Source organism: Bacteroides sp. HMSC067B03, assembly GCF_001811315.1.
GTDB classification, from domain to species: domain Bacteria; phylum Bacteroidota; class Bacteroidia; order Bacteroidales; family Bacteroidaceae; genus Bacteroides; species Bacteroides faecis.
This window is the reverse complement of record NZ_KV804364.1, coordinates 1-47,391: the sequence shown is the minus strand read 5'-3', so window position 1 is coordinate 47,391 and position 47,391 is coordinate 1. Positions and strand designations below refer to the sequence as shown.

The window sequence follows — 47,391 nt, the reverse complement described above, 5'->3', positions numbered from 1 at the left end:
ATTATATGAAGCTGGGCTATATCCCCTTGGACAAGAGCGGTACGGCGGCTTCTTCCACGCTGGAATATGCCTATGACGACTGGACTATTTATCAGACGGCATTGAATGCGGGTAATAAAGAACTGGCCGAAACGTATCGGAAGCGTGCTCTGAACTACCGTAATATCTATGATACAAGTATCGGCTTTGCCCGTCCCCGCTATAGTGATGGTACATTCAAAAAAGAGTTCGATGTGTTGCAAACTTATGGTGAAGGCTTTATCGAAGGTAATTCATGGAACTTCTCCTTCCACGTACCGCATGATGTGTTTGGTATGATAGATCTGATGGGAGGAGAAAAGACATTCGTGCAGAAGCTGGACGAACTCTTCTCCATGCATCTGCCGGAGAAGTATTATGAACATAATGAGGATATTACGGAAGAATGCCTGGTGGGCGGATATGTGCATGGCAATGAGCCGAGCCATCATGTTCCTTATTTGTACGCATGGACTTCGCAACCGTGGAAGACGCAGTATTGGCTGCGTGAGATTCTGAACAAGATGTACAAGAATGACATCAATGGACTGGGAGGAAATGATGATTGCGGACAGATGTCGGCATGGTATCTATTCTCTGTCATGGGTTTTTATCCGGTTTGTCCGGGCACAGATCAGTACGTGCTGGGTGCACCTTATCTGCCCTATGTCAAATTGAAGCTTCCCAATGGGAAAACATTAGAGATCAAGGCACCCGGTGTCAGCGACAAGAAACGTTATGTGCAGTCGCTGAAACTGAATGGAGTATCTTATGATAAAATGTACATCACACACGCGGATATCCTGAAAGGAGGCGTACTGGAATTTAAAATGGCGTCATCGCCGAATAAACGTCGGGGATTATCAGCTGAGGACAAACCTTACTCATTAACGAACGGAATCAATTAACAGCATCAATAAATAATCAAGAAAAGAATATGAAAAAGAGACATTTGGTATATGCAATTGGCCTGATAGTGGGCATGGGAGCTTGTGCGGCAAGTGCGAAGAAGCAGGCAGAATCCAAACCGGACGTATGGAAAAGCTACAATGTAGGAACGATCTTGTTTGAAGATAAAGCTCCGGAAACGAAAGGTTCGGACATTTATCACCGGATTATTCCGGATGCGGAGTCTTATATCAAGGAGCAGGCCCGTACTGTATTGGCCACTCTTTACAATTCGCCGGAAGACAGCATCACTCCGGTGAGCAAGATACATTATACACTCGAAGACATCGAAGGTATTTCTGCCAAAGGTGGTGGTAATGGAGATGTTACGATCTTCTACAGTACTCGTCACATTGAAAAGTCATTTGCTGAAAACGATACAGCCAAGTTGTTCTTTGAAACACGTGGTGTACTGCTGCATGAACTGACTCACGCGTACCAGCTGGAACCACAGGGAATCGGCTCTTACGGAACCAACCGCGTATTCTGGGCATTTATTGAAGGAATGGCAGATGCCGTACGTGTGGCTAACGGTGGATTCGACGGACCGAATGCACGTCCGAAAGGAGGAAACTATATGGATGGCTATCGCACGGCAGGCTATTTCTTTGTTTGGCTGCGCGACAACAAAGACCCCGAATTTTTACGTAAATTCAACCGGAGTACACTGGAAGTGATTCCCTGGTCGTTTGACGGAGCCATCAAGCATATCTTAGGAAAAGAATATAGTATAGACGAATTATGGCATGAATATCAGGTTGCCGTAGGTGATATACAGGTATAATGTGAATAGATATGGTTAATAAAGTAGGAAGAAAAAGATTGTTTTTGGTTTGGTCGTGTCTGGTGAGTATCTTGCCGGGCATGGCTCAAACTGAAAAGCTGACGGACTATGTGAATCCGTTTGTCGGTACGGATGGTTACGGAAATGTCTATCCCGGTGCACAGATTCCTTTCGGAGGAATCCAGATGAGTCCCGATACGGACAGCCGTTTCTACGATGCAGCTTCCGGATACAAATACAACCATCTGACGCTGATGGGATTTAGTCTGACGCATTTGAGCGGAACGGGGATTCCGGACTTAGGCGATTTTCTGTTTATACCGGGAACGGGGGAAATGAAACTGGAACCTGGTACGCACGAAGACCCCGATAAAGGCTACCGTTCGCGTTACTCGCATGATAAAGAGTGGGCTTCCCCCAATTATTATGCTGTGGAACTGGCAGACTATGGAGTGAAGGCCGAAATGACTTCCGGTGTGCGCAGCGGTATGTTTCGCTTTACTTATCCTGAGTCGGACAGTGCATTCATCATGATTGACATGAATCATACGTTGTGGCAATCCTGCGAATGGTCCAATCTGCGTATGATAAACGATTCGACTATCACCGGCTACAAACTGGTGAAAGGGTGGGGACCGGAACGCCATGTATACCTGACAGCTACTTTCTCAAAGAAACTGACCGGACTGCGCTTTATGCAGGACAAGAAGCCGGTGATTTATAATACTTCCCGGTTCCGCAGCTCTTACGAAGCCTGGGGAAAGAATCTGATGGCTTGTCTCTCTTTTGATACGAAGGCAGGGGAAGAGGTGATTGTGAAAACTGCTGTTTCGGCAGTCAGCACAGATGGCGCCCGGAATAATATGAAGGAACTCGACGGATTGACTTTCAACGAGTTGAAGGCGAAAGGGGAAGCACTCTGGGAAAAGGAACTCGGAAAATATACGTTGACTGCTGACCGAAAGACAAAGGAAACGTTTTATACTTCCGCCTATCATGCAGCCCTGCATCCTTTTATCTTTCAGGATTCGGACGGACAATTCCGTGGCTTGGACAAGAACATAGAAAAGGCGGAAGGCTTCACGAACTATACGGTGTTTTCCCTTTGGGATACGTATAGGGCTCTGCACCCTTGGTTTAACCTGGTTCAGCAAGAGGTGAATGCGGACATTGCGAATTCTATGTTGGCTCATTATGACAAGAGTGTGGAGAAGATGCTTCCTGTCTGGTCTTTCTACGGCAATGAAACTTGGTGTATGATTGGCTATCATGCCGTTTCGGTGTTGGCAGACATGATTGTGAAAGAGGTGAAAGGCTTCGATTATGAGCGTGCCTACGAAGCGATGAAGACCACAGCGATGAATCCGAACTACGACTGTCTGCCGGAGTATCGTGCTATGGGATATGTACCTTTCGACAAGGAGGCCGAGTCCGTTTCTAAAACGCTGGAGTATGCTTATGATGATTATTGCATCGCACAGGCAGCCAGGAAATTAGGCAAAGAAGACGATTACCATTATTTCCTCAACCGTGCCTTGTCTTATCAGACATTGATTGATCCCGAAACGAAATATATGCGCGGACGCGACAGTAAAGGAGACTGGCGCACCCCGTTTACTCCGGTTGCCTATCAGGGTCCGGGATCGGTACATGGCTGGGGAGACATTACAGAAGGGTTCACCATGCAATATACCTGGTATGTGCCGCAAGACGTGCAAGGATATATCAATGAAGCCAGTAAGGAACTGTTCCGCAAGCGGCTGGATGAGCTTTTCACGGTAGAACTGCCGGATGATATTCCCGGTGCGCATGATATTCAGGGACGTATCGGTGCCTATTGGCATGGAAATGAGCCTTGCCATCATGTCGCTTACCTTTACAATTACCTGAAAGAACCTTGGAAATGCCAGAAATGGATACGCACCATCGTGGACCGTTTCTATGGAAACACACCGGATGCTTTGAGTGGCAATGACGATTGCGGACAAATGTCGGCATGGTATATGTTCAACTGTATCGGTTTCTATCCGATTGCTCCGTCCAGTAATATTTATAATATCGGTTCGCCTTGTGCAGAGGCTATCACCGTCCGGATGAGCAATGGAAAAAACATTGAGATGACAGCGGATCATTGGTCGCCGGAGAACCTGTATGTGAAAGAACTGTATGTCAATGGCAAGAAGTACGATAAGTCTTATCTGACGTATGATGATATTCGTGATGGAGTAAAACTCCGTTTTGTCATGAGCAGCAAGCCTAATTACAAACGGGCGGTGTCGGATGAGGCGGTAGCTCCTTCTATTTCTTCACCGGGAAAGACTGTGAAATATTCTCATGTAATTGGTCAATAAATGACTGGTGTGTGTAAAAGGGTTGATAGAATAATAACAAATCTTTTGCACACACCGTTATTTATCAAGAATTGCCAAAGAACGGGAGTTACTGCTTATTGCACTTCTTCCTCGCGAACCATTCTTTAAACTCTGTCACCCGTGCCTTGCTCACCAATATCTTTTCAGAAATACTGGGATAGCGTAAATTGATGGACAACCGGCTGTTGAACCATAAATCAATATCTTTGATAGCTTCCCTTGAAATCAGATATTGGCGGTTGGCACGAAAGAAAAGAGCCGGGTTGAGGCATTCAGCCAGTTCGTCTAAAGTTTGTGGAAAGTAGTGTTCCGTCCCATCGGTCAGGACAGCCTTTACCTGGCAATCTTTGATGTAGAATAATTGAATCATATCTACTGAGACCGGTAACAGTTTATCCCCTTTGAGCGGAATAAGAAAATGGGTTTTGTAGTTTTCTTGTTTTTTCAGTGAATGGATCAGTTGCAGCCATTCCATGTCTTGTGAAGACTGCTTTCCGACAGAAGAACTACCGGAGGCGTTCAGGCTATTCAGCTTTTCGAAGGAGTGCTCAATATCTTCCTTTCCGATAGGTTTTAAAAGATAATCGATGCTGTTCACCTTAAAGGCACGTAAAGCATATTCGTCATAAGCAGTAGTGAAAATGATAGGGCATGTGATACTTATATGCTCAAAGATTTCGAAGGCAGACCCGTCTGCCAGATGAATGTCCATAAACACCAGATCGGGCATCGGATGGGAACCGAACCACTCGATTGTGGAACCGATGCTGTCGAGCACAGCATCAATCTCTGCCTCCGGTTTGACTTCGTAAAGTAACGAAGTCAGGTTGCGTACAGCAGCCTTTTCATCTTCTATAATGACTGTTTTCATTGCTTTTCATCAATAAGGGGGATACATACGGTAAATTCCTCATCCTCCGTGATTTGTATATCTTGTTTAAATAGAAGCCGATAGCGTTTAGCAAGATTGACCAGGCCGATGCCTGTGCCCGGAGTCGCAGTCCATTTCGGTTGGATGGCATTGCTGACGGAAAGCTTTTCTTCTTTCTTGTTTGTCGTAATATGGATTGTAAGCGGTTTGCGATTACTGATTTCGTTATGTTTGACAGCATTCTCTATCAGCATTTGTATCGACATTGGCGGCACCCGGTATTCTTCGAGAGCCTTGTCTGTCTGTATGTCGAATTGTAGATTGTTTTCATAACGCATTTTCAATAAGAATATGTAAGCGGATGCAAACTCCAGTTCTTCCCGGAGGGTGACACTCTGCGATTCGTTATCCTGCAGGGTATAGCGTAGTACGCGGGAAAGTTCCTGAATATAATCCTGTGCTTTATCTTGATTCTCTCGTACCAGCGAACGCAATGTATTCAGAGAATTGAATAACATATGTGGGTTGAGCTGGTTTTTCAGCACCTCGTATTGATTGCGGATATTCTCGGCTTGCAGTTGCTCATTTTCGACAAGCACGGATTGCTGGCGGCGGACGAGATAGATGATATAGCAGCTACTGGTGACGAGGCAAGCTATGATGAAGTCGCGCAAAGGATGCAGGTAGTGATGTACCATTGCATCGATAGCCGGTATGTCGAAAGACTTGTGAAGGAATACGAAAACTTGTCCCAGCAGGTTGCTGAGAATCCAGGTCAGGACAAAGGAAAGGACTATTTTAGTTCCCGTAATTTTGATGGTAGCCTGGTTGAAGTGGAACAGACGTGTGTTGACGGCGAAAAGAATCAGCAGCGAAAGGAAGGTGAAAAAGATTTCATTGGCTACGTCCATAAACTGCATTCCGGGAAAAAGCGTATGGCTCTCAAAACGGTCGAAGAGCGATACTGACTCCGGGAAATGGATGAGCACAGCCACCATTAAAGAAATGATGACTGTGAAAAGGAAGTACTTATCTTTTTTTATTGCTTTCAGTATCATGCTGCAAAGATAATTAATTTAATGCTTCTGGATGTGTGCGGTGACATACATTCCCGGTCGGAATTGCGGATTCGTCTCTTTGATGGAAGCATAGACTTCGAGTGAACGATTGGTTTCGTCCACTTTTTGTCCGATGGAGACTACTGTGCCATGGAATGTCTGTTTGCCCATTCCGTTGACTCGGAACTGTACCGGACTGCCTGTCTGCATATCTGCAAGATCTTTTTCATACGTAGTCAGGCAGAGTATCGGGGTACTTTTATCGATGATTTCGCAGAGCGCTTCTCCGGGATTGATATATTTCCCGACATTCATGGCCACGTTGGCAGCATAGCCGCTGATAGGAGTCCTTACTTCCAGCAGAGGCTGTATTCCGTCTTTAAGCAATGTCTCCGGGCTGATGCCTAAGAGTGAAAGCTGGGCGGCAGCAGCGTCCTGACGGCTTTTCATGGAGAGATAATCCGCTTTGCTTTGCTGGTATTTCTTTTGTGAGGCTGCTTGTTCGGCAGAAAGGTTCTTCTGACGTTCGAATTCGGCCTGAAGGTATTCGGTTTGTGCGTGGCTGTCCAGATACGTTTGCTGCAAGGTGATAAATTCCGGATTCTCTAATGTGGCGATAACTGCGTTTTTGGATACATATTGTCCCGGAAGTAGTGAGGTATTCTTCACTACTCCTCCCATAGTCAGAGCGATGGTTGCCTGACGTTGAGGCGGGAGGACAATCCGCCCGTTGAATGAAACTTGGTTGGGCTTTGAAGTTGCGGAAGTAATGGCGTCTACTTCCGGTTGTGCGGTCGTGTCGGCTGCAACTTCGGAGACAGGGACTGTGACGCTTTCAGTATCCGTCGTTTGCTGATTTCCTTTGCATGCTGTCAGAGCGAGCAGAAGGACAGGATAAAATATCTTTTTCATATGCTGTTTTTTTATAATTGGGATATACATTCGTTTATTTGAAGAGTTCATATTCCAGTGCGGCAATGTTGTATTGATAGACTGTTTCGATGTAACCGCGGCGGATATCCCTTGCGGTTGCAATCGACTGAATATATTCGGCAATACCCGTCTCGCTTTGCTGCAACTGCAAGTTGGCAGCTTTGGTCAGTTCGTCCGCTTCTTTCAGTGCAGAAGAGGTGTAATAGCGTAAACTCTCATTATATCTGCGGAGAGAAGCTTCCAGTTCGAGCACCTTGTTTCGTAGTTCCCGAATGTTGGAGTCGGCTTGGATCTGTGCTGAAGTAGCGGCCAGGCGCGCTTGCTTCACTTTGCTCCTTTGCGGCAAGAAGTAGATCGGGAAGGATACTCCTACCATCCAGGCATTCAGGTTCTTTAACGGGAGAATGTCTTGGCGGGCATATCCTATACTGAGTTCCGGAAAGAAGTGACTTTGTTCTACATGGAGCGTTGCTTTGGCTTCATCTGCCTGACTCTGAAAATAGCGGGTATGTGCTTCGGACAAGCTTCCGTCTGTCGTTCCGGTGTAGAAGAGAGACAAAGTCGAATCCTCGGGCATGACTGGGAGGTCCGAATAGCAACTCCACTGAAAGCGTGCCAAGGCCATTTTTTCTTCTTCCTGTGCCTGAAACCAGCGATTGTGAAGGTCGGCGGCCATGGTTGTCATCATATTTTTTTCGAGTAGGGTGATCTCTCCCTGCTGGTAACGCAATTCCCCGATGCGCTGTAATTCTTTAGCCATTTTGTCTTGGTCGCGATACATGGAGCAGAGGTTGGCGGCGTATTGATAGTAGGCCCATGCCCGTTTTACTTCTGCCGTCACTTCTTTTTCTACCATTTGGCGGTAGTAGGTATTTGTTTTTATCTGCCGGTTGACTAACGCATTTTTGTAGAAAGGTGTAAGGAGTGAACCCAGGCTCTGCTCGAAAGAGAGTTCTTTGTCTTTTTTGTTTTCTCCGTTGAGTTGTCCCCACGAATAGTTGAAAGAGGTGGGAGCAGCTTCTACAATCTCTCCGCGTGTCGCTTTGGCCTGTCGGATGGCGTTAGCGGCTATTTGCAGGCGGGGATGGTTTTGCTTGGCTATTCCGATAGCCTGTTCCAGACTGATGGCTTTTGCCGGTTGTGAGGAGGCATCAAAGGGAATCAGCAGGCACATAGGCAGCAGGATGAAAAACGGCAGATGAAACTTGCTTCCCGGACGTCTCAGTGTAGCAAATGAATGGACAATCCTGTAGAATACCGGAATGATGAGCAAAGTCAGTATGGTAGAAATGATTAGTCCGCCGATGACGACTGTTGCTAACGGTCGTTGTACTTCGGCACCGGCTGATGTTGCGATAGCCATTGGGACAAAGCCCAACGATGCCACTAGTCCGGTGAGGAATACCGGACGAAGCAGATGCGGGGTTCCCCGGGTTATGATTCGGTTCGTAGTCATAGAATAGGTGTTTTGCTTACGAAGTTCATTAAAATGATTTACCATGAGAATACCATTCAGCACTGCGACGCCAAACAAGGCAATGAAGCCTACGCCTGCCGATATGCTGAAGGGGAGTCCTCGTAGCCATAGTGCGATGATGCCACCGATAAGTGATAGCGGAACAGTGGAGAACACCATCAGCGTATAGGTGATGTTCTTGAAGGCGAAGAACAATATCAGCAGAATGAGCATCAATGCTACCGGAATGACAATCATCAAGGTATTGATTGCATTCTGCAGGTTTTCGAACTGACCGCCATATTCGAAGTAGTATCCCGGTTTTAGCTTGATGTTCTTATCCAGTGTCTTTTGAATATTGGCAACGACTTGCTGAATATCCGCATCACGTACATTGACACCGATGACAATGCGTCGTTTGGTCGCATCCCTGTTGATTTGGAGCGGGCCGCTGACGAGATCGATGCTGGCTACTTCGCCAACGGGGATTTGGATTCCTTCCGAAGTGCGTACAAACAGTTTGTCGAGATTCAAATCTGCCACTTTCTCTTGGTCGAGGCGGACTACCAAGTCAAATCTCCGTTCGTTTTCAAAGACAACACCGCTCGACTCTCCGGCATACGCTGTCCGGATGATCGTGTTGAGTTCTTCGATATTGATTCCGTAACGTGCTATCTTGCTGCGATTGTATTTGACAACCAGTTGCGGAAGTCCCATCGTTTGTTCTACAATTACGTCTGCTGCTCCCGGAACTTTTTCTACATAGGCGGCAGCTTCTTTTGCCCTTTCATAGAGTTCGTGGGTGTCTTCACCGTACAGCTTGACGGCAATATCTGCTTTCGCTCCTGTCATCAGCTCGTTGAAGCGGAGTTGTATAGGTTGTGAGAAGTTAAATTCGGCGCGTTCGGCAAGCGGTTCCAGTGCTTCCTTCATCTTTTCTACCATTTCTGCACGGCTTTCTGCGCTCGTCCATTCCTTAAAAGGCTTCATGATAATCATCACATCGGCATCTTCTACCGCCATCGGGTCGGTAGGAACTTCGGCTGTCCCGATTTTGGCAACGACGTGTTTTATTTCGGGAAACTTGTCCATGAGTGTCTTTTCTGCCAACCGGGAAACTTCTATGCTTTCAGTCAGCGAACTGCCGGCAGGCAATGTCATCTGCATGGCAAAATCTCCTTCATCCAATGTCGGGATGAACTCCGCACCCAGCCGGGTGAAAAGAAACAGGGAACCTATCAGTGCGGTAAAGGCTACGATGACGGTACGCCATTTGTAATGCAGGCAGAAGCGCAGGCCGTGCTGGTATACTTTGTTCAGCTTTTCGAAGAAGCGGTCGGCCAGTGTCGGTTTCACTACAATATGGTGTTTCAGGAAGAGCGATGCCATCATAGGCACATAGGTCAGCGACAGGATTAATGCTCCGATGATACAAAAGACCAGAGTTTTGGCCATCGGAGTGAAGTATTTTCCTTCGATTCCGTTCAACGTGAGAATAGGGAAGAAGACGATCAGGATAATCAGTACGGCAAAAGTAGCTGAGCGGACTACTCCGGAAGCTCCTTTTTCCACTTCCCGGTCCATTTCCTCGCGGCTCAGCGTCCGTCCACGGAATTGTTTTCCGTAAATGTGGGCGAGGATGCCTTCCAGTATGACAATAGAGCCGTCTACCACAATACCGAAGTCGATGGCGCCGAGGCTCATCAGATTGGCAGTGACATTGAAGATGCGCATCATGATAAAGGCGAACAGCATGGCGAGTGGGATGACGGATGCGACGATCAGTCCGGCACGTATATTTCCGAGGAAGAGGATAAGAACCAGAAAGACGATGATTGCTCCTTCAATCAGATTGTTGACAACGGTTGAAATATTCCGGTTCACCAGTTCCGAACGGTTCAGATAGGGCTCGATGCTGACTCCTTCGGGCAACAGATGCTGTATTTTCTCTACCCGCTTTTCAAGCTCTTGTGTCACTACATTGGCGTTAGCGCCTTTCAGCATCATGGCGATTCCTCCTACACATTCGCCTTCACCGTCCATTGTCATAGCTCCGAAGCGCTTGGGAGCGCCAAACCGGACGACTCCTACGTCACTGATATGTACAGGAATCCCGTTTCTGTTGGCTACCACAATTTGTTCGATGTCTTTGATATCGGTAATCATACCTTCCGAACGGATATAATAGGCGTTCTTCATTTTTTCAATGTAACTTCCGCCTGTATTCTGGTTGTTGCTGCTGAGGGCTTCGAATACTTCACCAATGGTGATATTCAATGAAAAAAGAGCATCCGGATCGACAGCTACTTCATATTGTTTCAGATAGCCGCCGAAACTGTTGATTTCTACAATGCCCGGAATGCCGGACAGCTGGCGCTTTACCATCCAGTCTTGAATGGTGCGGAGCTCCATTGCGTCATACTTCTTTTCGTAACCGGGAGCTACCTTCAATATATACTGGTAAATCTCTCCCAGTCCGGTGGTGATGGGCATCATTTCCGGTGTTCCCAGTTCGGGCGGGATTTCTCCGGATACGGTTTGTATCTGTTCGTTGATGAGTTGCCGGGCATCGAGCGTAGGAACACTCTCTTTGAAAACAACCGTTACTACGGATAAACCGAAGCGGCTGACAGAACGGATATTCTCAACATTCATTATATTGCTCATCGCTATCTCGATAGGCATGGTGATGAGCTGCTCTATCTCTTGTGGCGCAAGGGTGGGAGATACGGTTACAATCTGCACCTGATTGTTGGTTATATCGGGCACGGCGTCGATGGGCAATGTCAGCATTGCGTAGATACCTCCGATAAACAAGAAGAGGGTAGTGAGTCCTACAAACAGTTTCTTCTTGATTGAAAAACGTACAATAGCTGTAAACATGATTATCTGGGTGTTATTATTTCATGCTACAAAACTAAGGACTATCTTCATTCGTGGTTATCGGGAATGAATGAAGCGGAAAGATTGCGAGGTGAAGTGACTAAATTGCGGTTTGAATGGTTTGGGATTCTTGATTCATTTTAAAATCTGTATCCGAGACTCACAAAGAACGAATGCATAAAGCGGAACGCAGGCATGGTCAGTTTCTTCCCTTCCACTACCATGTTGCGTCCACCGCTATACATGTCGAAGTCGGAAAAAGTGTATCCTGCCGAAAGCGTGTATTGTTCGCCCAAGTCGAGGGTAAACATGCCTTTGATGTGATAGAATATCGCTCTTCCTCCCCGGTTCTTGACCTGGTCGAATCTTTGCGAACTCCATATGCCGGAGACGTTGGGATAGTAGCTGATGTTCAACCGCTGGTTGACGGATAGCGGGATAGTCAGCCCCGGAGAGAGGATGAAGGAAAGTCCCATATCCTTATCTTTTCCCAGTTTGAGGGCGGGGGTAGCCAACTGGATGGCGGGACGCAATGCAAAGTGATGGCAGAGCGGGCTGTCGTCATCTGAACTCCATCTCCATCTCTGGTCTTTGGATACGCCCGAATAGCTTTCGTCTTCTATGGTGTTGCAGAAAAGGAACCCCATAGTGATGCCTGCATAGGGGATAGGCAGGTAAGTGATGGTCGGCTCCACTTCCCACGCCGAGTAATTGTTCAGTGCACCGGCAAGTTCCACTTTCCATACAGGTCTTTTTTCCGCTTCCTGTGCTTGTCCGCCGACTGTAAGCAACAAGCAAATAAATAAGAGTGTTGTTGTTTTCATCGTTTATAAAATATGAGTTGCTTATTCGCAGATAAAGACACGGGACATTTAGAATCTCCCTACTGATAAAATGTTAATAAGATGAAAAGGGAGAGGAAGTACATCCGGTATCAGGAAGAAGTAGTTCCGCCATCAGTTTCAACCGTTGAAACAGAGTGTTTCATGCCTTGAAACAAAGTGTTCCAAGTAATGAAACAAAGTGTTTCTCGGCGTGAAACAAAGTGTTTCAAGCATTTGAAACTGTTTGAAACAATATATGTCAATAAATAATAAAAGAGGATGCCATGGGGTAATATGGCATCCTCTTGGGAGACAGACCGGAAGAACTACTTTCACAAGCGGTTCTTCAGTCTGCTACCTCCATATTTAATCTGGTTAGGATTACTCTTTGAAATAATGAAATACGTAAACTATATTCGCAGAATGACAAACGTTGCTATTTCCGATGTTAATTCAATGCTCTTGTCTTCGTGCAGAATGATAAAGTTGGCATTGTGCAGAGAGTTGATATACTCCAAAGTTATTCAGCTTCGGAGAGGTGATTCAACAATGCCGCGCTTTGCCGATAGTTGTTTGATCGTTAGCCAATTAGTCATAGTGATGGTGTGATTTTAAGATAAGTAGTAATAGTATGATTGTATGACAACGCGAAGTTAATCAGTGAAATCTTCGCTTTGTTGTTTGCCTGTTCTCTTTATGCGGAGAAGGTTCCACCATGAGTAGCAGGTCCAGTAGAAAAGTTCCGGCAAGTTCAGTTGCTCTTCGATGGGAATCAGTATATGTCCACGTTCGTGAATCCCCAGTATATGTAGATTTCCGCTATAACATAATATGTAAAGATATTCTTCTTCCCGGATGACGCAGTGAATGCACTTTATAGAAAGGGGAAAAGAGTGGTAAGGATCGTCAGAAGAAAATTCTACGGAGTGGGGATTGAGCTTTCCTCGCATACCTGTAAATACGGATGCTAATTCGGTAAACTTTTCGCAATCATTCTGCTTGTGCATTTTGTGGATGACGCGGCGCAATGTTTCTTTGTCTGGTCTGTTCATGTCTCTTTAAATATTTATGATCGCTCGCATCTTGATGTATACTATGCCACGTATATAAAAGAAGTCGGGCGCTGAGTTCATATTTATCCGCTAAGAGGTAGTACCAGTACCCACAGTGTTTAATAAATACGTTCACACGCCCGACCCTACGTCGTACGCATTGAACACATTTATTGAAACACTGTTTATTTGCATTAATTAAACTTGGTACTTTTCTTAGCGCAAAAACGTTTCAATATGCCGCATTTCTCTTCGGCTTTCAAAGAACAAAGGTAAGTGAATTGTTGAGGATTGCAAAGAAAAAGGAATGAATTTTCTTGCTAAGTGTAATAAGTCTGGTAGGATATCTTTGTATGGGAGTTAGGTCTGAATAAAATACAGGGAGATTTTCAACTTCTTGGACAATGCTATCTGACCTCTTGAATGATACCATCTGATCTGCTGAACGGTACTGTCTGACAAATAGGCAAAAGAGTGCATCTGTTTTTAGTAAAAAAGGTATGTATCAAAAGTAAATAGATACTTTTAGGTCATCAGATATAAACTTGCTGGTTTGTGCGGGAAGTGTTGATATCCAGTTTGTTATCGTGATTTGTATAAGAAAATGCGGTGATGGTAAAAACTCAAATTCATTTGTCATCACTTTATCGTCACTGCTTGTCGTCACCTAGTTAATGTAATGAATAGCAATAATTTAAATGCTGAAAAACAGCCAAAGTGACGGGTGACGGCAAAAAAAACGTTTTTATCTTCTAAGAATGTATCTTTTCGAACCATTCGGCTTGGATACGAAAAGAATTGGAATTGTTATGATACGGCAAAACATTTTTTTGTTTGGGCTCGTTTATTATATAGCAAACTAAATATATATTCAGTATGAAGTCATTTATTTTAATGGTAATAACTATGGTATGTGCAATCTCACTGGAAGCGCAGAATAAATCTTTCTACGATTTCAATGTGACGACAATTGATGGTAAGGAATTTCCGCTTTCATCTTTGAAAGGGAAAAAGGTGTTGGTAGTAAATGTAGCTTCTAAGTGTGGATTGACGCCACAGTATGCCAAACTGCAAGAGCTGTATGATAAATATAAGGATAAGAATTTTGTAATCATCGGCTTTCCGGCCAACAACTTCATGGGGCAGGAACCGGGCAGCAACGAAGAGATTGCGCAGTTCTGTTCATTGAATTATGATGTTACTTTCCCGATGATGTCTAAGATTTCCGTCAAAGGCAAAGACATGGCGCCACTCTACCAATGGCTGACGGAAAAGAAGCAGAACGGAAAAGAGGATGCACCTGTCCAGTGGAATTTCCAGAAGTTTATGATAGACGAGAACGGAAACTGGGTTGGCTTTGTTGCACCCAAAGAGAGTCCGTTCTCTGAGAAAATTGTTACTTGGATAGAGGAGGAGTAGGAACGGAAGAAGGATAAAGGGACGGAAGAAGGGATACTTTCTTCAATTCTCCCTCAAAGTTGGGAGTGAAGATGCCTTTACCGAGATTTTCCTTTATTTCTTCGACGGTCCAGAAACGACCGCCGTCCAACTCGTCACTGGGATGTAGCTCACCGTCGTAAACCGTTTTGTGAACGAAGACGAGTTCCTTCTCACGATCCGATTCGAATACATAGCTGGTTAGCAGTTCGGGAGTAAAGTCCGTGATACCTAGTTCTTCGCGGACCTCCCGTTTGAGTGCGATCTCTACGCTCTCTCCCAAATCGACATGTCCGCCAACGGCTGTATCCCACTTCCCCGGCTGGATATCTTTCCATTCCGGACGCTTTTGCAGGTACAAATCTCCTTCCGAATTGAAAACGTGAAGATGAATAACCGGATGCAGAAGCTTGCTTCCGCTATGACATTCTCCGCGTGTAGCGGCTCCGGTGATATTTCCCTGTTCGTCTACGATAGGAAACATTTCTTGATTGTTATCGCCTGGCATTGTAGTCTTTACTTTTTTTGTTTATGGTATCAGCAAAGAAGAGTCTCCATAGCTCAGGAAACGGAAATCGTGACTCAGTGCATAATCATAAATCGTGCGCCAGTTTCCTTTCACGAAGGCGGAAACCAAAAGTAACAGTGTACTTTGCGGCTGGTGGAAATTAGTAACCATCGCTTTCACTATTTTATACTGATATCCCGGAGCTATAATAATCTGAGTGCTGCTGTGAAGTGCTTCCAACCCGTTTCTGTCCAGATAACCTAATATTTTCTGTAATGCGACAACGGGAGGAATCTGATCATACTTCTCGTAAGGCTGCCATTGTCTGACGTGTAGTTCCTCTTCCGTAGCGTCCGGATTTTCGGCCAATGTCACTCCGATATGATACAGGCTTTCGAGAGTACGTACCGAAGTTGTTCCTACAGCAACAGCGCATCCGTCATGGTCGATCAGTTTTTTGATGGTTGCCCGATTGACGGAAATGTACTCTGTGTGCATCTCATGTCCTTCTATCTCTTCGCTTTTTACCGGTTTGAATGTTCCGGCACCTACGTGTAGTGTCAGTTCTTCGAGATCGATTCCTTTCTCCTGCAATGCTTCCAGTACACGGGGCGTAAAGTGCAGTCCGGCTGTTGGCGCGGCAACCGAGCCTTTTATTTTGGAATAAACAGTCTGATAGGTTTCTTTGTCGCTCTCTTCCGTGTCCCGATTCAGGTATGGAGGAATCGGCAGTTCTCCGAAGACTTCGAGGATATCGGCGAAAGTTACTTCCGGATTGTTCCAGGAGAAATCGATCCAGTGGCTGGTGCCTCTGCATTCTCCCCGTGTAGCAGTCAGGGTGATTGTGAATCCTTTCACTGTCATCTCCCGCTTCAAGGCTCCGTCTTTCCATTTCTTCAGATTGCCGATCATGCAAAGCCATGCAGCGTGTTCCGTCTGCTGGAAATTTAATACATAATCATTGGGTTGGATCGGTTCCAGGCAAAAGACCTCGATCAATGCTCCCGTTTCCTTTCGGAAGTGCAGGCGTGCCTGAATGACTTTGGTATTGTTGAATACCATCAGACTTCCTTTCGGAAGATAATCAGGCAAAGATGTGAAAACATCTTCGGTAACTTCACCATGGCGATATACCAACAATTTTGATTGGTCGCGGACTGTTAAAGGAAATTTGGCGATTCGTTCATCCGGTAGCGGATAGTTGTATTCGCTGATGTGAATATGTCTCGGGTCTTCTTTCATTCTCGTTTCAATAAAAAAAGCATCAATAACCCATCGATTATTAATGCTTTGTCGGTAGTCGGGATGACAAGATTCGAACTTGCGACCACACGCCCCCCAGACGCGTACTCTACCGGGCTGAGCTACATCCCGAATTGCGGATGCAAAAGTACTGCTTTATTTTTAAAAAGCAAATAAAATAGCCCGTTTTTTTCCATTAGCTGATTTTAGGATATCTTTTTGTTTTCGGGATATAAAGGTCCTGCAGTCTATAATAAATCTAAATAATATAGGTGTTCATAAACTAACATAACAGGGCTTTGTTTATAAAATTAAGTGAATAAATGGTTCGTAATTTCTTTAAAATGAAACCATATTGGCATAGGACAAGTGAGAGTAGTTTTGGATAGTATATTTTTGTATTTAGTTTTATTTAATGAGGGGGTAAATGTGTATAATAAAAATAGAGAAACGTTAGAGGCTTATGTCTTAGGTGATGATTTTAAGTATTTTCAGAATTTGAAGTATCTTCCCCTAAGCACTTATCCTTCTAATATTCAGTCAGCTTTGGTCATATATTGCTTCAGTGGAAAGGCCAGGCTTAATGTATATGATGATTCGCATTGGATACAGCCACAAGAATTAATTATTCTGTTGCCGGGACAGTTCGTTTCATTCACCGAGGCTAGTGATGACTTTCTGACTACCACGCTGGTAGTATCGCCTACAATGTTTAGCGATACATTGAGTGGTGTGCCGCGATTTTCGCCTCATTTCTTTTTCTACATGAGGAGCCATTACTGGTATCCTCAGACGGAAAATGATACCCGGCGATTGATTAACTATTTGGGAATGGTTAAGGATAAAGTGACGTCTGATGATATATACAGGCGTGAACTGATTATCCATTTATTGAGATATCTGTATCTGGAATTGTTTAATGCTTATGAAAAGGAGGCAGCTTTGGTGAACACTCGGAAAGATACTCGCAAAGAGGAATTAGCCAATAAATTCTTTGGACTGATAATGAAGCATTTCAAAGAAAATAAAGACGTAGCTTTCTACGCTGATAAACTGTGTATCACTTCCAAATACCTGACAATGGTGATCAAAGAAGTGAGCGGCAAGTCAGCCAAAGACTGGATTGTTGAATACATCGTGCTGGAAATAAAGGCTTTGCTGAAGAATACGAACATGAATATTCAGGAAATTGCCGTTAAAACAAACTTTGCCAATCAATCGTCATTGGGGCGTTTCTTCAGGAAACATACCGGAATGTCGTTGTCCCAATACCGGATGAGTAACTTAGGATAATATTGAAGATGCCTGTGGGGAATAAAGGCATATGTGGGGAGAGGAGAATGGGAAAGGGAAAAAAGAAATGGGAAACCTTTTAGGGAATCCCATTCTCCTTTATAATTATAAGGTGTCTCAGATCAGACGCCCATACATTCGCGATAGAAGTCGAGCATTTCAAAAATGGTATCTTTATCAGCGGTCTGGTTGATACAAATATCTCCGATCTCTTTCAGTAAAGTGAAATTGACCGTTCCTGAAGTGTTTTTCTTATCATGTTGCATAAATGCGTAAAGTTGTTCGTACTGTTTGCAATCGAACGCGAATGAGCCATAATTCTCTTTAATGAATTGAATGGTCTGCCGCATTTTGTCTTTCGGGAAGCCTGCTTTAAGGTGCGACAGATAAAGTTCGCAAACGATTCCCCAAGCTACGGCATATCCGTGCAGTACGGGACGATTCTCAGCCAGTGCCAGACTTTCGAAGGCATGTCCTGCCGTATGTCCCAGATTCAGTGCCTTACGGATACCATGTTCAAAGGGGTCTTGCTCCACTATATCTTCTTTTACCTGTACCGAACGTCCTACCATATCTTTGAGGGCTGCATAATCGATGTTATCTGTATCAAAATCCAGCAATTCTACCCAGTGGGCGGTATTGCTGATTAATCCATGCTTTAACATTTCGGCGTAGCCGGAGAAGAAGTTGTGTGCATCGAGACTGCGTAGAAACTCGGTTTCAATCAATACACTGTCTGCGGGGGCAAATGCACCGATTTCGTTTTTCAGTCCGTTGAAGTTGATTCCTGTTTTACCGCCGACGGATGCGTCGACCATGGCCAACAGCGTAGTGGGAATATTAATATAAGCGATTCCACGTTTGAAGGTAGCAGCGGCAAAACCTCCTAAATCGGTTACCATCCCGCCACCAAGATTGATGAGCAATGAATGTCGTGTAGCCCCTTGCTGACTCAGTGCCATCCAGACGGATGCCAGAGTTTCCAGCGTCTTATGCACATCTTCGGCTCCGATATTGATTTCGACAGCATCTTTCAGAAATGATACTTCTTTCAATGAGGGCAGACAAAGACGCTGGGTATGTTCGTCTGTGAGGATGAATAACTTGTCATGCGGACATCTTTCAATGGCACGACCGAGGCTTGTTTCCAAGCTTTCGCAGAGAATGACTTCTTGTTTACTCATGATTCTTTTGCTTTTTCTTGGTGCAAATGTATATAAAATATCTTTTTTTCCTTACTTTTGTCTCATTAAAACGTTTAATTATGAAAGCATTGTTTCCTGTATTTTGTCGTCCTTTGGGATATGTGGTGTTGTTATTGGCTTTGTTTCTTCCTTTTATTTTGGTGATGCAAGGGTTGGTTACCGACCGTAACCTGCTGCTCTACAAGGAATGTACGAAGCTGTTGATGATGGCAGGATGCTTGTTGATAATCTTTGCTTTGAGCAAGAACGAAAGCCGCGAGACGGAGCAGATTCGTAATACGGCTGTTCGTAATGCTGTCTTTCTGACCTTCCTGTTTGTTTTTGGAGGTATGTTGTGGCGTGTCCTGCAAGGAGATGTGATTAATGTAGACACTTCCTCTTTTCTGACCTTTTTAATATTTAATGTGCTTTGTTTGGAGTTTGGTCTTAAAAAAGCGCTTGTTGATCGATTCTTCAAAAGATAATTTTCTATTAAATTAAACCTTTTACGATTCTATTTGTCAAAAAGACATTGTTATTACTCTACTAATCGTAATTAAGGTAAATGAAAAGATTATCAGCTTGGTGGGTGCTTACATTATTATGCACCTTCTCTATTTTTGCACAGAATAAGGTGATTACTGTTTCGGGTCGTGTTATCGAGTCTGACTCTCAAGAGCCGGCAGCACAGGCTACTGTTCAATTGCTATCATTACCGGATAGCGCTTATGCAGCCGGTATAGCAAGTAGTAATAAAGGGTGGTTTACACTCCCTAAAGTGAAGGCGGGAAAGTATATATTGAAGGTCTCTTACATCGGTTTCCGCACGAAATTTGTTCCTGTACAATTATCCAATAACGTGACTGAAAAGAAAATGGGGAATATCTCCCTGGACCCCGATGCGGTAATGCTGGGTGAGGCTGTGATTACGGCGGAGGCTCCTCCTGTTACAGTAAAAGCCGATACAACGGAATATTCTGCAGCTGCTTACCCTGTACCGGAAGGATCGATGTTAGAAGATTTAGTAAAAAAAATACCGGGTGCTGAAGTTAGTGATGAGGGGAAGATTACTATAAATGGGAAAGAAATTAAAAAGATTATGGTTGATGGTAAAGAGTTTTTCTCGGATGACCCCAAAGTTTCCATGAAGAATTTGCCGGCTAACATGATTGAGAAGGTTAAAGCTTACGATAAGAAAAGTGATATGGCACGTATCACAGGAATTGATGACGGAGATGAAGAGCCCGTTTTAGACTTAACAGTCAAGAAAGGGATGAAGAAAGGATGGATTGGTAATTTGATTGCTGGTTATGGTAGTCAGGATCGATATGAAGGCGGAGTGATGATTAGCCGTTTTAAGGATGATGCCAGTCTTTCAATAATAGGTTCTGCTAATAATACTAATAATAAAGGTTTTTCTGAATTTGGTGATGCCGGACAAGGATTAGGTGGTGGCAATGCCGGTTCTGGTATTACAACAGCACAATCATTAGGTATTAACTTTGCTAAAGATACGAAGAAGCTGCAAGTCGGTGGAAATGTTCAATACGGGCATTCCAATAATGATGCCCGTCGCAAATCTTCTTCAGAAACATTCTTAGGTGAAACTTCGTCTTTTGCTCAAAGTGAGAACTTATCAAATCGTAATCGTCATGATTTCAGGGTTGATTTTCGCTTGGAATGGCGTCCTGATACATTAACTACAATAATTTTTCGTCCTAATGGTAGCTATTCACAAACAGAATCAAGTAATAGCTCTTGGTCAAAAACTGAAAATAACTCTCACAGCCCTGTTAATGAAAGGGAGGCTGCCTCTTCTTCTAAAAGTCATAATGCATCTTTTAATGGTAGTTTAATGGCTTTTCGGAGATTGAATAGTAAAGGACGAAATTTATCTTTAGGAGCACGTTTTGGTTATAGTGATAGCGAATCAGATTCTTATTCCGATTCAAGAACCGAGTTTTTCGAGAAGGACAGTATTTCTGATATTTCACGATATACGGACCGCAATAGCGACAGCCGCAACTGGAGTGTATCTGCTTCTTATACTGAACCTGTTTTTAAGAATCACTTTTTGCAGTTGCGTTATGAGTTTGCCCATCGGAAACAGTTGTCGCAATCATTGGTCTATGATAGTATAAATTATTATCCATATCCGGAGTATATAGAACGTGGATATGATAATGATTTGAGTACGCGTGTGGAAAATTTTTATGATACTCATACAGCAGATGTTTCTGTGCGTGGTATTCATCCTAAAATGATGTATAGTGTTGGAGTTGGATTGACACCTCAAACATCATTAAGTGAAACGACTATTGGGCCTAATTATAAAAAGAATTATCCGGAACAAAATGTATTGAATTGGGCTCCTTCGGTAATGTTTCGCTATATGTTTGATAAGCAGCATGTGTTAATGTTCCGTTACCGTGGGCGGAGTAGTACTCCTAATATCGAGGATTTACAGGAAGTAATTGATATTACTGATCCAATGAATCTGAGATATGGTAATCCAAATTTAAAACCATCATTTAACAACAATTTTACACTTGATTATAGAAAATTTGTACCAGAATCTATGCGTAGCTATACAGCCAATTTATTCTATACGAATACATTAAATTCTGTAGCTAATAGAATGTCATACGACCCTGAAACCGGTGCCCGGGTCTATAAGAAAGAGAATGTAAATGGTAATTGGCAGGCGAGAGGGTATTTTTCTTTCAATACTCCTTTGAAAAATAAGAAGTTTACAATTTCATCTAATACGAATGCAAGATATAGTGATGCAGTAAGTTATACGAGTGTTGGAAATAGTAAGAATGCAGATCAAGAGTTGAGTACAACACATAACTTAGGTTTAGGAGAACGATTTACTGGTAGTTATCGTAGTGAAGTATTTGATTTGTCTCTGAGTGGTTCTGTTAATTATAATTTGGTTCGAAATAGTAAGCAGGAAAATAGTAATCGTGAGACTTTTGATTATTATATTGGAGGTAATACTAATGTAAATCTTCCATGGCAAATCTCAATTTCTACAGATATAAACTGTCGATTTAAAGATGGATACACTGGTGGCTTGAATAATAATGAGGTGTTGTGGAATGCGCAGATCTCAAAGAATTTCTTAAAGAATAATTCAGGAACTATTCGTTTTAAAATTTATGATATCTTGAAACAGCAGAGTAGTTTGTCCCGTTCTATAAGTGAAACAATGATGAGTGATACGGAATATAACACTTTGGGAAGCTATTTCATGGTACATTTTGTATACCGCTTTAATACATTGGGTGGAAAAGCACCGGGTAGACGTGGTCCTGGCGGTGGTCCTAGAGGTGGACATGGCTACGGCGGAGGTGGTGTTCGGCCTATGCGTTTCTAAGTTATGAATAACTTTAAATAAAAAAAACGGGAAAGTCCTGATAGCAATGGATACAACTTGCTATCAGGACTTTTTTGTTTATCCGATAATTTGCTTTATATTTGTTGTTCAGTATCCATATAAAAAGGAGATTCCTATGATTGATTGGAACATAATAGTTAGCCAGATAGCTACGGTTGCTTTCGACATTGTTTATTTTGGAGCCATTATCAGTACGATTGTCGTTATCATTCTTGATAACCGGAATCCGGTGAAGACTATGGCATGGATACTCATATTACTGTTCCTTCCTATCGTAGGCCTTGTCTTCTATTTCTTTTTCGGACGGAGCCAACGTCGGGAACGTATTATCGGTCAAAAAAGTTATGACCGTCTGTTGAAGAAACCTATGGCGGAATATCTGGCTCAGGACTGTTCGGCTGTACCCGAAGAATATGCTCGTCTTATCCAACTTTTCCAGCATACCAATCAAGCTTTCCCATTCGAAGGAAACCGTATTGCCGTGTATACGGAAGGGTATACCAAACTACAGTCATTGTTGCGTGAACTCCAAAAGGCAAAGCAGCATATTCACATGGAGTACTACATCTTTGAAGATGATGCCATAGGGCGTCTGGTAAGGGATGTGTTAATTGAAAAGGCATCTCAGGGCGTTGAAGTAAGAGTGATTTATGATGATGTGGGATGCTGGCATGTACCTAACCGTTTTTTCGAAGAAATGCGTAATGCCGGTATTGAAGTCAGGAGTTTCTTGAAAGTACGTTTCCCTTTGTTTACAAGCAGGGTCAACTATCGTAACCACAGAAAAATAGTCGTAGTAGACGGGCGTATCGGTTTTGTCGGAGGAATGAACCTGGCAGAGCGTTATATGCGCGGCTTCTCATGGGGAATCTGGCGTGATACGCATATCCTGATAGAAGGAAAAGCTGTACATGGTCTGCAGACTGCTTTTCTGCTCGACTGGTATTTCGTTGACCGTACATTGATTACCGCTTCACGTTATTTCCCAAAGATAGAGTCTTGTGGAAACTCATTAGTACAAGTAGTCACCAGCGAACCTATCGGTCCCTGGAAAGAAATAATGCAGGGATTGACGATGGCGATCAATGGAGCCAAGAAATATTTCTATATGCAAACTCCTTACTTCCTGCCGACAGAGCAAGTGCTGGCTGCTATGCAAACAGCTGCATTGGCAGGGGTGGATATACGTTTGATGCTGCCCGAACGTGCTGACAATCGAATCACTCATCTGGGATCACATTCTTATCTGAGGGATGTGTTGCAGGCGGGTGTCAAAGTCTATTTTTATAAAAAGGGATTTCTACATTCCAAACTGATGGTTTCAGATGATATGCTATCGACAGTAGGGTCTACCAATGTCGATTTTCGCAGTTTTGAGCATAATTTTGAAGTAAATGCCTTTATGTATGATGTAGAAACGGCTCTGGAAATGAAAGAAATATTCCTTCAGGATCAGCGTGAAAGTACACAGATCTTTCTGAAAAACTGGGTAAGGCGTCCGTGGAGACAGAAGGCAGCAGAGTCTGTTGTTCGTTTGTTGGCTCCGCTGCTTTAGAAGAATGTGCTCTTATCTGAAAAGAGAGAAGTTCACACTTCCATATACTCTTCTTTCTATGAAGTGCGGATTTTCCTCAAAGTTGTTTTGCTTTCCATGTTCCAATACGAACAGGCCTCCCTCTTTGAGCAGATTGTTTTTGAATATCAGTTCCGGTATTGATTCCAGCTCCTTTAAAGCGTAAGGCGGATCGGCAAAAATAAAATCGAACTGCTCACGTCCGCTATTGATAAACTTAAATACATCACCACGAATAGGCAGACATTTGTCTGTTTGTACTTCTTTCATTATTTTGCAGATAAAAGAATGGTGAGCCGGGTCTTTTTCGACACTGATCACACGGTCACATCCCCGTGATACCAGTTCGATACTGATACTGCCGGTACCTGCAAACAGATCGAGTGCAGTGACTCCTTCTTCGAAATCGATATAGTTATTAAGTACATTGAACAGATTCTCTTTAGCAAAATCTGTTGTAGGACGTGCTTTGAATGTACGTGGTACATCAAATCTTCTTCGTTTATAAATACCGCTGATTACTCGCATGTTAATAAGGCTTGCATATCAATATTATTGGCAGGATTCATGATGAATACCTGCATGATGAATTTTTTCAATTCGTTCATCAATGTTTCTTTATCTGACAGTGTCCCGGTCAGATGCAGTTCATCCCGTTCCTGATTGAACTCGAGCAGTTTCCATACATACAATAAATAGTAAATACGGTCTTCAGTTTGCATGCATTCGAAGGAGTTGGCCAACAAGAGCTGTCCCCGTTCGAAACAGTAAATGTCAATAGCATCTTTGCGTACTGAAGCATACATTTTCTTACTATTTCCGAGTCTGCTTTTTATGGAAAAATACTCTATAAGTGGGGTAGACTGAGAATAGAAACGGGCTTCGGGATATTGTTCGTTCAGGAAAGCATAGGTGCTTTTGTCTATGCCGAAGATTACGACTACGTTATTCTTCTTCAGAATATTGTAAATCACTGTTTCGTTCTCCCGTTTCTGATGATTGTGATAAAATAAAAGCTCTGCCTGCTCTTCTTCAAACAGTTCCAGTGGTATCATGGTAAAACGCTTGTTTGCCATCATGATATTTACCCGTTTGTAAGAGTAGCTTAAAAAGTCCGATTCGTGGAAAACGTTTTTAAGATTGGCTGTCAGAGACAGAGAGGTGTCTACCTCTTTTTCGAATAGCGACTGTGAATTGTCGTGAATCGGATTGTAGATAGAAAAAGAAAATCCATCCGTACTAAGACGGATGGATAAAGTATATTGTTTTGATTTTGTAAAATCAATCATTATTCCCAGTTACCAGCACCATTGTTAGGATTGTCAATAGAACCTACCATCAAACCGGAGTATCTGCCCAGTTTTTCGTTCAGGTCTTTCAGATTGATAATTTCTTGTTTGTCAAGTCCGCCCAAGTAAGTTTCATACGGAGCTTTTACTTCGAACAAGAACACAGGAGCACCTGATTTTGCAGTGTCATTTTTAACATTCATTTCAAAAATAGCACCATTTCCGTGAGGAATGTATTTCATTGAATCCGGATTGAAACCTTTTGGGTAAACGGTGTCCATTACGGCTACCCACATGGTGTCACGCTTAAAGTTTTCAAGTCCCCATTTCTTAACTTCATCATATTTACCTGTCTTCTGAGCTTTGTTGATGATAGCCATTGCTTTCTTTTCAGTCAATCCGTCTTCCAGTTGTTTGTCTGTCAACTGTCCTACTTTCATGACGAAAGGTAATTTTTGATTTTTAACGAAATCGATCAGTGTGTCAAAATGTTCTGTGTACATTCCGTGATGCAACGAACGGTATTCCTGTTGTGCTTTACGGATGTCGATCAAACGGGCAATGACAGCCTGTTCTCTTTCCTTTTTTGCTTTTTCAAAATTGATAGGACCCATAATACTGCTATAGCAAATGTAGATTAATGCAGCAGCACAGAGTACTAATACAATATTAAATACTGTTTTCATGATAAATTATGTTTTTAGTTGTTATATTCGCATCGCAAAAATAGAATAAATAAATTTAAATACGATAGTTCCGGGAACTTTTTTCTCGTACAAAAATGATAAATAACTATTTAGAAAGGCAAATTAAGGAAAATTTTCCTTATCAACCAACTTTTGAGCAGGAAATAGCTGTAAAATCTCTTTCAGAGTTTCTGCTTTCTACACTAGCGGATGAAGTATTTATCCTCAGAGGCTATGCCGGTACCGGTAAAACTTCTTTGGTAGGGGCATTGGTGAAGACGATGGACCAGTTACAGCAAAAGGCTGTATTACTGGCTCCTACTGGTCGTGCTGCAAAAGTTTTCTCAACATATGCCGGTCACCCGGCTTTTACAATTCACAAAAAAATATACAGGCAGCAGTCGTTCTCTAATGAAACCAGTAATTTTTCGATAAATGACAATCTTGCTACAAATACCTTATTTATAGTGGATGAGGCTTCTATGATTTCCAATGAAGGATTGTCTGGCAGCATGTTTGGGACAGGAAGACTGTTGGATGACCTGATACAGTTTGTTTACTCTGGTCAGGGGTGTCGTCTTTTGCTGATGGGAGATACTGCACAGCTTCCTCCGGTAGGTGAAGAGTTGAGTCCGGCACTTTTTGCAGATGCTTTGAAAGGGTATGGACTGGAAGTGCGGGAAGTGGATTTGACACAGGTTGTTCGCCAGATACAGGAATCCGGTATTTTATGGAACGCAACGCAACTGCGTCAGTTGATAGCGGAGGATAATTGCTATTCTTTACCTAAAATAAAGGTTACAGGTTTTCCAGATATAAAAGTGGTGCCGGGTGCAGAATTGATTGATGCAATCACCAGTTGCTATGATCATGACGGTATGGATGAAACGATTGTTATCTGTCGTTCTAATAAACGCGCGAACCTATATAATAACGGAATACGTGCACAGATTCTTTGGCGAGAAGATGAACTGAATACGGGAGATATGCTCATGATAGCCAAAAACAACTATTATTGGACGGAGCAATACAAGGAAATGGACTTCATTGCCAACGGAGAAATAGCAGTGGTACGTCGTGTCCGCCGGACAAGGGAAATATATGGTTTTCGTTTTGCGGAAGTTACTCTCAGATTTCCGGATCAGAATGATTTTGAACTGGATGCTAATCTGTTGCTGGATACATTGCATTCGGATGCTCCCGCATTATCTAAAGAAGATAGTGACAGACTGTTTTATACCATACTTGAAGATTACGCAGATATATCTAATAAGCGGGACCGAATGAAAAAAATGAAAGCAGATCCGCATTATAATGCGTTACAAGTAAAATATGCCTATGCGGTAACTTGTCATAAGGCGCAAGGCGGACAGTGGCAGAATGTTTTTCTTGATCAGGGATATATGACGGATGAATATCTGACTCCGGATTACTTTCGTTGGTTGTATACGGCATTTACTCGTGCTACAAAAACATTATATCTGGTGAATTACCCGAAAGAACAAATTTTATAGACGATTTCTTTTTTTTGTAAATGGTTGATTCCCAGCTTGAATGTGTGGGGTGTGCTTGTTGTGGAAAAATAAATATGAGATTATATTTATTTTTTTTCAAAAACTTCTAAGTGTTTTTCAAGGTATGGGTTGTTATATAAATGTGAATCGAAAATAATATATAAAATATCGATTCTAATTTTTATATAAAAACTAATGTTTAATCTTAAATTCAAATGTATGAGAATCAATGACTCGTGTAGAGGCTCGAAGATTTTTCGGGCATTGTTGATCTTGATGCTATTTGCCCTTCCGGCACAATCTGCAATAGCACAGTTAACAATTAGGATCTCCAATTCTTCTTTAGGAACTGTGATTAAGCAAATCCAGTCTCAATCTAAGTATCAGTTTTTTTATGATGACAATTTAGCTTCAATGCGTATAGAATCATTGAATGTTAAAGATGTTTCTCTGGTAGAAGTGCTGGATAAGGCTTTGAAGGGGAAAGACATCGTTTACAAAATTGATGACAATGTCGTTTATTTGTCGAAAGCAAACACATCACCTGCGACAAAATCGGCACAGCAACAACAGAAAGTAACAGGTAAGGTGGTGGATGCAAATAACGAACCGCTGATTGGTGTTTCTGTACTGGAAAAAGGAACAACTAATGGTACTATTACAGATTTTGATGGTAATTATACATTAGTCGTTACAGGTTCTAATGCTGTTTTGCAGTTTTCTTATGTCGGGTATCAAACTCAGGAAAAGGCTGTAGCAGGAAAGACTGCTATTAATATTACCTTAAAGGAAGATGCTCAGGTTTTGGAAGAAGTTGTGGTTACGGCTTTGGGTATTAAACGTTCGGAAAAAGCTCTGTCGTACAATGTACAACAGGTTAATGCCGATGCGGTAACTACCAATAAGGATCCTAACTTTATTAACTCATTGAGTGGTAAAGTAGCAGGTGTCAACATCAATGCTTCTTCGTCGGGAGTAGGTGGTGTGTCTAAGGTTGTAATGCGTGGTACAAAATCTATCATGCAGTCTTCCAATGCATTATATGTAGTAGATGGTGTTCCGATGTACTCCAATGCTAATAAAGTGAATGGAACGGAATTTTCTTCTAAAGGAAATACGGAGCCGATTGCTGACATCAACCCGGAAGATATTGAATCAATGTCAGTGTTGACTGGTGCGGCAGCCGCTGCGCTTTACGGTTCTGATGCAGCTAATGGTGCGATTATCATTACTACTAAGAAAGGAAAAGAAGGCCGTGTGAACATTACCGTGAACAGTAATGTTGAGTTTAATTCTCCTCTTGTGATGCCTCGTTTTCAGACTCGTTATGGTACAGGTATTGGGGGAGTAAAAGATGATAACTCCAGTCGTAGCTGGGGGCCTAAACTGACAGAAGCCAGATATTTCGGATATAGTCCTCGTGATGATTATTTTCAGACAGGTGTTATAGGTACGGAAAGTGTGTCTTTCTCTACCGGTTCGGAAAAGAACCAGACTTATGCTTCGGCTGCAGCTGTTAATTCAAAAGGTATTGTTCCTAATAACAAATACGACCGTTATAATTTCAACGTGCGTAATACTACTTCATTCCTCGATGATAAGATGACACTGGATGTAAATGCCAGCTACATTTTGCAGAAAGACCGCAACATGGTGAATCAGGGTACTTACAACAATCCGTTGGTAGGAGCTTACTTGTTCCCTCGCGGCAATGACTGGGAAGATATAAAGATGTATGAACGCTATGACGTTGCACGTAAAATTTATACTCAGTACTGGCCGACAGGCGATGGTAATATGACGATGCAAAATCCTTACTGGGTGAACTACCGTAACTTGCGCGAAAATAAGAAAGACCGTTATATGTTGGGTGCAAGCCTGAATTATCAGATTCTTGACTGGCTGAATGTTTCCGGACGCGTTCGACTGGATAATTCTAATAATGATTATACGGAAAAAGCGTATGCCAGTACAAATACTCAGTTGACAGAATTGTCTGATCGTGGTCTTTATGGTATTTCCAGAAGCTATGAAAAGCAGCTGTATGCAGACTTCTTGGTAAGTGTAAACAAGACTTTCGGTGAGAAATGGTCTTTGCAGGCTAATGTGGGTGGATCGTTTACTGATATGCGATATGATGAAATTGCTGTACGCGGACCTATTGCTGATGATTCAAAAACCTTTGCCGGTGAAAAAGCCGGATTGACAAACGGTTTCTATATTCAGAACCTGAGTACGACTAAAACAAGCAAAATGCAGTCGGGCTGGCGCGAACAGACTCAGTCTATCTATGCATCTGCTGAAGTTGGTTACCAAAGTACTTACTATTTGACTTTGACTGGTCGTAATGACTGGCCTTCACAGTTGGCAGGCCGTAACTCAGTCAATAAATCATTCTTTTATCCTTCAGTGGGTATGTCTGTCGTTCTGTCAGAATTGATGCCAAAATTGAATAAGGATTATTTGTCTTATTGGAAAATACGTGGTTCTTTTGCTTCTGTAGGTACAGCTTTTGAAAGATATATAGCTAATCCTCTTTTCGCATGGAATACCAGTATCGGTCAGTGGAGTAATTTGACTGACTTCCCGGTATACGATTTGAAACCGGAACGTACCAATTCTTTTGAAGTAGGTATGAATATGCGTTTCTTGAAGAACTTCGAACTCGATGTTACTTATTATAACGCTAAGACAATGAATCAGACATTCAATCCTGAGTTGCCGGTAGGTGAATATGCCCGTATCTACATTCAGACGGGTGCCGTTCGCAATCAAGGTCTTGAATTAGCGTTGAACTACAATAATACGTGGAAAGACTTTACATGGAATACAGGAGTTACTTATTCAATGAATAAGAACAAGATTCTGACTTTGGCCGATAATGCCATTAATCCTATCACTCATGAAAAATTCTCTATTTCTTCTTTGAATATGGGTGGTCTGGGTAGTACCCGTTTTATCCTGAAAGAAGGTGGAAGTATGGGTGACATTTATTCCTTGATGGATTTGAAGAGAGATGCCAATGGAGCTGTTTATATCGATGAGAATAACAGTGTTGTAACAGAAAGTCTGGAAGCTAATAATTACATCAAGTTAGGTAGTGTATTGCCGAAAGGAAACTTGGCATGGCGCAACAATTTCAGCTGGAAGAACATCAATGTGGCTTTCTTGGTTTCAGCTCGTCTGGGTGGAGTTGTATTCTCCCGTACACAAGCCGTTCTGGATAACTTCGGAGTATCGGAGGCATCTGCTGCAGCGCGTGACAAAGGCTATGTATCAGTAAACGGAAATGACCGTGTAAATCCGGAAGGCTGGTATTCTGTTGTAGCTGGTGGTACAGCGGTTCCTCAGTATTATATTTATTCGGCTACTAATATTCGTTTGCAAGAAGCCTCTATCGGTTATACTATTCCGAGAAAATGGTTGGGCAATGTGTGTGATATCAAAGTTTCATTGATCGGACGTAATCTTTGGATGATTTACAACAAAGCTCCTTTCGATCCTGAAAGTGTAGCGTCTACTGATAACTTCTATCAGGGAATTGACTACTTTATGATGCCTTCATTGCGTAATATTGGCTTTAATCTGAGCTTTAAATTCTAAATAAATCAAGATAGGTATGAAAAATATAATAAATAAAATAGTATTTGGATTTCTTACCCTTGCACTGTCTTCGTGTATCGGTAACTATGAGAATATCAATTCCAACCCATATGAAGCTCCTGATTTGTCAGCGGATGGATATGCTTTAGGATCGGCTATGAATAACCTGGCAGGTTGTGTGGTATCGCCGGACGTAAATACGGCCCAGTTTACAGACTGCTTGTTGGGTGGACCTTTAGGCGGATATTTTGCTGATTCTAATGCCGGTTTTACAGAAAGCATCTCAAACTTTAATCCGAAAGATGACTGGAGCCGTGTATTTCTGAAAAGTGATAAGATTATTCCGACATTATACTCTAACCTGACACAAGTGAAGCTTGTATCACAGAATACAAACGACCCGGTGCCATACGCTATTGCACAAGTGATAAAGGTAGCAGCTATGCATCGCGTGACTGATGCTTTTGGTCCGATTCCTTATTCTCAGATAGGTGCGAATGGTGAGATTGCCACCCCTTATGATTCTCAGGAAGTGACTTATGATACATTTTTCGAAGAATTGAATGCGGCTATTGCTACGCTCAATGAGCATCCTAACGAACAGCTCGTTCCTACAGCTGACTATATATACAAAGGTGATGTCAAGAAATGGATCAAGTTTGCCAATTCATTGAAGCTGCGTCTGGCTATCCGTATAGCTTATGCCAACCCCGTGAAAGCTCAGCAGATGGCAGAAGAAGCTGTAAAACCGGCAAACGGAGGTGTCATCGAATCTAATGCAGACAATGCAACATGGAACTACTTCGAGACTTCACAAAATCCTATATATGTAGCTACCCGCTATAATCAGGTGCAGACTTCCGATCATGGTGGAGTTGCCTGTCTGACAGGTGGTGATACACATGCTGCAGCCGATATCATCTGCTATATGAACGGTTACAAGGATAACAGACGTGAAAAGTTCTTCACTAAATCCGAATGGGCAGGATACGACTATGTAGGAATGCGCCGAGGTATTGTGATTCCTGAGTTGAAGACAGTCGGACATAAATATTCCGGTGTGAATATAGCTCCTACATCTCCGCTTTATTGGATGAATGCAGCCGAAGTGGCTTTCTTGCGTGCTGAAGGACAAGCTGTTTTCAATTTCAATATGGGTGGTACAGCTGAATCATTCTACAATCAAGGTATCCGTTTGTCTTTTGAACAGTGGGGTGCGGACGGTGCAGAAGATTATCTGAAGGATGATGTCAATAAACCGACTGCCTATACTGATCCGGCAGGAACGAACACCTATCAGAATGCCCTCTCTAATGTTACTATTAAATGGAATGATAGTGCCGACAAAGAAGAAAAACAAGAACGCATTATCGTACAGAAATGGATTGCTAACTGGCAATTGGGTAATGAAGCTTGGGCAGATTTCCGTCGTACCGGCTATCCGAAACTGATTCCGGTGAAGGAAAACAAGAGCGGTGGCGTAGTTGATTCAGAGAAGGGTGCACGTCGTATGCCTTATCCGTTGGATGAGTTTGTCAGCAATAAGGCAAATGTAGAATATGCTATTGCCAACTACTTGCACGGTGCCGACAATATGGCTACGGATGTATGGTGGGCTACTAAAAAATAATATTAAACTTAAAGGAAAGTATATATGAAAAATAACCTGAAATATAGATTGTCTGCTCTGCTGTTTCTGGCATCAGCCCTGACAATGACTTCATGTAGTGATTGGACAGATGTGGAAAGTCTCCAGCTGAATACACCTACATTCGAAGAGCAGAATCCTCAATTGTATGCTGACTATCTGAAGGATTTGAACAGATATAAGTCTGAAGAACATAAGTTCACTTTTGTCTCTTTTGAGAACCCCCAAGGTTCACCCGGCAAACAGGCGGAACGCCTGACAGTTGTACCGGACAGCGTTGATTTTATTTGTCTGAACAATCCGGAAGTAAGCCCTGAAGTTCAGGCAGAAATGGTGAAGATACGTGAGAAAGGCACCCGTACAATTTACAGCATTGATTACTCCAGCATTGAAAATGCATGGAAGGAGAAAGTAAAAGCTGAACCGGAATTGACCGAAGAAGATGCTCTTCAGTATATTGGTGAACGTACCAATGAGATGCTGGCACTTTGTGATAAATATAATTTTGATGGTATTATTGCTGATTATACAGGACGTTCGTTGGTGAGTCTTCCGGAGGCAGCTTTGAAAGAATATAATGGCCGTCAGCAGAAGTTCTTTGGTGAAGTGATGAACTGGCAAAGCAGTCATGATGACAAGACTTTGGTGTTCTACGGAAACGTACAGTATTTGGTGCCGGAGAATATGAGTATGTTGAGCAAGTTTGACTTCATCATGTTGAAAACAGCTGCTTCAACCAATGCTGATGATCTTGCTTTGAAAGCATATTTGGCTATTCAGGCAGGCATAGATGCAGTTGGTGGTACAGAAGGTGGAGTAAGTCCTGTTCCTGTTGATCGCTTTATTGTTTGTGTGGAATTGCCGCAGGCTGATGATAAAGATAAAGTGAAAGGTTACTGGAGTACGGTGGATGAAAAAGGCAACAAGCTTGTAGCAGCTCCGGGAGCAGCTCGGTGGATGGTAGAAGAATCCCCTAATTACACTCGGAAAGGTATCTTTATTATGAATGTCCATAATGATTATTATAACAATACTTATGGATATGTGCGTGAAGTTATTCGTATTATGAATCCAAATAAATAAGAATAGAAATGAAACTCTATAAATATTGTCTTGCGTTTTTGGCTCTTACAACCGTCACAGTGAGTGGGTGTAAGAATGAAGATATCAATGAAGAGCATCATTATGACAATAAACTCTATGTCAGCTCGACTCCTGTTTGTGATGATTTGCTGATTAAGCCTAGTATAACAGAGGCTACCCGTGAAATAAGCTATCGTATAGCATCACCGGCAGAACAGGATATTCAGATTAGTTTTGATGCCGCCCCTGCTATGACCGCAGCATACAATCTGATTTATAATGATAATGCGACTGCGCTGGATGCACGTTTTTACAGTATTCCTAATAAAACTGCTACTATTAAAGCGGGAGACGTCTCCAGTGATAATATCGTGATTGACTTTAAAAACACCAATGAATTGGATAAGTCAAAACGATATGTATTGCCTGTTACCATTTTAGATGCATCCAATATTGAGGTGCTCGAAAGTGCCCGTACTGCTTATTTCATATTTAAGGGTGCTGCACTTATCAATGTAGTGGCAAATATCAAAGAAATCTATTTCCCGATAAACTGGAAGAGCAGTGTGAGCAGTCTTTCTACTGTGACTATTGAAGCTTTGGTTCGTAGTGAGGACTGGGTTGCAGGCCGTGATAATGCATTGAGTTCTGTTTTCGGTATTGAAGGTAAATTCCTTATACGTGTAGGTGATGCTGACCGACCACGTGACCAGGTTCAGGTAGTAGCTCCCGGAGGAAACTTCCCGGGTCCGAATACCGTTGCGGGTTTGCCTGTTAATGAGTGGGTACACATTGCTGTTGTTTATGATAATACGACAAAAGAGCGAATCTATTATAAGGATGGTGTTGCCGTTTATAAAGACGAAGCTGCTTCAGGCAATATTTCTCTAAATAGTGGTTGCTATATTGGTCGTGCATGGGATAATACTCGTTGGCTGCCGGGAGATATTTCAGAAGTTCGTGTATGGTCAGTACAAAGAACTGCAGAGCAAATCGCTACCAATCCTTATGAAGTAGATCCTGCCAGTGAAGGGCTGGTTGCTTACTGGAAGTTTAATGAAGGTGCCGGAAATGTAATTACCGATCAGACTGGCCATGGTAATGATATTACAGGTTCGGGTGATCCTACTTGGGTACAAGTGGAGCTTCCTAAGATAAATTAATTGTTGGTTTAACCTTTTATTCAAGAATTCATTATGAATATAAAATATATAACTTCGGGTTTGTTAGCTGCCATGATTGTGAACTGTACTGCATTCTTGACCTCTTGTGCCGATGATCTTGAGGTTGGAAAGAATATTGATGAGTCGGCGTACAGTGGCATTTACGAAAATAATGCGTATCTGCGTGATGGAAAGTCAAATTTAGTATCTAAAGTTGTCGAACTTCACGGTGAGATTTATGCTACTACAGTAAAGATGGGCTTGAGCAAAACCCCTAATACGGCTACATCGGCAAAAGTGAAAATAGATGCTGCTTATTTGGAAACTTACAATAAAGCGCATAATACAGATTTTGAATTGTATCCGCAAGACTTGGTTACGTTTGCCAACGAAGGAGTGCTTACGGTGAATGCAAATGCTAAATCGGCTGAGGTAGATATGACTATCCGGGCAGGAGAAGGTTTGCAGGATGACAAGACTTATGCTATTCCCGTAGCCATCAGCGATCAGAGTAGTGATATTACTATTAAAGATGAAAGTGCGAAACACTGCATCTATCTGGTGAAAGACATGAGAAATGCCGGTGATACTTATAAAGGAGAAGATGCGGTAAAAGGCTACTTATTCTTCGAGGTAAATGATGTTAACCCATTGAATACTCTTTCTTTCCAGTTGGAAAATGGAAAACTTATATGGGATGTTATTGTCTTGTTTGCAGCTAATATCAATTATGATTCTGAAGCTGGACGTCCGCGTGTACAGTGTAATCCGAACGTACAATATTTATTGGATAATAATGAAACTTTTTTGCAGCCTCTTCGTAGACGTGGCGTAAAAGTGCTGTTAGGATTACTTGGTAATCATGATATAACAGGTTTAGCTCAACTTTCAGATCAAGGTGCTAAAGATTTCGCTCGTGAAATTGCTCAATATTGTAAAGCCTATAATTTGGATGGGGTTAATTACGATGATGAATATTCCAATTATCCGGATTTGAATAATCCTTCCCTTACTACTCCAAGTACGGCAGCTGCTGCTCGTTTATGTTATGAAAGTAAATTAGCGATGCCTGATAAGCTGGTAACAGTATTTGCGTATGGTCAAATGTACGGTGTGGCTACTGTCGATGGTGTAGATGCGAGTGAGTGGATTGATATTGTTGTGCCTAATTATGGAAGTAGTGCATATCCGATAGGGAATATGACTAAAAAACAATGTGCAGGTATAGCGATGGAATTTAATTTGGGAGGGGGTAGTAGTTTGACGCCATCAACTGCTCGGAGTCTGATGAACAATGGATATGGTTGGTACATGGGATTTGCTCCGAGTCCTGATAATTACTATAGTATTTTTAGGCGTTTGGATGGGGCCGAAACTCTGTATGGGTCGCCATTAAAAGACCCCACAGTCTTCTACAAGAAGAACGATCCGACTCCATACCAATATCCGGATGATCTTTAAATAAAGTAGAAATTGTATGGCTTCCATAGCGATTAGTAACATAGTCGCTATGGAGAAATAAAACAAATAAAAAACAAGAATATGAAAGCACATTATAAACTCTTTTTATCTCTAGCAATAGGATCATTCGTTACTTTTGCTGGCTGTCAGGATGATGAGGTAGTGGATTTGGTGAAATATCCGGTGAATCAGCCTGCTATAACGATTAATGATGCGGAAGGAGCGTCCAAAGCGACGTTGACTGCTGTTTACAAATCTGATGGTACTTTAGAACTGAACGGTCCTGTAACCAGAACCTATACATTCCATTTTGCTGCATCACCGGAAGATGCCACAGTTACTTTTGATGTTATAAATACTAATATTCCAAAGGAAAATGTAGAAATCAGTGATACTAAGGTGGTTCTTCCTGCCGGTTCAACAGATGCATCTGTCACAGTGACCTTGAAGGACGAAGATTTTAGTTTTGCAGCATCCAATTATGATGCGGCAACATACGAGCTCGGTGTGAAAGCCAGTGTGGAAGGTTATAAAATAGGAACGGAGTCGATAGAATCTAAAATTGTGATAGAAAAGGAAGCATATATCGCTTCATGCTCTGTAGTTGGTGAGAACGGAAACACCGTTTCATTCGAGCGAGCTTTCTCTCAAGGGGCGATTGTCAATACTGATCCTATATCTTATGCTTTCAAAATGAAGTTGGATAAACCGGCAAGAAAAGATGTAAAGGTGAAGTTGGCTACTACAGGTTTGGACGAAAAGTTCATGAATAAAATTACTGTTACTCCTGCTGAAATTACTATACCTGCCGGTGAATTAGAGTCAGCAGAGATTACATGGTCTATTACTGACGATTTCTTGCTGACAACAACGGAAGCAGAGTTTCACACTCTTGTTGTAGCTGCATCGGTGGAAAGCGAGGACCCCGTTGTGAAAGTAAATAGCAAAGAGAATATCCTAACCTTTAATGTAGATAAAGTAGTTAGAAACTTCAAATATTTGTCTGCTATTGGTAGTAATTGGGTTGAATTGTCGAAAGATGGTTGGGGAGCAGAAATACCTTCCGGTGTCTCTGGTAGCGCTAGTTATTTGATTGATGGTAATGGAGGTAGTTACGGATCAGATGTATATAGTTCGAATCCATTCTGGTTTGTTATCGATATGAAGTCTCCACAGACTTTCTTAGCTTTAGGTATGGATTATTATTATACGTATGCTGCCAAGAAAGTACGTATTTCAACTTCTTTGGATAATGAAACATGGACTTCGCAGGGAGTACTGGAAGCTCCTCGTGCAGGTAATCATTATTTCGAATTCTTCTCGTCTATAACTGCTCGTTATGTCAAAGTTGAATTATTAGCAGGCTTTAGTTCATACATTGATGTCACTGAGGTATATATATACAACGCTCAGTAAAATTGAGTCATTAGTAAATTAGTTAATTTTAGAGCCGGACATTTCATTCTGAAAGCCCGGCTCTTTTTTCTTTTACCTATAATGTCTGCCTCTCTCTCTTCCTAAGGGGAGTCTTGTGCCAACGGCTTGGCACAGTCGTGCCACTACGTTGGCATTGTTGTGCCAACAGCTTGGCACGGTTGTGCCACCAAGGTGGCATTGTTGTGTCATCGTAGTGTGATGGTTGTGTCTCCTTATGATAACAGTTGTGCCGTTTCGGAGTACTGCCGGTCACCAGTCGTAATCCTCAACGTATACGTCAAAGTCCTGTGGATGAGTAACTCCGCAATTCTTGAGAATGGTCAATATTCTTTGTTGTTCGGAGGGGGTAAGGAGACGTTCACCTTTGCGGACCCGGTAGTAGGTTCTCCGGCCAAAAAAACTCATTAGATGTGATATGACAGCTTGCATTTGTTTGTATGGCAGGGCTTCTAATATTTTGATGAATCCTTTTGCATAACGCACTTTGGTGTTAGAACGATAGTAAGGGCAATCTCCTTGTAGAGCGGCGAGATGTTTGGGACTGAGGATATCCCAATATTCAATCTTTTCCGGCACGCTTTGTTCTGTAAGTTGTCTTAAACATGTGTTTGCTTTCGAACATTTCCGGTTGAGGCACATAGCGTACTGATAAGGGACTTTTGTAAAGTCAATTTCTTCTTTCATGATTATAGTTGTTTGTCCTGCAAAAGTAGTGAATAGAAATCGAAAAATAGCCTGAAAGCAAATTACTTTACTTTCAGGCTATCGTTTTTATCATTATCCGGATAAAGTCGTTCAGAAGAAGAGAGAAAACCATCATCCGGAGGAAGAAAGACTTCGTATAGATGTGGATGATTACTCCTTAGAAAAAGAGTAGGGCATATCCTCTTCTTTCGTTCCCCTGTTCAAATTCGGTTGATTGCTCATTTTTACCTCAATAGTGCCTCCCTTGAACAAATCTCCGTGTCGTAAATAGTTCTTGGTGTGATCAGCCCCATTGAAGCTCATAGAGTCAATATAAAAATTCTCCTTGCTGTTATTAGGCGCATTAATAACCAGACTGTTGCCATTCTCGAAGTGAAGCGTAGCCTTTTTGAATAAAGGAGCTCCCATCACATATTCGTCTGTTCCCGGGCAAACGGGATAAAAACCTAGAGCAGAGAACACATACCAGGCAGAAGTCTGTCCGTTGTCTTCGTCTCCACAGTAGCCGTCGGGTCCGGGAGTATACATTCTGTCCATCACCTGACGGAGCCAGTATTGGGCTTTCCACGGTTGTCCAGCATAGTCGTACAGATAAATCATGTGCTGAATCGGTTGATTACCATGCGCATAGTTACCCATATTCATTACTGTCATTTCACGAATTTCGTGGATTACCTGTCCATAATAGCTGTCATCGAAGATAGGTGGTACGGCAAAAACAGAGTCCATCATAGTGACAAACATTTCTTTTCCACCCATTAAGTCTATCAGCCCTTGAGGATCGTGGAAAACGGACCAGGTATAATGCCAGCTATTTCCTTCCGTGAAGGCATCTCCCCATTTCAGAGGCGAGAAAGGAGACTGGAACGTGCCGTCTTCGTTGCGTCCACGCATTAGCTTGGATTCTTTATCGAAGAGATTCTTGTAATTCATGGCACGTTTGGCAAACAGATTGATTTCTTTCTTCGGACGTTTCAACTCCTTTGCCAACTGGTAGATGCACCAGTCGTCGTATGCATACTCCAGCGTACGGGCAGCGTTCTCGTTGATTTTTACATCGTAGGGTACATATCCCAGCTTATTATAATATTCGTATCCCAAACGTCCGGTAGAAGAGACTTCCGGATGCACGTTCTCTGTTCCGTGAATCAGCCCTTCATATAGCGTCTTGATATCATCTACTTTCACTCCCTTCATATAAGCATCTACCAGAATAGAGGCAGAATTGTTCCCTACCATGCAACCTCTGTGTCCCGGACTTGCCCATTCGGGGAAGAAACCGCTTTCTTTATAAGTATTGATAAGTCCCTCCTGCATCTCCTTGTTGACCGACGGATACATCAGGTTCAACAGCGGGAAGAGGCAGCGGAATGTATCCCAAAAACCGGTATCGGTAAACATATATCCCGGGAGTACTTGTCCGTTGTACGGGCTGTAGTGGACAGGCTGACCGTTCGCGTCCAGTTCATAGAATTTGCGCGGGAAAAGCAGCGAGCGATACAGGCAAGAATAGAATGTGCGATACTGATCCAGATTGCCGCCTTCTACTTCTATTTTACCCAGCACCTGATTCCATGCATCTTTTCCTTTTTGGGCGAGTTGCTCCAGGTTGTCTTTGCCTAATTCGTTCATATTGGCGGCAGCCTGTTCAAAACTGATGAACGAAGAGGCGATGCGTGCATGCACCTGTTCTCCTTTTCGGGTTTTGAATCCGATGATGGCTCCGGCATGATTGGTAGTCTGTTCTGCCGCATTCTCTTGCAGATTTCCATTCTCTACTGTTGCTTTATAGGTAAACGGCTTGTCGAACTCAATGATAAAATAGTTCTTGAAGTTTTCGGGAACGCCGCCGCTGTTACGGGTCGTGTAGCCGATAATCTTGTTCTCTTCGGGAATGATCTTGATGTAAGAACCTTTGTCGAAAGCATCTACAACAACATAAGAGTGATCATTCTCCGGAAATGTGAAACGGAAAAGTACGGCACGTTCCGTAGGTGCCATTTCGGTGACTATATCGTGTTCTGCCAGATATACTTTGTAGTAATAAGGGGTTGCAACTTCTCCTTTGTGTGCAAACCAGCTTGCGCGTTTCTCTTCGTCAAACACCGGCTTGCCTACTATCGGCATAATGGAGAACTGGCCATAATCGTTGATCCACGGACTGGGCTGATGTGTCTGCTTGAAGCCGCGTATCTTATTGGCAGTATAGGTATATTGCCAGCCATCACCCATCTTTCCGGTCTGCGGAGTCCAGAAGTTCATTCCCCAGGGGCGGGCAATAGCCGGATAGGTATTACCTGTTGATAACTCAAAAGTAGACTGAGAGCCCATCAGCGGATTGACATACTGTGTCCAGTCTTTTGCTTTGGCTAAGAGTGTACAACTGAGTACACATGCTACTAATAATAGTTTTTTCATGGTATTTGTTTTAATGATTGGCTGCTGATAACTACTTGCTGACTCCCCATTTTGTCGGTCGGTCAGTCATCTTGATTTCCATCACTCCACCTGCTGTAATATCCTGATGATTGAAGAAAGGCGTATCCAGCGGCTTGCCGTTCAACAGAACGCTTTCAATATATTTATGGGTCTTTGCATTGTTCTTTACTACAATGCTGAACGTCTTTTCTCCCGGCAGATTGATGACGGCCTTGTCGAAGGCCGGACGTCCGATAGAATATACCGGTTTGCCCGGGCATACCTGATAGAATCCCATAGAGTTGAGTATATACCATGCAGACATTTGCCCGCAATCCTCATTGCCGGAAAGTCCGTCTACGCTATTTGCATATTGGCTTTTGTACACGCTGTCTACCAGTTCCTGCGTTCTCCACGGGCGATTCACGTAGTTATATAAATGGATGACGTGATGACTCGGTTCATTGCCGTGCGCATATTGGCCGATGAGCCCGCTGATATCTGCCGAAGTCGTTTCGCCTTCGAGGCTTGACTCTACCGTAAACAGAGAGTCCAGCTTTTCAACAAAGGCATCTTCACCTCCCATCAGGTTGACAAGTCCGTCCACATCATGAGGAACAAACCATGTCCATTGCCAGGCAGTTCCTTCGCAATAGTCATCACTCCGGTGAGTGGAGGCACGCGGATTGAACGGAGTGCGCCATTCACCTTTTGAATCCAATCCACGCATGAAGCGAGTCGATTTGTCGAAATAGAATTCGTAAGCTTTGGCAAAGCGTTCATATTTGGCTTTATTCTCGAAATCATTCATTGCCTCGGCAAAGATGGAGATGCACCAGTCGTCGTAAGCATATTCCAGTGCTTTGGCTACGGACTCGTTTTCACGGTCGCAAGGAATGTAACCGATTGCATTCTTGTAATACTTCGCTTTGGGCATCAGATGAGGCAATACCAAATCGGGGCATTTGATGCCTGTGGTGTCATATTCGGCTGCCCTCAGACTGGCTTTGTATGCTTCGGGAGCATCAAAGTTGCGATAACCTTTCATATAGGCATCCACTATGACCGGGACTGCATGATATCCGATCATCGTTCCTGTGTAGTTGGAAGCTAAATCCCACATCGGATATATCCCGCCTTCCTGATGTTTCTTTATCAGTGAATTGATGAACTGATTATTCAGATTCGGGTCAATGATGGTCATCAACGGGTGCAGTGCGCGGAAAGTATCCCACAAAGAGAAGGTAGTATACAGAGGATTGATGGTATCACCCTGATGTACTTCAAGGTCCATGCCGAGATAACGTCCGTCTGCATCCATAAACAGATTCGGGCTGATGGCCGTATGATACAGAGCGGTGTAGAATATTGTTTTATCTTCTTTGTCGGAAGTGGTGATGTCTATTTTAGACAGGTAATTGTTCCAGGCAGTACGGGCGTCTTTGCGTACCTTATCGAAGTCCCATTCGGGTATTTCGGATTCTACATTCTTGCGCGCACCGGCAATATCGACAGCGGATACTCCGACTTTAACCAATACTTCTTCCCCTTTTTTCGTATTGAAGTGCAGCAATGCTTTGCATACAGGCAGACGTTTGCTGTTGTCCATTGTGACGGAGTCAGTGATGAGGGTATATGCAAAGGGCTTGGAGAACTTGGCGTAGAAATTAATGTACTGGTCGAAAGCCCAATAAGTTGTCTTCTTGTGTCCGCAAATCTCAGTGTCACTGATCACTTCGATTTCCATCTCGTAGTTTGTTTGCCGTTGCAGGCTGTAATCCAGATCGATGATAAATCCGGATTCGGCACTTTCGGGGAAAGTGTAGCGGTGGATGGCACCGCGTTGCGTAGCAGTGATCTCCGCCTTTACCTGATAGGTGTCAAGGAAAACGGAGTAATATCCGGGTTCCGCTGTCTCATTCTCGTGAGAAAAGCCGGAGGCGTAGGCAAGTTTCTGACTTTCCGGATCGGTCGTCAGATACTGCGGATTGCCGACAGTCGGCATCAGTAGTACGTCTCCGTAGTCACAGCAGCCGGTGCCGCTGACGTGAGTGTGCGAAAATCCGTTGATCGTGTTGTCGTCGTAATAATAACCGGAGCAAGCATCCCAGCCATCAATCCGGGTGTCCGGACTCGGCTGGATCATACCATGCGGAACTACGGCTCCCGGAAAAGTATGTCCGTGTCCGCCGGTGCCTATGAAGGGATTGACATAAGCACTATAATCTTTTACACTGGGGGATTCTGTGCAGGAGTTGAGCATTATAAATCCTCCGAAACATCCTATCAGAAGTGTTCTTAATTTCATGGTATTAATTAATTTAAGTTTGGCAGGACTCATTTCTTATCAGAAGAGATAAAGATATTGTTTCCTACGATTTTATATTCAATGGGTATAGAATTCTGCAAGGATTTCAACACCGATTCAATGGTTGCCTTCTTCTTCAATACACCGGAATAGGTTTTGTCCGACCGGATATCGGGAGATAGAATGATTTTCACGTCATAAAAACGCTCCAGTGCCTTGGTGATGGTAAAGATATTTGCTTTGTTGAATGGTATCAGATTGTCACGCCATACAGCATCCAGTTTTGCGTCGACTTGCTTCACAGTCAGCCGTCCGCTGTTTCTGTTCAGTTCGGCGCGTTGACCGGGTGCGAGAACGATTTGTCCTTCGTCCTTGTTGCCTTTCACTTCAATTTCTCCCTCGATCAATGTCGCTTCTGCTATCCGGCAACGTTTGTCGCACTTGAAGTTGAAAGTGGTTCCCAATACACGTACGCGCATGGCATCGCTTTCTACCGTGAATGGCTTATGGCGGTTCTTGGTTACTTCGAAATAGGCTTCTCCGTCCAGATATACATTACGTTCTTTTTCGGAGAACTCGCGCGGGTACTTCAAAGTGGCGGCATTGTTCAGCCAGACTTTGGTTCCGTCCGGTAAGACAACTTCTTTCACGATACCTTCATTGGCAACGGCCACGAGCATCTGATGTTCCGTCTGGTTGTAGAACCAGTATCCGGCTCCTCCGCCCATTAATAAAGCAACAACGATAATGGCTGCATATTTCATCCAACGATGCATATACAGCACTTTGTCTTTCTTTTTTTTCTCTTGCTCCAGTTTTCTATAAAGCCTTTTTTCCGCATTAGCCATTCTTTGTTCGTCGGCATAAGTATCGAACTTGCCCAGATGGAACACTTCTTCCATGCGGAACAACTGGCAGGCGTTCTCTTCTGATTCATTCATCCAGGCATTTACCTCGATCAACTCCTCCTGCGAGCACTTTCCTGTCAGATATTTGTCTATTATTTCTTCGCTCAGATTTCTCATTTTCTTTTCCTTCATATAAGTAATACAACTGAAACCCCAAAAACACTTAACTTTATTCCAATAAAAATAAGAGGAGAATGAACCAAAGATGTCCGAGACGATTCCGCAGGAACTTTAATGCTTTATACATATGTGCCTCTACCGTGCGAAGTGAAACTCCCAATATGTCGGCTATCTCCTTGTTTTTCATATCATGCAGATAGCTGAGTTTGAAAACTTCTTTGCACTTGTCCGGCAACTCATTGATCGCATCGTGAATCTCTTTCCTCAATTCCCGGTCTTCGATTTTGCGAATCACTTCGTTATTGTCCGGCTGATAAAACTCAGCACGCCTTTGATTAATCTCTTCCATGGCAGCGCAATAGCCATCTTCCACATTACGATGTTTCAATACGTTAAGGGCACGTGTATAGACAGCACGATAGAGGAAAGCCTGAATCTGCTCTCCTATCTCTATGCTGTCTTTTCGTTTCCAAAGCTCTACAAACACATCCTGTACCACATCCTCCGCCTCTTCTTCTCCTACCAGTCGGGTGGCGTAGAATATCAGGCTGGGGTAGTACCTGCGGAATAGAGCTTTGTAGGTTAAGTCAAAGTTTTCATTCATTCTTTCGGTAGATTAGTTTAGGAGCGAGTCTTACTCATTTCAAATTCGACAGTAGCTCCGTTCATAATCTGTTCATGAGTAAGGTAGGTCTTATCGTACGGCTGACCGTCTACTTTGATCGATTGAATGTAGATGTTCTCCTTGCTCACTTTGGGAGCAAGCACTGTAAATGTCTTTCCGTTTGCCAGATGCAGTTTCATTTCCGGGAATAGGGGAGTACCGATTTCGTACTTTCCGCTGACCGGATTGACAGGATAGAATCCCATTGCGCTGAACACATACCAGGCGGACATTTGTCCGCAATCTTCGTTTCCGCAAAGGCCGGCAGGCTCATTCTTGTAAAGTTCGTTCATCACTTTGGCGATGTATTCCTGTGTACGGTTCTGATGTCCTATGGCATTGAAAAGATAGATGACATGATGGCTGGGCTCATTGCCGTGAGCATACTGTCCGATCATTCCCGTGCTAAATATCGGAAGTTTGTCGTCCTCTGCCGGATGATAAGTAAACATACTGTCCAACTTCTCTGCAAAGCGGTTTTTACCTCCTACGAGCTCAATCAAGCCGTCTACGTCATGTTGTACGGACCAGAAATATTGCCAACCGTTACTTTCGCAGATATGCGGAGTGTATTCGTCGGCTTTGAAGTCTTTGATAAAGTTTCCTTTGTCATCACGAGGTTGCATGAACGAAGTTGCGGGGTTGTAAACGTTTTTGTAGTTCTGCGAGCGTTTGTAGAATTCGTCGGCTATCTCTTTTTTACCCATCTTATTGGCCATTTCGGCGATGCAGTAATCGTCAAATGCATATTCCAGAGTTTTGGACAGTGACCAGTTCTCTGCATTGTAATGATCGGTCACATTGTAAGGAATGTATCCCAGCTTTTTGTAAAGGCCGATTCCCCGGTAATTATCCAGATTGGCTGTTGCCACGCAAGCTGCCAATGCCTTATCTGCGTCAAAATCACCTATCCCTTTCAGGTAAGCGTCAACGATGACAGGGACAGCGTGGTAACCAATCATCATGTCTGTTTCGCTGCCGTAGAAGTTCCATACGGGCAGGCGTCCGTTCTGCTCAAAGAAGGCAATGAAGGATTTTACCATGTCATTGACACGTTCCGGTTCTGTATAAGTGAAAAGAGGATGGGCGGCACGATAAGTATCCCAAAGAGAGAAAGTACTGTAATTTACCCAACCATCGCTCTGGTGTACCTTTTTGTCGGGACCGTAATAGGCTCCGTCTACGTCGCTGTAGATGGTCGGTGCAATCATAGAGTGGTAGAGGGCGGTGTAGAAATTTACTTTGTCGTTTTCGTTATCACCTTTTACTGTAATCTTACCGAGTTGGCGGTTCCAGTTGGCTTTAGTCTCTGCCAGATATTTGTCGAAGTCATTTTCGGGTACTTCGGCTTGTAAGTTTTTGGCCGCCCCCTCCATACTGACGCCGGAGATGGCTGTGTTGACCAGAATTTGTTCTCCTTCTTCTGTCTTGAAGTCAAAACGGGCGATGGTGGCTGTACCGATGCGTTTATTCTCCTTGATAATGGCGGTTGTATCCAGAGCGAACTTATCAAAAGGTTTGGAGAAACGGGTGCGGAAATAGATTCGCTGGTCGCGTGCCCAACCGTCGGAATAACGGTATCCCTGAATAGTGACGGAGTCGACTACTTCAATATGGGAATCGTTCGTGAAGTCCCAGTTCATCGCTTTCTTCAGATTCAGGAGAATGGCTGCTTCAGCCTTAGGGAAGGTGTAGCGTTGAATGCCGCAACGCTCGGTTGCAGTCAGTTCTACATTGATATTATAGTCTTTCAGGCGTACCTGATAATAGCCTGCATAGGCACTTTCGTCATCGTGTGAGAATTTGGAGTAGATGCCTAGCGGTGCTTCCGCCTCTTTATAGGGGAGTGTGACCGGCATGAAAGAAATATCATACAAGTCTCCGGCACCTGTTCCGGAAAGGTGTGTGTGACTGAATCCGGCGATTGTGCTGTCCGGATAGAAATATCCGGAGATGCGGTCCCATCCCGGAAGTCCGTTATCCGGGCTAAGCTGTACCATGCCAAAGGGGGCTTGTGCGCCGGGATACGTGTTTCCTGTAAAATCGGTGCCAATAAAAGGATTTACATACGATGTGTAATCAATTTCAGCTTGTGTCTGTTTGGTGTTGCAGGATGCAAAAATACAAACGATTAGAAGTAGGTAAATAGGTGTTTTCATCGGTCTACGGGTATTGGTGATTACTTATTTTATTATTTGAAGGATAAGAAAAATAATTAATCTGTTTACAAAGGTAAGAAATATTCGTGATAATTGGACTTATATCACAAATATTTTTGGTGGGGAATGGATGGGGTGTGGACGGCTTTGCAATTCCCCGGTTCCGAAGGGTGTCTTCATCGGTGGCGAGGGGTGTCCTCATCGGTGGCGAAGGGTGTTCTCATCGGTGGCGAAGGGTGTCCTCATCGGTGGCGGACGATATCTTCATCGGTGGCAAAAGTACAGGTAAAGGTGACGTGTCAGGAAAAAAGGATGGAGGGGCAGTCCGAAACCCCGGTTTGAGCTCCATACTGTACGGAAATGAATTAAATTATAAATTAAGGATT

General features: G+C 43.1%; 33 protein-coding genes and 1 tRNA gene. 15 read left to right on the top strand and 19 right to left on the bottom strand.

Annotation, left to right across the window (positions count from 1 at the left end):
- From HMPREF2794_RS13585 to HMPREF2794_RS13575, 3 genes are all read left to right on the top strand, one after another.
- The coding region (locus HMPREF2794_RS13585) for a glycoside hydrolase family 92 protein (protein WP_139147253.1) at window positions 1-926 on the top strand (926 nt) is incomplete at its 5' end.
- Window positions 927-955: 29 nt separating this feature from the next.
- Window positions 956-1,750, top strand: coding sequence for a basic secretory family protein (locus tag HMPREF2794_RS13580; RefSeq protein WP_010536582.1), 795 nt, complete (start codon window positions 956-958; stop codon window positions 1,748-1,750).
- 11 nt (window positions 1,751-1,761) lie between these two features.
- Window positions 1,762-4,101 (top strand): GH92 family glycosyl hydrolase, encoded by a 2,340-nt coding sequence (locus HMPREF2794_RS13575; RefSeq protein ID WP_070751669.1) that lies wholly within the window; start codon window positions 1,762-1,764, stop codon window positions 4,099-4,101.
- Window positions 4,102-4,189: 88 nt separating this feature from the next.
- Here the strand turns inward: HMPREF2794_RS13575 and HMPREF2794_RS13570 are convergent, their stop codons facing one another.
- The 6 genes from HMPREF2794_RS13570 to HMPREF2794_RS29560 all read right to left on the bottom strand — a co-directional run bounded on the left by HMPREF2794_RS13570 (window position 4,190) and on the right by HMPREF2794_RS29560 (window position 13,199).
- Window positions 4,190-4,993 (bottom strand): LytR/AlgR family response regulator transcription factor, encoded by an 804-nt coding sequence (locus tag HMPREF2794_RS13570; protein ID WP_010536584.1) that lies wholly within the window; start codon window positions 4,991-4,993, stop codon window positions 4,190-4,192.
- Window positions 4,990-6,051, bottom strand: coding sequence for a sensor histidine kinase (locus HMPREF2794_RS13565; protein WP_029425284.1), 1,062 nt, complete (start codon window positions 6,049-6,051; stop codon window positions 4,990-4,992). Before HMPREF2794_RS13565 ends, HMPREF2794_RS13570 begins: the two co-directional genes overlap by 4 nt.
- Window positions 6,052-6,069: 18 nt before the next feature.
- Window positions 6,070-6,963, bottom strand: coding sequence for an efflux RND transporter periplasmic adaptor subunit (locus HMPREF2794_RS13560; RefSeq protein ID WP_010536587.1), 894 nt, complete (start codon window positions 6,961-6,963; stop codon window positions 6,070-6,072).
- Window positions 6,964-6,997: 34 nt separating this feature from the next.
- Window positions 6,998-11,323 carry a CusA/CzcA family heavy metal efflux RND transporter gene (locus tag HMPREF2794_RS13555; protein WP_070751668.1) on the bottom strand — a complete coding sequence of 1,442 codons (4,326 nt, stop codon included), beginning with the start codon at window positions 11,321-11,323 and terminating at the stop codon, window positions 6,998-7,000.
- Between the two features lie 140 nt (window positions 11,324-11,463).
- Entirely contained in the window at window positions 11,464-12,147 is a 684-nt protein-coding gene (locus HMPREF2794_RS13550) for a hypothetical protein (RefSeq protein WP_032836733.1), read from the bottom strand.
- A gap of 653 nt (window positions 12,148-12,800) precedes the next feature.
- Window positions 12,801-13,199 carry a hypothetical protein gene (locus HMPREF2794_RS29560; RefSeq protein ID WP_010536590.1) on the bottom strand — a complete coding sequence of 133 codons (399 nt, stop codon included), beginning with the start codon at window positions 13,197-13,199 and terminating at the stop codon, window positions 12,801-12,803.
- Between the two features lie 876 nt (window positions 13,200-14,075).
- Here HMPREF2794_RS29560 and HMPREF2794_RS13540 point away from each other — a divergent pair.
- Complete coding sequence (locus HMPREF2794_RS13540; protein ID WP_070751667.1) at window positions 14,076-14,618, top strand: glutathione peroxidase; 543 nt, start codon at window positions 14,076-14,078, stop codon at window positions 14,616-14,618.
- Here the strand turns inward: HMPREF2794_RS13540 and HMPREF2794_RS13535 are convergent.
- The 3 genes from HMPREF2794_RS13535 to HMPREF2794_RS13525 all read right to left on the bottom strand — a co-directional run bounded on the left by HMPREF2794_RS13535 (window position 14,596) and on the right by HMPREF2794_RS13525 (window position 16,518).
- A complete protein-coding gene (locus tag HMPREF2794_RS13535) occupies window positions 14,596-15,144 on the bottom strand; it encodes an NUDIX hydrolase (protein ID WP_022301973.1) in 549 nt (182 codons plus the stop codon). The two genes, HMPREF2794_RS13540 and HMPREF2794_RS13535, sit on opposite strands and share 23 nt — an antisense overlap.
- Before the next feature lie 21 nt (window positions 15,145-15,165).
- On the bottom strand, window positions 15,166-16,386 hold the full coding sequence (locus HMPREF2794_RS13530; protein WP_010536593.1) for an S-adenosylmethionine:tRNA ribosyltransferase-isomerase: 1,221 nt from the start codon (window positions 16,384-16,386) through the stop codon (window positions 15,166-15,168).
- Window positions 16,387-16,444: 58 nt separating this feature from the next.
- Window positions 16,445-16,518: transfer RNA gene (locus tag HMPREF2794_RS13525), tRNA-Pro, on the bottom strand.
- 297 nt (window positions 16,519-16,815) lie between these two features.
- Between HMPREF2794_RS13525 and HMPREF2794_RS13520 the strand changes: the two genes are divergently transcribed.
- The gene (locus HMPREF2794_RS13520) at window positions 16,816-17,679 is read left to right on the top strand and encodes a helix-turn-helix domain-containing protein (protein WP_010536594.1); all 864 of its coding nucleotides are present in this window, start codon (window positions 16,816-16,818) and stop codon (window positions 17,677-17,679) included.
- A gap of 122 nt (window positions 17,680-17,801) precedes the next feature.
- On the opposite strand, the gene aroB is transcribed toward HMPREF2794_RS13520, so the two are convergent.
- Window positions 17,802-18,863 (bottom strand): 3-dehydroquinate synthase, encoded by a 1,062-nt coding sequence (gene aroB, locus HMPREF2794_RS13515; RefSeq protein ID WP_010536595.1) that lies wholly within the window; start codon window positions 18,861-18,863, stop codon window positions 17,802-17,804.
- An 80-nt stretch (window positions 18,864-18,943) separates the two neighbouring features.
- Between aroB and HMPREF2794_RS13510 the strand changes: the two genes are divergently transcribed.
- From HMPREF2794_RS13510 to cls, 3 genes are all read left to right on the top strand, one after another.
- Window positions 18,944-19,348 carry a hypothetical protein gene (locus HMPREF2794_RS13510; RefSeq protein WP_055268564.1) on the top strand — a complete coding sequence of 135 codons (405 nt, stop codon included), beginning with the start codon at window positions 18,944-18,946 and terminating at the stop codon, window positions 19,346-19,348.
- Window positions 19,349-19,428: 80 nt separating this feature from the next.
- Window positions 19,429-22,245: a TonB-dependent receptor gene (locus tag HMPREF2794_RS13505; RefSeq protein ID WP_022301975.1), complete on the top strand. Its 2,817-nt coding sequence runs from the start codon at window positions 19,429-19,431 to the stop codon at window positions 22,243-22,245.
- A 136-nt stretch (window positions 22,246-22,381) separates the two neighbouring features.
- Window positions 22,382-23,821 (top strand): cardiolipin synthase, encoded by a 1,440-nt coding sequence (cls, locus tag HMPREF2794_RS13500; RefSeq protein ID WP_022301976.1) that lies wholly within the window; start codon window positions 22,382-22,384, stop codon window positions 23,819-23,821.
- A gap of 12 nt (window positions 23,822-23,833) precedes the next feature.
- Here cls and HMPREF2794_RS13495 read toward each other — a convergent pair whose 3' ends face one another.
- The 3 genes from HMPREF2794_RS13495 to HMPREF2794_RS13485 are packed head-to-tail and all read right to left on the bottom strand — an operon-like array spanning window position 23,834 to window position 25,814.
- Entirely contained in the window at window positions 23,834-24,367 is a 534-nt protein-coding gene (locus tag HMPREF2794_RS13495; RefSeq protein ID WP_010536599.1) for an RsmD family RNA methyltransferase, read from the bottom strand.
- Entirely contained in the window at window positions 24,358-25,128 is a 771-nt protein-coding gene (locus tag HMPREF2794_RS13490) for a DUF3822 family protein (protein ID WP_010536600.1), read from the bottom strand. The genes HMPREF2794_RS13495 and HMPREF2794_RS13490 overlap by 10 nt, the downstream gene beginning before the upstream one ends.
- Entirely contained in the window at window positions 25,128-25,814 is a 687-nt protein-coding gene (locus tag HMPREF2794_RS13485; protein WP_022301978.1) for a hypothetical protein, read from the bottom strand. Before HMPREF2794_RS13485 ends, HMPREF2794_RS13490 begins: the two co-directional genes overlap by 1 nt.
- Before the next feature lie 95 nt (window positions 25,815-25,909).
- Between HMPREF2794_RS13485 and HMPREF2794_RS13480 the strand changes: the two genes are divergently transcribed.
- From HMPREF2794_RS13480 to HMPREF2794_RS13450, 7 genes are all read left to right on the top strand, one after another.
- Window positions 25,910-27,328 (top strand): ATP-dependent DNA helicase, encoded by a 1,419-nt coding sequence (locus tag HMPREF2794_RS13480; RefSeq protein WP_022301979.1) that lies wholly within the window; start codon window positions 25,910-25,912, stop codon window positions 27,326-27,328.
- Between the two features lie 219 nt (window positions 27,329-27,547).
- Window positions 27,548-30,931 (top strand): SusC/RagA family TonB-linked outer membrane protein, encoded by a 3,384-nt coding sequence (locus HMPREF2794_RS13475; protein WP_070751681.1) that lies wholly within the window; start codon window positions 27,548-27,550, stop codon window positions 30,929-30,931.
- A gap of 16 nt (window positions 30,932-30,947) precedes the next feature.
- Window positions 30,948-32,561 (top strand): RagB/SusD family nutrient uptake outer membrane protein, encoded by a 1,614-nt coding sequence (locus tag HMPREF2794_RS13470; RefSeq protein WP_070751666.1) that lies wholly within the window; start codon window positions 30,948-30,950, stop codon window positions 32,559-32,561.
- Window positions 32,562-32,585: 24 nt separating this feature from the next.
- Window positions 32,586-33,662, top strand: coding sequence for a glycoside hydrolase family 18 (locus tag HMPREF2794_RS13465; RefSeq protein ID WP_010536605.1), 1,077 nt, complete (start codon window positions 32,586-32,588; stop codon window positions 33,660-33,662).
- 8 nt (window positions 33,663-33,670) lie between these two features.
- Window positions 33,671-34,825: a DUF1735 and LamG domain-containing protein gene (locus HMPREF2794_RS13460; RefSeq protein ID WP_022301982.1), complete on the top strand. Its 1,155-nt coding sequence runs from the start codon at window positions 33,671-33,673 to the stop codon at window positions 34,823-34,825.
- Between the two features lie 33 nt (window positions 34,826-34,858).
- Entirely contained in the window at window positions 34,859-36,286 is a 1,428-nt protein-coding gene (locus HMPREF2794_RS13455; protein ID WP_070751665.1) for a BT_3987 domain-containing protein, read from the top strand.
- Between the two features lie 81 nt (window positions 36,287-36,367).
- A complete protein-coding gene (locus HMPREF2794_RS13450; protein WP_010536608.1) occupies window positions 36,368-37,702 on the top strand; it encodes a DUF4989 domain-containing protein in 1,335 nt (444 codons plus the stop codon).
- A 270-nt stretch (window positions 37,703-37,972) separates the two neighbouring features.
- Here HMPREF2794_RS13450 and HMPREF2794_RS13445 read toward each other — a convergent pair whose 3' ends face one another.
- The 6 genes from HMPREF2794_RS13445 to HMPREF2794_RS13420 form a co-directional block, all read right to left on the bottom strand.
- Window positions 37,973-38,407, bottom strand: coding sequence for a DUF6078 family protein (locus HMPREF2794_RS13445; protein ID WP_010536609.1), 435 nt, complete (start codon window positions 38,405-38,407; stop codon window positions 37,973-37,975).
- A 171-nt stretch (window positions 38,408-38,578) separates the two neighbouring features.
- Entirely contained in the window at window positions 38,579-40,846 is a 2,268-nt protein-coding gene (locus HMPREF2794_RS13440; protein WP_055268567.1) for a GH92 family glycosyl hydrolase, read from the bottom strand.
- A gap of 31 nt (window positions 40,847-40,877) precedes the next feature.
- The gene (locus HMPREF2794_RS13435) at window positions 40,878-43,154 is read right to left on the bottom strand and encodes a GH92 family glycosyl hydrolase (protein WP_070751680.1); all 2,277 of its coding nucleotides are present in this window, start codon (window positions 43,152-43,154) and stop codon (window positions 40,878-40,880) included.
- A 29-nt stretch (window positions 43,155-43,183) separates the two neighbouring features.
- Window positions 43,184-44,194 (bottom strand): FecR family protein, encoded by a 1,011-nt coding sequence (locus tag HMPREF2794_RS13430; protein ID WP_029425290.1) that lies wholly within the window; start codon window positions 44,192-44,194, stop codon window positions 43,184-43,186.
- Window positions 44,195-44,231: 37 nt separating this feature from the next.
- Window positions 44,232-44,786 carry an RNA polymerase sigma-70 factor gene (locus HMPREF2794_RS13425; protein WP_010536613.1) on the bottom strand — a complete coding sequence of 185 codons (555 nt, stop codon included), beginning with the start codon at window positions 44,784-44,786 and terminating at the stop codon, window positions 44,232-44,234.
- A 17-nt stretch (window positions 44,787-44,803) separates the two neighbouring features.
- Window positions 44,804-47,005: a GH92 family glycosyl hydrolase gene (locus HMPREF2794_RS13420; RefSeq protein WP_055268568.1), complete on the bottom strand. Its 2,202-nt coding sequence runs from the start codon at window positions 47,003-47,005 to the stop codon at window positions 44,804-44,806.
- Window positions 47,006-47,391: the final 386 nt, after the last annotated feature.

What these genes read in the sequence shown, in the direction of transcription:
- HMPREF2794_RS13485 (WP_022301978.1), bottom strand. Translation starts at nt 25,814, where the DNA reads ATGAAAACAGTATTTAATATTGTATTAGTACTCTGTGCTGCTGCATTA.
- HMPREF2794_RS13450 (WP_010536608.1), top strand. Translation starts at nt 36,368, where the DNA reads ATGAAAGCACATTATAAACTCTTTTTATCTCTAGCAATAGGATCATTC.
- HMPREF2794_RS13435 (WP_070751680.1), bottom strand. Translation starts at nt 43,154, where the DNA reads ATGAAATTAAGAACACTTCTGATAGGATGTTTCGGAGGATTTATAATG.
- HMPREF2794_RS13550 (WP_032836733.1), bottom strand. Translation starts at nt 12,147, where the DNA reads ATGAAAACAACAACACTCTTATTTATTTGCTTGTTGCTTACAGTCGGC.
- HMPREF2794_RS13540 (WP_070751667.1), top strand. Translation starts at nt 14,076, where the DNA reads ATGAAGTCATTTATTTTAATGGTAATAACTATGGTATGTGCAATCTCA.
- HMPREF2794_RS13510 (WP_055268564.1), top strand. Translation starts at nt 18,944, where the DNA reads ATGAAAGCATTGTTTCCTGTATTTTGTCGTCCTTTGGGATATGTGGTG.
- HMPREF2794_RS13505 (WP_022301975.1), top strand. Translation starts at nt 19,429, where the DNA reads ATGAAAAGATTATCAGCTTGGTGGGTGCTTACATTATTATGCACCTTC.
- HMPREF2794_RS13580 (WP_010536582.1), top strand. Translation starts at nt 956, where the DNA reads ATGAAAAAGAGACATTTGGTATATGCAATTGGCCTGATAGTGGGCATG.
- HMPREF2794_RS13420 (WP_055268568.1), bottom strand. Translation starts at nt 47,005, where the DNA reads ATGAAAACACCTATTTACCTACTTCTAATCGTTTGTATTTTTGCATCC.
- HMPREF2794_RS13570 (WP_010536584.1), bottom strand. Translation starts at nt 4,993, where the DNA reads ATGAAAACAGTCATTATAGAAGATGAAAAGGCTGCTGTACGCAACCTG.
- HMPREF2794_RS13440 (WP_055268567.1), bottom strand. Translation starts at nt 40,846, where the DNA reads ATGAAAAAACTATTATTAGTAGCATGTGTACTCAGTTGTACACTCTTA.
- HMPREF2794_RS13475 (WP_070751681.1), top strand. Translation starts at nt 27,548, where the DNA reads ATGAGAATCAATGACTCGTGTAGAGGCTCGAAGATTTTTCGGGCATTG.
- HMPREF2794_RS13560 (WP_010536587.1), bottom strand. Translation starts at nt 6,963, where the DNA reads ATGAAAAAGATATTTTATCCTGTCCTTCTGCTCGCTCTGACAGCATGC.
- HMPREF2794_RS13555 (WP_070751668.1), bottom strand. Translation starts at nt 11,323, where the DNA reads ATGTTTACAGCTATTGTACGTTTTTCAATCAAGAAGAAACTGTTTGTA.
- HMPREF2794_RS13430 (WP_029425290.1), bottom strand. Translation starts at nt 44,194, where the DNA reads ATGAAGGAAAAGAAAATGAGAAATCTGAGCGAAGAAATAATAGACAAA.
- HMPREF2794_RS13425 (WP_010536613.1), bottom strand. Translation starts at nt 44,786, where the DNA reads ATGAATGAAAACTTTGACTTAACCTACAAAGCTCTATTCCGCAGGTAC.
- HMPREF2794_RS13535 (WP_022301973.1), bottom strand. Translation starts at nt 15,144, where the DNA reads ATGCCAGGCGATAACAATCAAGAAATGTTTCCTATCGTAGACGAACAG.
- cls (WP_022301976.1), top strand. Translation starts at nt 22,382, where the DNA reads ATGATTGATTGGAACATAATAGTTAGCCAGATAGCTACGGTTGCTTTC.
- HMPREF2794_RS29560 (WP_010536590.1), bottom strand. Translation starts at nt 13,199, where the DNA reads ATGAACAGACCAGACAAAGAAACATTGCGCCGCGTCATCCACAAAATG.
- HMPREF2794_RS13530 (WP_010536593.1), bottom strand. Translation starts at nt 16,386, where the DNA reads ATGAAAGAAGACCCGAGACATATTCACATCAGCGAATACAACTATCCG.
- aroB (WP_010536595.1), bottom strand. Translation starts at nt 18,863, where the DNA reads ATGAGTAAACAAGAAGTCATTCTCTGCGAAAGCTTGGAAACAAGCCTC.
- HMPREF2794_RS13490 (WP_010536600.1), bottom strand. Translation starts at nt 25,128, where the DNA reads ATGATTGATTTTACAAAATCAAAACAATATACTTTATCCATCCGTCTT.
- HMPREF2794_RS13455 (WP_070751665.1), top strand. Translation starts at nt 34,859, where the DNA reads ATGAATATAAAATATATAACTTCGGGTTTGTTAGCTGCCATGATTGTG.
- HMPREF2794_RS13565 (WP_029425284.1), bottom strand. Translation starts at nt 6,051, where the DNA reads ATGATACTGAAAGCAATAAAAAAAGATAAGTACTTCCTTTTCACAGTC.
- HMPREF2794_RS13495 (WP_010536599.1), bottom strand. Translation starts at nt 24,367, where the DNA reads ATGCGAGTAATCAGCGGTATTTATAAACGAAGAAGATTTGATGTACCA.
- HMPREF2794_RS13460 (WP_022301982.1), top strand. Translation starts at nt 33,671, where the DNA reads ATGAAACTCTATAAATATTGTCTTGCGTTTTTGGCTCTTACAACCGTC.
- HMPREF2794_RS13465 (WP_010536605.1), top strand. Translation starts at nt 32,586, where the DNA reads ATGAAAAATAACCTGAAATATAGATTGTCTGCTCTGCTGTTTCTGGCA.
- HMPREF2794_RS13575 (WP_070751669.1), top strand. Translation starts at nt 1,762, where the DNA reads ATGGTTAATAAAGTAGGAAGAAAAAGATTGTTTTTGGTTTGGTCGTGT.
- HMPREF2794_RS13445 (WP_010536609.1), bottom strand. Translation starts at nt 38,407, where the DNA reads ATGAAAGAAGAAATTGACTTTACAAAAGTCCCTTATCAGTACGCTATG.
- HMPREF2794_RS13470 (WP_070751666.1), top strand. Translation starts at nt 30,948, where the DNA reads ATGAAAAATATAATAAATAAAATAGTATTTGGATTTCTTACCCTTGCA.
- HMPREF2794_RS13480 (WP_022301979.1), top strand. Translation starts at nt 25,910, where the DNA reads ATGATAAATAACTATTTAGAAAGGCAAATTAAGGAAAATTTTCCTTAT.